This window comes from Pseudomonas sp. Z18(2022) (assembly GCF_036346535.1).
Classification (GTDB): domain Bacteria; phylum Pseudomonadota; class Gammaproteobacteria; order Pseudomonadales; family Pseudomonadaceae; genus Aquipseudomonas; species Aquipseudomonas yamanorum_A.
Window position 1 is genome coordinate 57,001 of record NZ_JAOTOA010000018.1, and the last position, 53,026, is coordinate 110,026.

Here is a 53,026-nt window from a genome sequence, read left to right on the forward strand (position 1 = left end):
GCTATAGCGGCGACGAGCTGCTGCAAGGTCCAGCTATTCCGGCATTTGCGGGCTTCTTCAACGCACTGGGTGCCTCACCCGACGCTCGCAGTCGTCTGGATATCCTGGCTATCGCACCCACAGCGGCAGTCGTGCGCGTGGACATGGAGAATGACGTTTTGGGCGCGAGCTTCCATGACTTTCTTTCGCTGCTCAAAATAGAGGGTCAATGGAAAATCATCTCGAAGATTTTTCAACGGTACGACTAAGTCAGCGACGGTGTCGCATCCGATAAAATTGCCTGCCAGATGAGGAGGTCACTCGACACCTTGAGCACCTGCCTCTTTTTTTGGGCATTCAGTTAACGTTGCCTATCGAGCGATAACGTTCTGGCTATTAGAGTTTTCTGCGATCAAGGCTAATCTTGAAACTCAGCCATCAATGTCTGAAGTGCTGCAATGGGCGCGATGGTACGGATGAACATGACGGAAAGGTAGATCAAGCATGTCAACTGAATCGAAATGCCCGTTCAATCACGCTGCGGGTGGCGGCACCACGAATCGGGACTGGTGGCCACAGCAACTGAATCTCAAGATCCTGCACCAGCATTCCTCCCTCAGCGACCCCATGGGGGAGGGGTTCGACTACGCCAAGGTGTTCAAGAGCCTTGACTTCGAAGCCGTCAAGCGGGATTTGCGCGATGTCATGACGCACTCCCAGGACTGGTGGCCGGCGGACTTTGGCCATTACGGCCCGCTGTTCATTCGCATGGCCTGGCACAGCGCCGGGACCTATCGTACGGCTGATGGTCGTGGCGGTGCCGGTGCGGGACAGCAGCGCTTTGCACCGCTCAACAGCTGGCCTGACAACGTCAGCCTGGATAAAGCGCGTCGCCTGATCTGGCCGGTCAAGCAAAAGTACGGCCGCCAGATTTCCTGGGCCGATCTGATCGTACTCACCGGTAACGTTGCGCTGGAGTCCATGGGCTTCAAGACTTTCGGGTTCTCTGGCGGTCGCACGGATGTGTGGGAGCCGGACGAAGACGTGTACTGGGGCTCCGAGACCACCTGGCTGGGGGGAGAGGAGCGTTATGGCGCGCAAAAGAAAATGCAGCAGCCGGGCGACGGTACGTTGGTGGCCGAGCCGCAGATTCATGGCAGCGAAGAAAGCCGCACCGGGAGCGGTGAGCGCAATCTGGAAAACCCCCTCGCGGCGGTACAGATGGGCCTGATCTACGTGAACCCGGAAGGGCCGGAAGGTGTTCCGGACCCGGTTGCCTCGGCGAAAGATATTCGTGAGACCTTCGGTCGCATGGCGATGAATGATGAAGAGACCGTTGCGCTGATTGCCGGCGGTCACGCCTTTGGCAAGACCCACGGCGCAGGCCCGGCTGATAACGTCGGCCCGGAACCGGAGGCGGCAGGCCTGGAAGAGCAGGGGCTTGGCTGGAAAAACACATTCGGCAGCGGCAAGGGCGGTGACACCATCACCAGCGGGCTGGAAGTCACCTGGACGTCTACACCGACGAAATGGAGCAATGAGTACCTCGAAAACCTCTTTGGCTTTGAATGGGAGCTGACCAGAAGCCCGGCGGGTGCACATCAGTGGACACCGAAGAACGGGGCGGGCGCCGGCAAGATTCCGGATGCCCATGACGCCGGCAAGCGGCATGCGCCGAGCATGCTCACATCGGACCTGGCGCTGCGTTTCGACCCGGCGTACGAACAGATTTCCCGACGTTTCCTGGCCAACCCTGACCAACTGGCCGACGCGTTTGCTCGCGCCTGGTTCAAGCTGACCCACCGTGACATGGGCCCGCTTGCTCGTTATCTCGGCCCGCAAACCCCGACGGAAGAGTTGCTGTGGCAGGACCCGATTCCCAACGTCGATCATCCGCTGGTGGACGAACAGGACGTCGCTGCGCTCAAGCAAAAGCTGCTCGCATCGGGGCTTACGGTTTCGCAGCTGGTTTCGACGGCATGGGCGGCAGCTTCCACCTTCCGTGGCTCCGATAAACGCGGGGGCGCCAATGGCGGACGCCTGCGCCTGGCGCCGCAGAAGGATTGGGCGGTCAACCAGCCTGAGCAACTGTCGGGCGTGTTGAAGCGTCTGGAAGCTGTTCAGAGCGACTTCAACTCCGCACAGGCGGGGGGCAAAAAGATTTCGCTGGCCGATTTGATCGTGCTGGCGGGCAGTGTGGGTGTTGAGCTGGCGGCAAAAAATGCGGGCCGTCAGATCTCGGTGCCTTTCACGGCCGGGCGTACCGATGCTTCTCAGGAACAGACGGATGTCGAGTCGTTCGGCTTCCTTGAGCCGGTCGCCGATGGCTTTCGGAACTACCAGAAGGGGCACTACAAGGTGTCGGCTGAAGCGCTGCTGGTCGACAAGGCGCAACTGCTGACATTGACCGCACCCGAAATGACTGTGCTGTTGGGCGGTCTGCGGGCCTTGAATATCAATGTCGGGCAGAGCAGGCACGGCGTCTTCACGGATCGCCCGGGGACCCTGAGCAATGACTTCTTCAGGAACCTGCTGGACATGGGGGTTGAATGGAAGCCAGCCCCAGGCTCCCACGATACCTTTGAGGCCCACGACCGCAAGACCGGTGCAGTCAAGTGGACGGGTACACGTGTCGACCTGGTGTTTGGTTCCCATGCCCAGCTGCGGGCGCTGTCGGAGGTTTATGGCAGTGCCGACGCCGAGGACAAATTCGTCGAGGACTTCGTGTCGGCCTGGAACAAAGTGATGAATCTGGACCGTTTCGAACTGGCCTGACATTCACGCGTTTCTTGCGAAGGCCCACGATGTGGGCCTTTTTTCTGCCTGGCTTGGCAGCTATCCCGCCGCGTCATAGCTCACAAAATCGATCGGCCGTTGCGGGATAAACTCGTGACACCATTGCTGCGTAAACACTAGAGTGGTTGCGCCTGGATATCGGCGCGTCTGAAGCAAGGGCATCCGGGGTTTTTGACGCTGCATGCCATCGAACCTCAACGGGAATCTGCTCGGGTGATCAAACCGTTATTGTTGCTACGCCGTCGCTTTACCTCTATCCGCTGGCGCACCCGCGTGACGCTCTGGGCGGCGGCTACCTGTGCGGGCCTGCTGGTGGTGATGTTTGCCCGCTTGGCCGACCTGGCACTGATGCAGTTTGCTCAGCAGACGACAGGGCGCCCTTGGCTGCCATTTATCTACACACCGCTGGTCGGCATGCTGGTGGTGTGGCTGACGACCCGGTTTTTTGCCGGGGCCCAGGGCAGTGGTATTCCCCAGGTGATCGCTGCCACGCGGCTGGCCCACCAGGGCAAACCTGTCAGCCAGCTGGTGTCTTTGCGTATTGCGTTTGCCAAGATCGGTCTTGGAACACTGGCGTTGACGGGGGGCTTTTCGGCGGGGCGCGAAGGCCCCTCGGTTCAGGTGGCTGCGTCGATCATGCATTTCTTTCACCGTTACCTGCCCAATGCGCGGATTATCCGCCCCGAAGACCTGATCCTGGCCGGAGGCGCCGCGGGCATTGCTGCTGCATTCAACACGCCGTTGGCCGGTGTGGCCTTTGCGGTAGAGGAGCTGGGGCGAAAGCTGGAAACCCGGACCAGTGGCGTGCTGCTCAGCACGATCATCCTGTCGGGGATGGTCGCGATCGCTTTACAGGGCAACTACAACTATTTCGGCCACCTGGACGTGCAAGATCTCAGCCTGGAGATCATCGTTCCGGCGCTGGCATCCGGAATCGGTTGTGGCCTCCTCGGAGGATTATTCAGCCGGATGCTGCTGTGGCCACAACGGCATCATCGGTTCGTGCTCTGGGAGTGGCGCCGCTTGCACCCGGTGTGGTTCGCCGGTGGCTGCGGGCTGATTGTGGCTGTGCTCGGCTGGCTCAGCGGCGGTATGTCATTTGGCAGCGGCTACGGCATCACTTCACAGATCATCGTGTCCGACATCGGCCTGCCATGGCATGCGCCCATCACGCGTTTTCTTGCCACTGTCGTGACCTATTTTTCCGGTATCCCCGGCGGTATTTTTGCTCCGTCCCTGGCAGTAGGCGCGGCCGTGGGGGCCAATGCCGCCGACTTTTTCCACGTGGCGGCCCAACCGATGATTGCGCTGTGCATGGTGGGTTTCCTGGCGGCGGTCACACAGTCGCCGATCACGTCCGCCATCATCGTCATGGAGATGATCGACAGCCATGGGATGGTGATCAGTCTGATGGCCGTCGCCCTGATTGCCAAAGCGGTCAGCGCGAGGATGGGGCCGGAGTTATACCAGCAGTTGGCGCGGGGCTTTCTGCAAGCGCCCGCAACGCCGAACAAACCTTAGCGTCTGAGGGTGGCTACTGTGCCGATTCGCGGTCGCTGACTTGATTGATCCAGGTTTCCAGGTCCGTTGCGCTCATGGGCCTTGCTATCAGGTAGCCCTGTGCTTCGGAACATCCCCACTGTATTAAAAGGTCCAGGATTTCCTGATTTTCCACGCCTTCGGCAACGATGCGGTAGCCGAGCCCCTTCGCCAGGCCGATCAGGGTTTTGACCAATTGTTTATCATTTTGATTGCTGCCCAGCCCGCTGATCAGTGACTGATCAAGCTTGACGGTGGTGGCCGGAAGTTCCTTCAAATACGCCCAGTTACTGTAGCCAGTACCGAAATCATCCACGGCAACCTCTACGCCAAACCTGCGCACACGCTCCAGCTGCCGGATGACTTCTTCAGGGTTGGTCATCAGCATGCTTTCGGTGAACTCAAGCTCAAAGCCGGCCGGGTCCAGGCCGCAGGTTTGAATTTCATGAATCATGGCGTCTACGAACTCGGCGCTTTCCAGATCGCTGACGGTGATATTCATCGCGATCCGCAGGCGCAGGCCTTGCGCCTTCCAGACAATCGCTTGCCGGATGATTGCGTTGAGCACCCATAACCCAACGGAGGGTATCAGGGCGGTTTTTTCAGCCAAGGGTATGAATTCGGCAGGGCTGATGGGACCAAGCAACGGATGGGTCCACCGCAGCAATGCCTCGACCGAATGACAGGTTCCCGAAGGCAGTTTGATCTTGGGCTGATACACCAGGCTGAACTGTTGGTCGGAGCTGACCGCCTCCGGCAACGAACTCAACAACATGAAAGCGCGTTGTTGAGCAGCGTCAAACTGGGGTTCGTAGAGCGACCATCCCAGCTTGCGGTCACGCGCCTCATCTGCCGCGCTCACCAGCAGGCGCAGCCAGTCTTGCTGCCCTGCACCATGAATAGGCAGCACACCAATCCCCACTTGCATGAGTATGGGGATGCCGTGGCATTCAACCGGCATTTTGAAGTCGGTGAGAATACTTTCGCAGATGTGTCCGGTGGTTTGATCCTCCTCAAGGAGGAAGCCAAACCGGGTCGGGCTTATTTTGTAAAGCAGGCACCGCGCGGGTAAGAGTTTTTGCAAGCGTGATTTGATCGCCAGCACCAAGTCTCCCGCAAAGCTATAACCCAGGGCCTTTACAATATCGTTGAGGAACTTTGGCGAGATAATGTCAACGGCATACACCTGGCACCGGTTGTTAAGCTTGACCGCTTGACGGATATCCTCCTCAAGCCTGAGCCGGTTAAACAGCCCCGTGGGTTGGTCCACAAAATTGCGCGAGCGCATGCCCTGTATGCGCATCATCACCAGCTCAGCGAAGCCGTTGAGCATTGCACTGTCACGCTCGCTCATGGGCGGGCGGGAGACGGTATCGATGATGCAGAGACTTCCCAGGGTAAAACCATCCTCGGTGATCAAGGGGGCGCCCGCGTAATAACGAATATGCGGCGGGCCTGTTACCAGGGGATTGTCTTTGAAGCGGGCATCCCGCGTTGCGTCCGACACCTCCAACAGGGAGTTGTCCAGCGTAGAGTAGGCGCAAAAAGACACTTCTCGCGGAGTCTGCGTTTCTTTAAGACCCACCCGTGCCTTGAACCATTGCCGGTGTTTTTCGACGATTGAAATCAGTGCGATGGGGACGTTGTAGTAGGCAGCCGCCATCTCGACGATTTTATCAAACACATCATCTTCATCGCTGTCGGTTGGACAAAATCTTGCGACCTCTTTTAGCCGTTCAATTTCATTCGGCGGAATAGGAGCGCCTTCGCCCATGACAATCCTCGCAGTGGTTGTATTCGTTCGATAAGGTATCAGACAGTGCCATCATTATGATGTTGTTTTTTTCTATGCCCCGAATAGCTCAAGGGGATGCATTCGGGCAATTTCTCCCGGCGAACCTGCGTGCGAGGGAGGGGGGCAGGCGCCAGGCGGAGTCGCGCTTTTGCAAGCTTCGCAAGAAACTTGCAGCGCTGAGTTCTTGTCACAACGCTGAGCGACGTCACCAGGACGATTGATCATGGGCAATGGGCATCGCCGGGGTTTCAAGCTGCCAATGGCCTTGTGAGTCTATATTTCAAACCTGGCTGTATTCCGTGACGCCTACTGATTCAGGCTTGCCCCCCCAAAAGCCAATAATGAACGAGCGGTGAAAATCTTGAAAAGTATGACCCGCGAGGAGCTTGAGTCAGAGATCAAGCGCTTACGATTGGCTCTCAGTAACGCCGGGATCGAGGCCCCTGACACTCAGGACATGGCGGCTCAACTGAAAGCCAGTCGAGCGGCACTTGCCGGAAGCGAGGCACGCCAGAGGGCGATCTTCGACAGTGCGGTCGATTTCGCGATGGTCGTGATCGACCCGCTCGGGTACATCACCGATTGGAATTCGGGAGCCACTCATGTCATGGGCTGGACCGCCGAAGAGGTGCGCGGTCAGAGCGTTGCGCTGTTCTTCACCCCCGCTGATCGCGAAAGCGGGCAGGTTGAGCGGGAAATGCAAAATGCGCTCCTGGAGGGCCGCGCCTCGGATGAGCGCTGGCACCTTCGCAAGGATGGCCGGCGGTTCTGGGCTTCAGGCGAGTTGCTGCCACTTTATGATGACGCCAGGGCCCACCTTGGTTTCGTGAAAATCCTGCGTGATCGCACCAACGAGCACCTGGCCGGCCGCGCGATTGTCGATGCACAGGAACGCTATCGATTGGCCGTCAAGGCCACCAGCGATGCGGTCTGGGACTGGGACCTGAATACCCACCAGATCATCTGGAACGAAGCACTGCAACAGGCCTACGGATTCCCGCTGGAGACCGTCGATACCACGGCTGAGTGGCGCTTCAGCCAAATTCACCCTCAGGACCGGGAGCGTGTAGAGAGCTCGATCCGCACCGCGCTTGAGGGGCATGGCGCCACGTGGAGCGCCGAATATCGCTTTTGCTGCCAGGACGGTTCCTACGCCGAGGTGCTTGACCGAGGACACGTGATCCGTAACACCGACGGCCAGGCCGAGAGAATGATCGGTGCGATGCTGGACATGACCCGTTCCCGCAGCGCCGAAACGGCCTTGCGCCGCAGTGAAGAGCGCTTCAGCACGATCCTGGAAACGATCGAGGCGGCGTTCGCCATCGTCAAAGTCAAATTCGATGCCGACGACCGGCCGGTGGACTACTGCTTCGTCGAAGCCAACCCGGCTTTCGAGCGTCAGGCCGGCGTTAACCTGCGTGGCAAATGGGTCACCGAGTTTGCGCCCAATCTGGAGAGCTTTTGGTTCGAGAAATACGGGCACGTCGCCAAGACCGGAGAGCCGGCCAATTTCGAAAGCTACGCCAATACGTTCGAACGATGGTTCGATGTTCGCGCGGTCCGTGTCGGCGACCCAGCCGACCGGCAGATCGCAATCTTCTTCAGCGACGTCACTGAACGGCGAAATGCCCAGGAACGCCTTCTGGCAAGCGAGGCGGTTGCGCGCGAAAACATTGAGCGCGTCCAGCTCGCCCTCGCAGCGGGTGCCATTTTAGGCACGTGGCACTGGGACCTGCCCACCGACTGCTTCACCGTGGACGAAGCCTTCGCCAGGGTTTTTGACCTGGACCCAACGCTGGGCCTTGAAGGCCTCAGCCTCAATCAGATCGTTAGAAACGTGCACCCTGACGACAGAGAGGGACTTTCGGGGGCCTTGAATGAGGCCATTACGCGAGGAGGCGCTTATTCCCACCAATATCGCGTGCGTCGCGCTGACGGGAAGTACTACTGGATTGAAGCGAACGGGCGAATTGAATGCGCCGAGGATGGCAGCCCGCTGCGCTTCCCCGGCGTGCTTATCGACGTAGAAGAACGTCGCGCGATGGAGGCCGAGCGAGATCGGGCGACGGCGGCGTTGAGGACGCTCAACGAAACGCTGGAGCAGCGGGTGTTGGCAAGAACGGCCGAACTGATGCAAACCGAAGAGAAATTGCGCCAGTCTCAAAAAATGGAAGCGGTTGGACAACTGACCGGTGGCATCGCGCATGACTTCAACAACCTGCTGGCCGGGATTTCAGGGGCATTGGAGCTGATGGGCACCCGGATAGCCCAAGGCCGCTTGATGGAGGTCGACAAGTACATGACGACTGCACAGGGCGCCGCCAAGCGAGCGGCGGCCCTCACGCATCGCCTTCTGGCCTTCTCCCGGCGACAGACACTCGACCCACGGCCCACCGATGTGAATGCGCTGATGGAAGGGATGACTGAGCTGATTCAGCGCACGGTGGGCCCCGGCATTGTGGTGGAAACCGTCGAAGCCACGGGGCTTTGGCCCGCGCTTGTGGACGCAAGCCAACTGGAGAACTCGCTGCTGAATCTCTGCATCAATGCACGCGACGCCATGCCCGATGGCGGGCGCATCACCATCGAGACGGCCAATCGGTTGATGGCCCCTGAGGCTGCAAGCGCCCACGACATGCCCGAAGGCGAATACCTTTCTCTGTGTGTCACCGACACCGGCATGGGCATGACACCCGACGTCATCGCAAAGGCATTCGACCCGTTCTTCACCACCAAACCCCTAGGCCAGGGCACAGGCCTCGGGCTTTCGATGATCTATGGATTCGCCAAACAATCCGGCGGTCAGGTCAGAGCCTATTCGCAAGTGGGTCAAGGCACGACGATGTGCATCTACTTGCCACGCTACTTCGGGGAAGCCGGGCAAAACCGCGACGATAAAGAAAAAAGCCTAGCCACGGTCAGCAAAGCCGGGGGGACGATCCTGGTGGTGGACGATGAACCCACCGTTCGGCTGCTCCTGACGGAAGTGCTGGGTGAACTGGGCTATACGCTGATAGAGGCGGCCGACAGTATCGCCGGGCTGGAGATATTGCGCTCCAACACACACATCGACTTGCTCATCACCGACGTGGGCTTACCAGGCGGAATGAATGGCCGGCAAATGGCGGATGCGGGCAGGGAAGTCCGGCCAAACCTGAAGACGCTGTTCATTACGGGTTATGCGGAAAACGCCGTCATCGGCAACGGCCAGTTAGAAGCCGGGATGCAGGTGCTGACTAAGCCGTTTGCGGTCAAAACCCTGGTTTCCCGTGTCAGTGAACTCATGTCCTTGAGCACGGGAATGACCGGCGACGCCCCATGAGTCCACGGGGCGTGGTTGAGCGTTAGTCGCAACTTGTTACAACTACCAGCACGCGCAAACCCTGTCGCTGAGGCGAAAAACAGGGACAAAAGCACGTCGCCACTCAATTTTCATAAAACTGTAACAACCCTATTGCAGAGTGCGGAGGCCAATTATCACAAGGAGTTTCGTTAATGAAGAGCTTGATGAAGTCCGCTGCACTCGCCGTTTCGGTATCTCTTTGTGCCAGCTCCATGGCTTTTGCTGCCGAAAGCGTTCGCCTGACCGGTTCCGGTGCAAGCTTCCCGGCACCGATCTACCTGACCTGGCTCAAGGATTTCAGCAAGAAGACCCCAGGTGTCACGGTGGATTACCAGTCCAAGGGCAGCGGCGCGGGCGTGCAGGACTTCCTGAATAAAACCGTCGATTTCGCCGCCAGCGACTCGGCCATGAAAGACGAAGACATCGCCAAGGTTGCCGAAGGCGTGCAGTTGCTGCCGATGACCGCGGGTGAAATCGTGCTGGCCTATAACCTGCCAGGCAACCCAAAAGGGTTGAAGTTGCCACGTGACGTTTATTCCAACATCTTCCTGGGCAAGATCACCAAGTGGAACGATCCACAGATCGTCGCCGCCAACCCGGACCTGAAGCTGACCGATACGCCAATCACCGTGGTCGTGCGTGCAGACTCCAGCGGTACCACCGCGGTATTCACCAAACACCTGGCAGCGATCAACCCGACGTTCCAGAAGGAACTGGGTGAAGGCAACACCGTTAACTGGCCAGCCAGTGACAAATTCATCAAGTCGCCTAAAAACGACGGTGTGACCGCCACCGTACGCCAGACCCCTGGCGCCATCGGCTACATCGAATACGGCTTCGCCAAGCTGGCCAAGGTTGACTTCGCCCAGTTGCAGAACAAGGCCGGCCATTATGTTGTACCGAACGCCGAAAGCGGTGCCGAGGCACTGGCAGCGGTGAAGATGCCGGAAAGCCTGGTGGCCTGGCTGCCGGACCCGGATGGCGCCAAATCCTACCCGATCACGTCCTACACCTGGATGATCTTCCGCAAGGACAACGGCAACCCGGCCAAGGCCAAGGCCATGCGTGAAATGGTCGAATACAGCCTGACCGAGGGGCAGAAAATCGCCGACTCGATGGGTTACATCCCTCTGCCGCAATCGGTTGTCGATCAGGTTCGCAAAGCGTCCGCCAACATCCAGTAATGCGCGTGAGGCCTCTCCCGGTGTGTGCTGTCATCAGCCACGCCGGGAGAGTTTCCCCCCTGGTCCGGAATTAGCCAATGAACAAACCCTTCGTCGTACCGGTTAACCCGGATTCTGCCTGCCAACCCCCCTCCGCAAAGGATTTCCTGGTTGACCGCACCTTCCGTGCGCTTGCCCGAATCGGGGTGGTACTGATTCTGGCATTGGTCGCCGCCTTGGTATTCGAGGTGGGACGCAAGGCCCTTCCCGGCATGGAGAAGCATGGTTTTGACGTGCTGTTCGGCAGTGTCTGGGACGTTAACCAAGGCAAGTACGGCATTCTGCCGGCCATTTGGGGCACGCTCTACAGCGCCCTGATCGCGCTGCTGATTGCAGGCTTTTTCGGCGTCAGCATGGCGATTTTCCTGACCCAGGATTTTCTGCCGGCAAAGCTGGCAGCCGTGTTTCGCACCATTGTCGAATTGCTCGCAGCCATCCCCAGCGTCGTCTACGGCCTGTGGGGTATCTACGTCGTGATTCCGGCGATTCGTCCATTGACGGCTTGGCTGAACAGCGAGCTGGGCTGGATACCTTTTTTCGGCACGTCCTTGAGCGGGCCTGGGTTGCTCCCAGCCGCGCTGGTACTGGCCATCATGATTCTGCCGACCATTGCCGCGGTTTCCCAGGACGCCCTCACCAGCGTCCCGATGAAAACCAAGCAGGCCGCCTACGGCATGGGGACCACCCACTGGGAAGCCATTCTCAAAGTGATGGTGCCATCCGCCGCCACCGGTATTTTCGGCTCCCTGGTCCTTGGCCTCGGCCGCGCACTGGGTGAAACCATGGCCCTGGCCATGTTGGTGGGCAACGCCAACAACATTTCGCTTTCCCTGTTTGCGCCGGCCAACACGCTGGCCGCCTTGTTGGCGCTGAACTTCCCCGAAGCCGGGCCCAACGAGATCGAGGTGTTGATGTACGCAGCCCTGGTGCTGATGTTCATCACGCTGCTGGTCAACGTCATCGGTTCGATGATCATGCTCTACGCCCAGCGGGGTACCAAACAATGACAGACCTCACGTCCCCAATCAGCGCTGTGCCCAGCCTGCAGCGCAAATTTGAAGGTCGCGCCCTGCGCAGCCTGGTGCTGACCACGCTGGTCTGGCTTGGCGCACTGGTGGCCAGCGTGCCGCTGATCTCCGTGCTCTACATGCTGATCACCCGTGGCGGCGCACGCCTGAGCCTGGAAGTGTTCACCGAACTGCCGCCGACCGGCTTCGAGACCGGCGGCGGTTTCGGCAACGCCATGGCAGGTACCTTTGTGATGGTCGGCATCGCCGCTGCCATCGCGGTGCCGGTGGGCATCATGGCCGCCGTCTTCCTGGCTGAACTGGGGCCGGACAGCAAACTGGCGAACGCCTCGCGCTTTGCCGCCAAAATGCTCACCGGCCTGCCTTCCATCCTGGCCGGGGTATTTGCCTACGCTCTGGTGGTGATGACCACCGGTACCTACTCGGCTCCGGCGGGTGGCGTGGCACTGGCGGTACTGATGCTGCCCATCGTGGTGCTGACCGCCGAAGAGTCGATGCGCATGGTGCCCAAGATCATGAAGGACGCCGCCTACGGCATGGGCTGCACCCGCTCCCAGGTCATCTGGAAAATCATCTTGCCAACCGGCATGCCGGCGATCCTCACGGGCGTCATGCTCGCCGTGGCACGTGCTGCCGGTGAAACCGCGCCGTTGCTGTTTACCGCGCTGTTCAGCAACTACTGGATCTTCCACGACGGCAGCCTGGAGGTGATGAATCCCACGGCATCCCTGGCCGTGCTGATTTACAACTTCTCCGGCATGCCTTTCGACAACCAGCTCGAGCTCGCCTGGGCGGCCTCGCTGGTATTGGTGATGATCGTGCTGGTCGTGAATATTGTCAGCCGGATTTTCGGCAAGCCCAAGTATTGAGAACGGGAGCACCTGAATTTTGAACGTATCAACTGCGCAAATAGCCGCTCCGTTTGTCACCCAGGAGCCTGTGGTCATGGACTGCAAGCTCGACAAGATTTTCTACGGCAACTTCATGGCGGTACGTGACAGCCATGTGCCGATCGAGAAGAACAAGATCACCGGCTTCATCGGTCCTTCCGGCTGCGGCAAAAGTACCGTGCTGCGCAGCCTGAACCGCATGAACGACCTGGTGAAGGGCTTTCGCTTCGAGGGCCACGTGCATTTCCTCGGCCAGGACGTGTATGGCAAGGGTGTCGACCCGGTGGTCGTACGCCGCTACATCGGCATGGTGTTCCAGCAGCCCAACCCGTTTTCCATGAGCATCTTCGACAACGTCGCCTTCGGCCTGCGGCTGAACCGCTACAAAGGCGACCTGGGCGACCGCGTCAAGCACGCCTTGCAAGGTGCTGCGCTGTGGGACGAGGTCAAGGACAAGCTCAAGGTCAGCGGCCTTTCCCTCTCCGGTGGCCAGCAGCAACGGCTGTGTATTGCCCGTGCCATCGCTACCGAGCCCGAAGTACTGCTGCTGGATGAGCCGTGTTCGGCACTCGACCCGATCGCCACCCGCCGGGTTGAAGAGTTGATGGTCGAGTTGAAGAAGGACTACACCATCGCCCTGGTGACCCACAACATGCAGCAGGCCATCCGTGTGGCGGATACCACCGCGTTTTTCTCGGTGGACATCTCCCAGGGCACGCGCACCGGGTACCTGGTTGAAATGGGCCCGACTGCCCAGATTTTCGGCAGCCCGCGTGAACAAATGACCGAGGATTACATCAGCGGCAAGTTCAGCTGACCGGCCCCTTTACCGTTTCCCAGGATTGCCAATGCCCGCTCCACGTCGCCTTGATCTGCCTGCCATTGAACGCGCACTGCGTGAGGTACAGCGCCGCTTTGCCGAGCTCAGCCAGCACTTTACCGAGCAGCGCGACCCGTTGACCGACGAAGTGCTGCTCAATGTGCTTGAGGGCTACGCGCTGATTGACGATTATGTCGCTCGGGGTGTCGACCTGTTTGACCTTCAGCACCTGGACCTGATGCTGGAAATCAATGCCACCGTGCTCTGCGGCAAGGACCCGGCACGTCGCCAGGAGTACAGTCACCACCTGGCGGCCACCGAGCAGCACTTCTTCAACAACGTTGAAGGCGGCATCAAGGACTTGTACAACTGGTACTGCGCGTATCGCAGCGAATCAGTCTGGAAGCGCGCAGCCGGTGTGTATGTGCGAATCCTCAGCAAGCCGCAATTGTTCATCGAAGGCAACAACCGCAGCGGCTCGCTGATCGTCAGCTACTTGCTGATGCGCGCAGGTTTGCCGCCGTTCGTGCTGACACTTGAAAATGCCGAGGGCTACTTCAATCCCTCCTCGGTGATACGCAACTCTGCCAAGCATGGAGTCAAGGCGTTGTACGAATTGCCCAAGATCAAGAAAAAATACGCCGCCTTCCTGGAGGAACAGGCACCGGATCCCAAGGCGTTTTTCTTGAGCGACACACCGCAGCCCATCTATCAGGGAGGCCATTAATGAGCGGGTATCCAACGCTTGCCAGCAAATGCCGGACCTCCGGCAGGCGAGTCTTGCAAGCCGTCCGGCATGCCATGCCCACGGGTGTGCTCAAGCGCCCGCGCGTGCGTATCTCGTTTGATATCGATGACACGCTGGCCTGCCAACTCCATCATTCTGCCGTCGAGGCAAGCTGGCTACCCAATTGCGTTCATCGCTGGTGGGGTGAGCCGCTGCGTAGCGGCACCCGTTCCCTGACCCGGGAACTGCGCCGCCAGGGGTGCAGCATCTGGGTGTACACGTCGTCTGGCCGGGCGCCTTCCTACATCAGGCGTTGGTTGATGCTGTACGGCATCCGCGTCGACGGGGTGGTGAACAGCGTGCTGCACACCCGCGCCCTGACGGTACGCGGGCTGTCGAACACACCTTCGAAATTTCCGCCGGCCTTCGATATCGACCTGCACGTGGATGACTCCGAGGGCGTGCGGGCCGAGGGGCATGATCACGGCTTTCGCGTGGTCGTGGTTAATCCGCAGGATGAGAACTGGGCCCAGGCTGTTCTGGATGCGGTTGCAGGGGTGCAGGCGCAGCTTGTGAGGCAGCAGGCGCCCAGATGCAAGAAGTCTGTGCGACCGCGGGGTGAGGTTTTTTCGTCCTGAGCTGTTTGATCTGAAAGGCAAACCTCCCGCTTCTCGGTCAATCCTCCCAGGGCATTCGCAAACGTGTGATCACGCTAACCCGCCAACATCCCGTAATCACGGATGGCCATGTCTTTCGCAAGCCTGCGCAGGAATTCCGCCTCGTTTTGCAGCAGCGCGACCATGTTCAGGACGGTACTGGCGTCGGCCGCCGTCAACCTGCGCAGCACGCCCAGCAAGTCAATCGCGCAGGCTTCGTTAACGGAGGCTGACTCGATCAGCCTGAGTTGCCGTCTTTGAATCTCGTGCAATGGGTCCATCAGTCAAACCTTGAGTGCAGTTGAGTTTGTCGTTAGCTGACAAAGCCGATTTTCAGGGGGGAGGGCGGGAGATCCAATCAGACTGCTCTGAATTCGCACACCCGAATCTCAATCTGCCGGAGGGGGAGCGGATGGTTCGAAAACAGGATGACTGAAGCTCGTAGTGCGAAACCCATGAAGCACTGCCTGCAAGGACGTGGCGTAGCTTGGGTCGTTCCAAGGCGTGGCTGCTCTGAGCAGGGCCTCCAGCCGTCCTGCTTCGCGGGCCACCTCTGGCCACTCGACACTGAGTGCCGCGCCGTGAAGACGGTGGGCTGCGTGGAGGGCCGGCTCCAGATTGCGTAGAACCATACCTTCAAGCAGCGCCAGTAGATCCCGTTCCAATGCTTCAAGGATCTGCTGATGGCCCACAGGCTGCCGGTCAGAGAAGGGGTGTGGCAGTAACGTGAGCGTCACGCCACACCATAACTCGATGGCATCCTGCAACTTGCCAAGGCTGATCGGCTTGCTGAGGATGCCGTCCATGCCGGCATCAAAACAGCGGGCGACATGCTGGTTGCCCGTAGAGGCGGAGATCGCAATGATGGGGCAGCGTGTTTGGGCGGCATCCTGTTCGATCATGCGGAACAGGCGCGTCAGCGAATAGCCGTCCTGGTCCGGCAGGTCACAGTCCATCAAGATCAGGTCATAGGTGCCTTGTTCGAAGCAATCCACGGCCTGGGCGCCGTCTCTGGCGATCACCGGCGTGCAGCCGAAGCCCTCGATCTGTGCTTGCAATACCGCCTGGTTGGCGACGGTGTCCTCCACGACCAGAATGCGCAAGGCCTTTGGTGCGGATGTGGCTGACCAGTTCGTGGTGGGGAGCAAGGTTTCAGCCTCTGTCGAGTCGGGCGGTGCCAACTCCGCGGTCAGCGACAATTCAACGCGCGTTCCCTTGCCCAGCGAGCTGTCCAGCGTGAGGGTGCCGCCCATGAGTTTAAGCAGGTCGCGACAAATGACCAGCCCCAGGCCTGTGCCACCTGAGCGCTTATAGGATTGTGCTGCCTGGCTGTAAGGCTGGAACAGGCGCACTTGGCTTTCCGGGCTCAGACCGATTCCGGTATCAGTGACGGTCAACCGCAACTGTTTGTTGCGCGACGAAGCCAGGTCACTGATCGCATAGGCAACTTCCACACCGCCGATTTCGGTGAACTTGATGGCATTGGACAGCAGGTTGTGCAGCACCTGCCCAACGCGGGTGCTGTCGAGCATCAACAGTGGCAGGTGGGATTCGCCGTCGACGCTGATTGATAAATGCTTCTCCCGGGCCCGCAAGCGATGCAGGTCAACGACGTTATTCACCAGGGTGCCGAGGTTCACCGGCTCGTATTCGAGCTTGACCTGCCCGGCATCTAGCTTGGAAATATCCAGTACGTCATTGAGCAGCCTCAACAACGATTGCGCGCCGTGGTTGGCCAGGTCGGCAAAGTGCTGTTGCTGCTTGTCCAGCGGTGTGTTGCGCAACAGTTCGACGGCCGCCACCACCGCATTCATCGGCGAGCGGATTTCATGGCTCATGACCGCCAGGAACATCGCCTTTTCCTGCTCGTTGCGCTCGGCACGCTGGCGCATGCGGTGGGTTTGGTAAATCGTGATGAGCAATAGCACTACCACCAGGACAATTAACGCGATTTCATGAGGGTAGTGGGACATGACTTCCCTGAGCGGCAGGTCCTGGGTGGCATGCTCGCGCAGCCAATTGGCGTGCAGGACGCGAACTTCGTCAGGGGTGACTGAATCGAGCGTCTTCTGGATGATTGAGTGCAGTAAAGGCTCGTTTTTCCGAGTGCCCATGCCAATTTGCGACGCCATACCGGTGAGCACCCCGGATATCTGCAATTGGCCCTGGAACTCTCGATAGAGAAATGGCAGCAGGTAGGCTTCGGTGGCAACTGCAGCATCAGCGGTGCCTTCGGCAACTTGCTGCAGCATCGTCAGGGCGCTGCCGCCGATGATCAATTTCGCCCCAGGTGCCTTCGTCGCGAGGAAGTCACTGTAGCGATCGAAGTAGGGCAGGGTCACGGTCAGCCGGTCCAGCTGTTCGGCCTCGAAAAGAGGCGGGCGCCCGATTCGGGTAATGATGACCGTGGTGGTATTCAAATAGGCTGAAGTAAGCAGCAGCCGGGGATCCTTACCACCGGGCCCATTAAGCCTGATGGTGGAGATAAGGTCCGCCTGACCGGTCATCAGCAGCTCTATGCGTTCCTGGATCGAGTGAGCGGAAACATAGTCGATCTTCAAGCCGGTTTTGTGGGCAATCAACTGCAGGTATTCAGCCGACAGTCCCTTGAGGCGGCCGTTCTCCACGTATTCGATTGGCGAAAGGCTGCCGACGACGGCGATTTGTAATACCGGGTGCTGTTCGATCCAGGCGTGTTCTTCAACGCTTAGATCCGGCCCGGGCGGCAGGGCACCGGCGTCCGCCCATGTCGCAGCCATCAGCAAGAGCAGGCTGGCGACCCAACGAGCGTGGCTCCTGATCATCATGTCTAGTCCAGAGTTTTCATGATCTTGAACAAGCCGTTATTGGAGGTGACCCCAAGCTTGCGAAAAGCGGTGGCCTTCTGCGTACTGATGGTCTTGATGCTGCGATTGAACTTTTCGGCGATCTCCGTCACCGTCATGCCTTCCAGATAGCAGCGGATCACTTCCTGCTCGCGAGCCGACAATGCCGCTCGCTGCAAGGCGTTGTCACTGATCGGCGTTTGCTCTGATTCGCCGGGCCTGGCTGCGTCGGCCACTTGATAAGACATGTCGGCACTCAGATAGATGGCGCCCGAGGCAACGGTACGAATCGCCTTCACCAGGCTTCCCAGCCCCTCATCTTTACCTACAAAGCCTCGCGCGCCGACACGCAAGGCAAGCGACACGGTGGCCGACTCGTGATGGCTCGACAGCACCAGGATACGACAGTCAGGGAAGCGGCTTCGCAAGGCGCGAATCAGGGAGACGCCGTCCAGTTCATCCCGTCCCAGAGCAAAGTCCAGCAGGAGGACGTTGGCAGGCATTGTCGCCATCCCGCGTATCAGTTCACGGCTGGTTTCATAGACGCCAACGATCTCGATGGATGACTCTTCGGCGAGGTGGCTGACAAGGCCGTGGCGTACCACTGCATGATCATCAAGGATCGCTATGCGTATGGTTTTCATGGTTGCCAATGGACACTCGAAAGTAGCCGGGTAACTAATCGATTAAAGACCATCTATCAATTCGGCTCCAGCAAAGGTGTAAATATCGTTAAACCGTACCGTGATAGTTTCCGGCACGCGCGGGGTGACGTTTACAGGTTCAATGGATGTGAACGCATCTCTATGCGGTGATCATGCTCAGGAAGACATCGCTCTCCATAGGCCGGGCCAGGGCGAAACCCTGCCCGGTGTTGCAGCCCAGCTTGTTCAGCAACTCGATACTCTCGGTATCTTCAATACCCTCGGTGATCAGGTTGATATTGAATAACTGAGCCAGACCGACGATACCCGAGATGATTTCCGACGAGTGCGCGAACTGGCCCACCGCACGCACCAGGGTGCCGTCAATCTTCATCTCGTCGAATGGCATGCGCGACAACAGTGACAACGTTGCAGCACCTGCACCGAAGTCGTCCAGGGACACTGGAAAGCCTTTGGCGCGCAAAGCGGTGATCGAGGCTAAAAGGGCAAGTTCGCTGTCGGGCGCCAGATCTTCGGTTAGCTCGATTTTGAGGCGCTTGCAGGGCAATCCCGCCCGGTGCATCTTTTGCGCGAGCCGTGTGGCCAGGCCATAGGCGCAGAGTGTTCGCGCCGACGCGTTGATGGCGATGGGGATCTCAATGCCCGCACGGTTCAACTTGCCCAAGGTGTCGATCACGGTCTTTTCGATAAAGCTGAACAGCAAGAGATCCAGCCCGAGCTGATTGATCATCGGGATCAGGATCGAGGGAGGCACATCCCCATGCTGCGGATGGTGCCAGCGAATCAGGGCTTCCGCGCCGACGATCGCTCGTGTCGCTAAATCGTATTGGGGCTGATAGACCACTCTTAATCCATCTCCGGTGGCGAGGGCCGCAATCACTTCATCGTCATTTAGCAATTGCTCCAGCTTTTCCTCGTTTGGGCTTCGCGGCGCCGGATGGGCGGTGTTTGCCAACTGACTGATAATTGCCAGGAGCTGTTCGGATTGTTGTTCAGCAGCGATCTCGACCTGGATACCTGAAGCCTTGGCAAGGCGCGCATGGGAAGCCAGCGCCGCCGTCGAGACGCCATTAAGGGTGTGCGTCCAGCCCTGCTCAAACCCTGCGGTAAGCAGTCCGGGCGGGAACGAAAGCTCGGATTGTGGCTGTGCGGTCCAGACGATATGCGGAATGCTGCACAGCAGCCCGGAAGCATTCAGGTCGCTGACACAGCACGGCAGCATCAGGCTGTCGACGTGGTCGGCGTGAACTTGCGCGACGATGATGTCGACAGGCTGATTGCGCAGGTGCGTCATCAATTCACTCAACGAGTTGATGTGTTCGATCTGAAATAGATGGCTCCCGCTGAGCTGCATGGCTACGCGGTGGGCGTACTGCTCGTCACTGGCCAGGATGACCAGGCTTTGCAAGGCTCGTTCGGAGGGGGCGACAACGTGGGCTGCCATCTGCGGATGCTCGGTGGTTGTGGTGAGTCCACATTTGAGCAAGGCGCAGGTGAGAGAACTATAAGACTGGGACTAAATCGTGGCCTAACCTTGTGCAGGTACCTGCCTCGGTCGATTCGAATTTTAAGAGCAGTCCGATATCGGCATTTTCGGATGCTCTACAGAATTCATCCTGATTCATAGCGGCTCGCAGCAACTGCGGGCATTACAGAACGAGTGCACGCACGCTGTCGCCGACGGTTCCTGCCTCTGCACTTCAATGCCACGTCGTACGGGTTCATACCGGCGATGTGTGTGCTACAGGGTGAGTTATTGTGAAAGTTACGTCGCGTTCAGTCTTGCCGTTTGCGTTCCTGCGATCAGCCCCGCTCAATCCGATTCGCTACTGGGTTCGCATGCGTTATTGCCATGCGCCTGACGCTTGTCAGTCCCCACGCCGTCAACGGGATTGGGCGCTATGGGGGGTGATGACCCTGACCGGCATCACGGCATTGCTGAGTGCACCTGCCCATGCGGGCAATGGTGTCCACATCAACGCGAATGCGGATGGCCAGTGCGTCAGTTTGAATGACCCGCAGAACAACGATGGCAATGCCACGACGTATCTTGCGCAAACCCTGACCTTCAAGGACCAGGCGTCGAACAAGTGCGACTCCGCGACCAAGGGCTCCCAGACCGATTCGGTACTGTTTTACCGCCCAGGGGGCGTTTCCGGCGTAGGGGCAACCTCACTGACCCTGGGCGGCGAACTATACGTCAACAGCGGCCGGGTGATACTTGGGCAGCCAAGCGGCAGTATGGCGATCGGTAACGAGAGTACCAAAGCCAGCGTCAACGGCGCGGCCATTGGTCATGGTGCCCAAGGCATTGGCGGCTGGGGCATGGCGGCGGGCTTCCAGGCCAAGTCCCTGGCTGACTATGCCCATGCATTTGGCTATAACGCCCAGGCCACGAATCAGTACGCCACGGCTATCGGCGCCAATTCGGCGGCGGCGGGAGAGCGTGCTACTGCCATTGGTGCCGGTGCATCGGCCAGTGGCGGCGGGGCGTTTGCCGCGAGTCGTGACGCCAGGGCGGATGGCACCCACAGCGTGGCGGTGGGCTCCGAGGCCAGCGTGACGGCCAGTAGCAATGAAGGGGTTGCCTTGGGGAACAAGGCCAGCGCACAACACAATTACGGCGTTGCACTGGGCAGTGGCGCCACAACGCAGAACCTGAAGGCGGTGACGCCGGTGACGATCAATGGCACGCCCTACAGTGTCGACAGTACGTCGGCAATGGGCGTGGTCAGCCTGGGTAATGCCAGCCAGACTCGCCAACTGATCAACATGGCTCCGGGGGCGGTTGGCGCCACCAGCACCGATGGCGTCAATGGCGCCCAGTTGTTCGTCGCCTACGATGCGATCCAGAAACTTGGGGATCGGGAGCTGGCGGCCACTCAGTCGGTGGCGGATGCCCTCGGCGAGGGTACTGCGGTCAAGGACGGCAAGGTGCAACTGCCGGCCTTTTCCCTGATCAGCCTGGGCGCTGGCGTGGCGCAGCCCACGTCGGTGGTGGGGGCGATCAAGGCCTTGGATCAGGCCCATAAAGGCACGCAGGAAGCCTTGAGTGACGTGGATCAACTGGCCAACAACACGGCTGAGCAAGTCCGTTTAGCGATGGCCGAGAAATACTTGCGCTGGGACGAGGGTCAGCGAGCCTACACCGCCAGTGAAGGTGCCAGCCCCGAGAACCGCATTGCCAATGTGGCCGCCGGCGTGGCCGCGACGGATGCGGTAAACAAGGGCCAGTTGGACGCTGTGGAAAGTACGGCCAACAATGCAAACAGCCTTGCCGGTAGCGCGCTGGCCGGTGCCAGTGCGGCGCAGGCCAGCGCTGACGATGCCCGCAAAACGGCAAGCGCAGCGCAACAGGGTGCCGACGCAGCCCTGCAAACGGCGGCGGGAGCACGGGCAACGGCGGATAATGCGCAGAGCACCGCCAGGGACGCCGCCAGCTCGGCCGATGCCGCACAAAAAACGGCAGACACCGCGCAAGGCTCTGCCACAGCCGCGCTGGGGGCCGCAGAAACTGCGCAGGCGAGCGCTGATGCCGCCCAAGGCACGGCCAACTCGGCACTCGGTTCGGCAAGCGGCGCGCAGCAAACGGCCCAGGCCGCACAGGCGGCAGCGGCCGTGGCGGAAAATTCGGCAACGACGGCGCAGCGAACGGCCGAGACCGCAGAAGGCAAGGCCAGCTCTGCGTTGGCCGGGGCGGATGAGGCCCGTAAGGTGGCTGACGGCGCGCGAGGTGCTGCCGATGCCGCGTTGGTCAAGGCTGACAGCGCTGAGAAGAGCGCAGGCGCGGCGCAAGGCACCGCCAGCACCGCGCTGGGCTCTGCGGCAAACGCCCAGAAAACCGCCGACTCCGCCCGGGGAACTGCCGAGCGGGCGCAAGGCGCCGTTGCGGCTGCACAGCAGACGGCCGAAAACGCACAGGGTGTCGCCAACACTGCCCTGGGTTCGGCAGCCACCGCACAGAAGACGGCCGATGCCGCACAGGGTGTCGCCAGCACAGCACTGAGTTCGGCCTCTGAAGCGCAAAAAGGCGCGGCAGCAGCCCAAGGCACTGCCGACACCGCGCGGGCCACGGCCTCCAGCGCCCAACAAGCCGCGAATGCTGCGCAAGGCACTGCCGATACGGCGCTGGGCACGGCCGTTCGGGCTGGGGATGCCGCTACGGCCGCCCAAGGCTCCGCCGACACCGCCTTGGCTGCAGCCGCCACCTCCCACAAGGCCGCCGACGCGGCCCAAGGCACCGCGAACGCGGCGCTGGACAAGGCTGCCGTGGTGCAGAAAGGCGCCGATGCCGCACAGCTCACTGCCAATCAGGCGCTCAGCGCCTCCGAGGGTGCGAGGCACTCCGCCGACGCTGCACAAACCACTGCGGATTCCGCATTGGCAACGGCGACAGGTGCGCAGACGGCCGCTCAATCGGCCCAGGACCGTGCCGATACCGCCGTCAGTTCGGCGGCTGGCGCACAACAGGCCGCCAATGCCGCGCAAGGCACAGCGGACACAGCCCTTGGCGCGGCCTCCACGGCACAGCACAACGCCGACGCCGCCAAGTCCACCGCAGACCAGGCGCTGAGCACGGCCTCGACGGCGCACCAGGCGGTCGAGACGGCCCAAGGCACGGCCGACGCGGCACTGACTGCTGCAGTCAACGCACAAAACGCGGCAGGCAACGCCCAGGAAACCGCTGACAACGCATTGACCTCGGCGAGCCGGGCGCAGCACACCGCGGAGGCGGCCCAAGGCACAGCTGGCGCCGCACTGAGTTCAGCTTCCGGTGCGCAGGCAACCGCTGAAAAAGCCCAGGGTGCTGCCGATACCGCCCTGGCTTCGGCATCGTCGGCGCGCAACGCGGCGGACAAGGCCCAAGGCACGGCGGACGCCGTCGGGCGCTCGGCGAGCGATGCGCTGCAGGCTGCGGCCACGGCACAGACCCGCGCCGACAACGCCATGGACGCCGCAAACAGTGCCCAGCGAGGGGCGGACGCGGCTCAAGGCACCGCCGATGGGGCCAAGGCCACTGCGGATGTCGCCGCCGGCCAGCTCAAGGGCCTGGACGGCGGCCAGACCGTCGTCCAGCGCATTGACGCGGCGATCCGGGGCGCCGCAGGTGTGGCCAGTGAGTTCGTCGCCAAGGCACTGGGAGGAGGTTCTACCGTGGACGCCGATGGCCAGCCGACAGCGCCGGCCTATGCAATCAGTCAGATCAATGCGGACGGCAGCGTTCAGCCCGCGCCTCAAACCCATGACAATGTGGGCGATGCTCTGACTGCCCTGGACCGTAATGCCGGCGCGGTCAACACCGCCGTGAACCGCCAGGGTGCGGCACTCGGCGCCTTGGGTGAGGACGTCCGGGCGCTGCGTGACGACAGCGTTGTGTGGGACGAGACTAGCGGCGCTTATACCGCGGGTCGCGGCGCAGATCGCAGTGAGCCTGCCCGCATCGGTAACCTGGCGGCCGGTATTGCGCAAACCGATGCCGTCAACAAGGGGCAGCTCGATACCGTCGCGCTCACCGCATCGCAGGCGGGCAACGCCGCCGACGCGGCCCACGCCGCTGCGGTGAAGGCCCAGGATACGGCGGATGGCGCGGTGGTTGCTGTTGCCTCCGCCCAGACTGCCGCTGATACCGCGCAACAAGCCGCCGATACCGCAGGCGGCACTGCTGCCGGCGCACGTGAGGCGGCAAACGCTGCCCACACACTGGCCAGCCAGGTTGGCCAGGTGGCCGACCGTGCTGCAGCACAATTGCAGGGGCTGGAGGAGGGTGAAACCGTGCTTGATCGCATACAGGCAAAGAGCCGCGCAGACCGACAAGCATTGGCCGATGCGTTGGGCGGTGGCGCTGCTGTCGACGCGAAGGGCGCCGTGAAGGCACCAGCCTACGCTGTGACCCGAATCGACCCTGAGGGTGGCCCTACCGATCAGGTCCGGGCAGGCAATGTCGGCCAGGCGATCGAGGCGCTCGACACGTCGCTGAATGCGGTCAACACCAAGGCCGGCAAGGCCACGGCGGATGTGGGCAGCTTGCGCGAGCAGGTGAGCAATGGCCAGGTCGGTCTGGTTCGCCAGGACTCCCTCAGCCGGGATATCCAGGTGGCGCGGGACACTGACGGCGTTCGTGTCGATCTCAGTGGTACCCAGGGGCCCCGGATTCTGACGGGTGTGAAGGAGGGGGCCTTGAGCGCCGACAGCACCGATATCGTCAATGGCCGACAACTCGACGCCGTCAACCGGCAGGTCAAGCAGTTGGCGCAACAAGCCTCCGGCATCGCCGTTGACACCCAAGGCAATGACAAGGCAACGGTGACGCCGGGTAGCAAGGCCGTGGCGGTAGGGGCCAACGCCCAGGCCGGCAGCGAGCGCAGCGTTGCGGTGGGGGCTGGTGCCGCGGCCCAAGCGCCTCGCAGCACCGCACTGGGGGCAGGTGCCAGGGCCGATGTGCCAGGCAGCGTCGCGCTTGGCTCCGGCTCCCAGGCCTTGCGGGCGAATACCGTCTCAGTGGGCGCGCCGGGTGCGGAGCGGCAAATCACCAACGTAGCGGCAGCCAGTGAGGCGACCGATGTCGTCAATCTCGGCCAGGCTACGCAGATCTCCAACCAGGCCGCTGACCGCACGCTGCGGCAAGCCAACGCCTATACCGACAGCGAGATCAGCGCGGTGCGCCAGGACGCCTATGCCGGCATCGCGTCAGCGATGGCCATGGCAGCCTTACCTGTGGCGTCGACACCGGGCAGGAGCATGGTGGCCATGGGGACGTCGGTCTACGAGGGGCAGTCAGCCTTGGCCGTCGGCCTCTCGGGTCGCACCGAAGATGGCCGGTGGGCTTACAAGGCCAATGGCTCGGGCAGTGCCCAGGGGAGTGTAGGGCTGGCGGTCGGCGTGGGTTACGAATGGTAGAGCCTGAGCTCGGCAGGTCGAGGGCCTGGCCATCGGCCTGCCGATTTAGGAGCAGTCCGATAGTCCCAGCCGGCGTTGCTACCCACAATAACCCTCAGTAATCATTGCCCGCTATCGCAGCAGGCACCACCCGTAGAACCCGTCTCAGCCATCGGATTGCCGTGGCGCCTGGTTTCGGTTCCGCGCACCCGTCAATGTCTCAGGTAAGTCATCGTGAAAGTCACATTGCGTTTTGATTCGCAGGTCGCTTGTCTGCATGCTGTTCCTCTCACTCCACTTCTTTCCCTCATTCGCGCCTTCTACTGCCCCGAATTCACGTCGACATCACGGGGTTGGCCGATCGCCGGCCTGCTGACGCTGACCGGTGTTTCGGCGCTGCTGGGAGTGTCTGACGCACAGGCAGGCAACGGTGTCCACGTCAACGCAAATGACAGCGGCGAATGCGTCAGCCTCAATGATCCCCAAAGCGCTTACGTTGCCGGTTCGGGAGCCGACAGGGCCTATTTGAACGAAAACCTGAACTTCAAGGACGGTCAATCGGGGCGGTGCGGTTCGAGCATCAAGAGTGGCCAAACCGACAGCGTGATGTTCTATCGCCCGTCAGAGACACCGGGTGTTGGCGCAACCTCGCTTTCCTTGGGCGCGGAGTTGTATGTCAACAGCGGGCGGCTGATATTGGGCGGTGCAAACGGCAGCATCGCGATCGGCCAGTCAGGCGAGAATTTGGGGGGCGCAGTGGCCACTGATGGCGGCTTTGCCTTTGGCCGCGGGGCTCAGAGTACGGCTTCCTGGAGCATGGCCTTCGGCCTTAACGCCAGGGCACAAAATCCGTATGCGCTGTCGTTCGGCAATACCGCTTTGGCCTCCAATACGTTCAGTACGGCGTTTGGTGCGGCGTCCACGGCTTCAGGTGCGTACGCCACTACCCTCGGCGCCAGCGCGCAGGCTGGCGGTGCAAACTCGTTTGCCGGCGGGCGATTCGCGGTATCGCGAGGAGACAACGCGGTTGCTATCGGCAGGAACTCGACCGCATCCACCGTCGAAAGCGTGGCGATCGGCTACAGTGCCCAAGCTCCCCACAAGTCGAGTGTCGCACTCGGCAGCTTCTCGGCCACTGATGACCTGCGCGAAGTTGCGCCCGTGACCCTTAATGGACGTGCTTACTCCTTCGATCGCAGCCGTGCTGTCGGCACGGTCAGCGGCGGCAGCGCGGCACGCTTGCGCCAATGGATTTTTGTAGGGCCAGGCGCGGTGAATGCCACGAGTACCGATGCCATTAACGGTGCCCAGTTGTTCTCGGGATACGAGGCGATTCGCCGTCTCGGAGCACGTGAGACCACGGCCGGTGAATCGGTGGCGCAGGCCTTGGGAACCGGCCCGCTGGCCCAGGGCAACCGGGTAGTGCCGGCACCGCTGGCGCTGATCAGCCTGGCCCCGGGAACGCCACCGCCTACCACGCTGTTGGGGGCGCTGACGGCCTTGGACAAGGCGCACAACTTCACCGATGACCGCATGGGGGGCGTGTTCGATGCCGTCCAGGATGTCTCGGACAAAGCCGAGGTGTTGAAGGCGACCAGGAAGTTCTATTGGAACCCGCGGACCGGTGCGTATGACGCCGACAGGGACGCGGGCGTGCCCACGTCGATTATCAATCTGGCAGCTGGCGTGGCGGCAACCGACGCTGTCAACAAGGGCCAGTTGGACGGTGTTGAAAGCAGTGCCTTGCGTGCACAACAGGCGGCCATTGCGGCCAATGCTGCCGTGGACAAGGCGCAGCTGGCGTCGTTGGCGGCAAAGGAAGCCGCCGACACTTCGTTGGCACGGGCTAACAGTGCCTCCCAGGAGGCAGCGGGTGCCCTCGACGCCGCCACGCTCGCTCAGGGCAGCGCCGGCGCCGCGGCAAGTGCCGCCAGCAAGGCCGGCGCGACCGCCGCCAATGCGCAAGCGGAGGCGGAGCGTGCCGACATTGCCGCCGCCAAGGCTCAGCAGTCGGGCCAGACCGCCCAAGGCGTCGCCACCCAAGCGCAAGGCAACGCAACGACGGCGCAGGCACTGGCTACCGCCGCGCAAACCCGCGTCAAGAACGCGGTAGATGTCGTAGACAGGGCCACGGTTGCCGCGACAGCGGCCCTGGGCTCGGCTGACGCAGCCTCCACCTCGGTGACTTCGGCGCAGGCCGCTGCCGCGGATGCACAGGGCTGGACGGACCGGGCTGCCACTGCGGCCTCACGTGCACAGGCGGTGGCCGAGGGTGCACAGCGCGCTGCGGATGCGGCCTTGCTTGCGGGCAAGGACGCAGACGCGGCCGCTGATGCCGCGCAAACCACTGCCGGCCAGGCCCTGAACGCGGTGAACACCGTACAGGATGCGGCAGCTACCGCTCAGGGAGTCGCCGATCAGGCTGCGGGTGCCGCGTCGACCGCACAAGGCGCCGGTGAGGTCGCTAAAGAGATGGCTGACAGAGCCCGGGGCACGGCTGCTGCGGCACTCAACGCGGCGGGTTCGGTACAGACTTCAGCCAACGCGGCACTTGTCGCAGCCACGGCCGCTCAGGCAACCGCCGCCACCGCCCGGCAAACAGCCGACTCGGCAGGTGCGGCGGCCGCCACCGCGCAAACCCATGCGCAGAACGCCCAGGGCACCGCAGAAAACGCCCACGACACCGCCGCTTCCGCCCAAGGCCTGGCCGATGCCGCCCAGCGCGGCGCAGACAGTGCATTAGGCGCACTGGACAATGCTCAGGCCAGCACCGACAAAGCCCAAGGCACCGCCGACCTTGCGTTGTCCTCTGCTGTGCAGACGCAGCGTTCTGCAGATACCGCGCAGCGCACCGCAGGCGCTGCGCAGGGCTCGGCCGCCAGGGCGAACAATACCGCCCTGGTCGCTCGCAACAGCGCCGACACTGCACTGGGTGCCGCGTCGACAGCACGCGAGGCTGCCAACGCCGCCGACGCTACCGCCAGCCGCGCCCTCAACCTCGCCACCGGAGCGCAGGCTTCTGCTCAGGCTGCCCAAGGCACCGCCGATAGCGCTGCCGCTGCGGCGTCTGGTGCACAGCAAGCCGCGCTGCAAACCCAGGTCAAGGCTGGCACCGCGCTGGGCGCCGCATCCGCTGCGCAGACGGCGGCGCAGACTGCTCAAGGTGCCGCCGACCAAGCATTGCTGAGCGCCTCGCAGGTCAATCAGCAGGCCCAGGCCGCCCAGGGCAGCGCAAGCGCGGCTCTGGACGCGGCAAACACAGCCCAGCGTACGGCCGAGATTGCCCAAACCTCGGCACAGCAAGCGAACAGCGCAAGTATCGATGCGATGAGTGTTGCCGCCGCAGCGCAGTCGGGCGCCGACCAGGCGCAAGGCGTGGCCACCGAGGCGAGTCATCGTGCCGCTGCCGCAGACACGACGGCCGGCACGGCGTTGAGCTCGGCGTCAGTCGCCCAGGGAGCGGCTGAGCATGCCCAAGGTGCCGCCAACGCCGCCCGGTCCACCGCTGATGTGGCTGCGGTTCAGCTCGCCGGCCTGGACACTGGGCAAACCGTGGTAGAGCGCCTTGATGCGGCAGTCAAGACGGCTGCAGGTCTGGGGCGCGCTGCCAACACCCGGCTGCTGGGCGGCGGCTCCACCGTGGACGCCGAAGGGCAGCCCACGGCACCGGCCTATGGCATCCCCGTGATCGCAGCCGATGGCAGTGTTCAGCCCGCAATCCGCCACGACAACGCAGGTGATGCGCTGCACGCGGTGGCGGGCAATCTCTCCACCCTCAACGATGCCGTACGTACCCAGGCCACGGCGCTTGACGTACTGGGGGGGAATATCCAGGGTCTGCGCGATGAAACGTTGCAGTGGAGTGGCATCGACGGGGCCTACAGCGCCGACCGTGATCATTCAGCCCGCATCGCCCAACTGGCCTCCGGTAGCACACAGGCCGATGCAGTGAACAAGGGCCAGCTGGATGAGGTTGATCGCGTGGCGGTGGCGGCCCAGAGTGTTGCCCAGGCTGGGAACACTGTGGCCGACCAAGCGCAAAACGCAGCCGTCGGTGTGACAGGCGCCGCAGCCCTTGCACAGTCCCGCGCGGACGCGGCCAAGGGCAGTGCAAGGGCCACACAAACCGTGGCTGCCACTGCCCGTGAGGACGCTGGCGCAGCGCACGCCAGCGCGACGCTCGCCGGGCAGGTCGCGGACCAGTCAGCCGCAAGGCTGCAAGGTATCGCCCCGGAAGAAACCGTACTCGGGCACATCCAGGGTGTTGCTCAAGCTCAGGAGTTGGCACTGGCCAGCGCCGTGGGCGGCGCCGCGACTGTGCACGCCGACGGTTCGACGAGTCCTGCCACCTACACCGTGACGCAGCCTGGCCAGAAGGATACAGGGCCCCATTCGGTCAAGGCCGCCACCATCGGCCAGGCGTTCGGTCTACTCAATGACCGTGTGGTGACTGCCGACGAACAATCAAAGGCCGTCAGTACGCAAGCCGACACACTGCGCGAACAAATGGACAGTGGTGAGGTGGGGCTGGTCCGCCAGGATCCGGTCAGTCGTGACATACAGTTGGCCGGCGCCGCTGATGGGGCCCAGGTTGATATCAGCGGCAACCAAGGCCCGCGTACGCTGGGTGGCGTTGAGGATGGCGAGGTCAGCTCCACCAGCCTTGATGCCGTCAACGGAAGACAACTGCAGGCAGTGAGCCAGCAGGCCGAGCAATTGGGCCAGCACTCTTCCGGCATCGCCGTGGATGCGCGCGAAGCCGGCGACCACCCATCCATTCGTTCAGGTAACCGATCCGTGGCGCTCGGGGCACAGGCTCAAGCCGAAGGCGAGCGCAGTGTTGCCACCGGTGCTGGTGCCGCTGCGCAGGCTGAACAGAGTACTGCGCTGGGTTCGCAGGCAAGTGCCAATGCAGCAAACAGTGTGGCGCTGGGAGCGGATTCCCGAGCAGATCGGGCCAATAGTGTGTCGGTAGGTACGTATGGCGCCGAGCGTCAAATCAGCCATGTAGCAGAAGCTGCGAAGGGCACGGATGCGGTCAACTTCCGCCAGGCGACGCGGCTGTCGAACCAGGCCGACAATCGTTCGCTAAGTGAGGCCAATGCCTATACCAATCGCCGGATTGGCAGCTTGCGGCAGGACGTGTACGCCGGTATTGCGACGGTAATGGCCACCGCCGGGTTGCCGACGGCCTCTTCGCCGGGCAAGTCGATGGTGGCGGTGGCAACGGCTGTGTACGAGGGCGAGCCCGCTTTGGCCGTCGGGCTGACGGCGCGTTCCAGAGGGGGAAAGTGGAGCTACAGTGCTACAGGAGCGGGCACTGCGCAGGGCGATTTCGGCCTGACCGTAGGGCTTGGGTACCATTGGTAATTATCCCGTTTGTGTCACACGATTGAGGGCCATGTACTCACTCTTGACCGCCTCAAACCCATACTTCTCCTCAAGCCGTTTGACGATGAAATGCCCCCGCGCCATGTCCTGGTAAAAATGGGTAAACAGCGCATTGATCGTCGCCCCGGTAAACGCGCCCATCACCGGCACGGCCTGCGCCGCGAACTTGCTGGAAATGGTAAAGCCAAAGCGTGTCGCGACCTTGTCGATCAGGATCGCCAGCCATTTCCCGGCTTGCCCCGGGGACAGGCTGCCGATGGCCTTGGAACCCTGCTTGGCGGCGATTCCCGCCAGCTCCTTCGACAGCTGTTGCATGGCCTGGGTGGTGAAGCTGCGGGTGATGTAGTAACCGGTCTCTGTGGCGTCGTCGGCCTGGCTGTTGCCGCCCATGGCAAACACTTCGATGCACGCCTGCTTGGTGGCAAAGTCTGCCAGGTCAAAACCTTCGCTGCGCGCGACGTCGGCGACCGAGCGCATCATGATGGTGGTGGAAATCGGCAGCTCGATAAATAGCGCGGCAATACCGAAGGCTCCGCCGATGGCGCCCGAGGTTGCCGCATAAAACTTGTGCAACCGGGTCGAGGCGGTTTTTTTCGGATTGTTCTCCAGGCTCCACAATGCCGCGTCAGCGGATGAATGCAGGGCCGCTGCCACTGCGCCATTGATCCGTTTTGAAACCACTCCCGGCAAGGCCTTTACCGCGCTTTCGATGGGGGAGCCGATGATGCCGGACAGCCTGGCCGTCAGGGAGGGAGACTCCAGCAAGGCGACGGCCCGCTTGAGATCCTGGTAGTCCTCGGGGTTGTCTCTGATGCTCACAGGCGTCTCCTTGAAAATTTTCCGGCGTTCATAAAACAAAGACCTGCGAGGAAGGCCATCGTGCCGTCACGCTTTACCCATTCTTTACCCGCGCTTGCGATTCGTTAACCCGCGGGTCGGTTAGGCTGCCACTCATCTTGAACTGAACGGCGGTGTGAATCGAATGAACCTTCAACCTCGGTACTGGCTGGCGGTGGGCGCCCTGGTGGGCAGCCTGGGATTGATCGCGGGGTGTGCGGGCGATCCGCCCAACCCGCGTGCAGCCTTCAGCGAGCGGGTCGATAAAGAGTTGAGCACCGCTTATCAACCCGCCCACCACGAAACGGCCGGCTGGGGCGCGACCTGGCAAGTCGACCAGCAATCGGTGAATGTGGCGTGGCTGGCGCCGGTGACCCAGGAGCGTGTGCCACTGATTATCTATTTGCCTGGCCTGGGGGAGTCGGCCTCGGGCGGCGTGGCGTGGCGCAAGGCTTGGGCACAGGCCGGGTATGCGGTGCTGTCGGTTCAGGAACACGCCCACGATCAGTCGGTGTTTGCCTCGCAGCAGGCGACGTATGGCGACTTTCGCGGAATGGCGAGCCCCCATTATTCCGCCGCCGCTTTGCGCGAAAGGCTGTCCACGTTGCAGAAGGTCCTGACCGAAGTTCGGGCACGGGCCGCCAAGGGTGATGCACAGTTGGCAGCCATCGACTGGAACCAGGTGGTGGTCGCCGGCTTCGACTTTGGCGCACAGACCGCCGAGGCGCTCGCCGGGGCGCTGGAGCCTGGCGCTACGTCGGGCGTCGCGATCCAGCCCAAGGCGGTGGTGTTGCTCAGCCCTTACGTGGACGCCGACGCCCGTCCAGACATGTACGCCCGAATATCGGCCCCGGTGCTGTCGATGACCGGCCAGCAGGATGAAGACCCGTTCAACTGGGTCAGTTCCTATCGCCAGCGGGAAGTCCTGGGTGACTCGGTGACGGTGGCCGGCAGTGTCCGGTTGGACCTGAACAGCGCGACTCACAAGACCTTGGCGGGCAGCGAGTTATTCAGCCGACCGGCAAAGCAGGCCGAAAAGGGCGGTGATGCGACCGGCGATGCGCCCAAAGGTCGAGGCCACAAGCGCGGCCCCAAACCCGGCGGCAACAGTTCGATGGCGGGCGAGCCTGCCCCCGATCCCAAGCAGGTCGCAGCGATCCAGGCCATTGGTGTGGCGTTCCTGGACAGCCGCGTCAAGCACAATCCCGCGGCCACTGAGTGGCTGCAGAAAAGCGCACCCTCCTGGCTGGGCGAGGCAGGGCGGTTGAAGTAGTGCGTGGGGCGACTGTTTTTTTGCCAGGCTCGCGCGGGTCACGGTGGATTCGCTACTATGTGGTTTACCCGAACCCACCCGCCGTACCCGTTGGAGCCTTGAATGCCAAGCCAGAAGGACATCACCGCCGAGAGCGGCGCACCGATGATTCCTGATCAGCGCCGTGAGCTGATATTGCGTCAGTTGCGCAAGCATCAAGTGCTGAGTGTTCATCAGTTGATGGAGATGTTCGACTGCTCCCACATGACCGTGCGGCGCGATATCGCGTTGCTGGAGCAGGAAGGCCGGGCGTATTCGGTCACCGGTGGGGTGCGCATTGCGAGCCAGCTTCACAGCGAGCCGAGCCATCAACTCAAGGCGGTGGTGGAGCTGCCGCAGAAGCAGGCCATGGCCAGGCTTGCCGCGCGCTTGCTGCGGGCGGACATGACGGTTTACCTGGACGCCGGCACCAGCACGCTGGAGATCGTTCCCTACATCAAGGCACTCGCCGGCATGACCGTGGTGACCAACGACTTCGGGGTGGTGCAGGCGCTGATGGATGCCCCGCAGGTGACGGTGATTCACACGGGCGGGCAGTTGGATCACTCCAACCATTCGTGCGTCGGCGGGCTTGCGGTGGCCACCTTGCGCCAGGTGGTCACCGACATCGCCTTCATCTCCACCAGCTCCTGGGACCTTCTGCGCGGCATCACCACGCCTTCGGCGTTGAAGGTGGAGGTCAAGCAAGTCGCCATGCAGTCGGCGTCGCAAGCGGTACTGGTGGCCAGCAGTTCCAAGTACGGCACCTTCAGCATGTACAAGATTGCCGGGCTGGAGCAGTTCGATATCGTCATCAGTGACGCCGCGTTGGCTCCCGCCGCCGCAGACGGCATCCGCAAGCAAGGGGTCGAACTGATGTTGCCGTCCGACCACGAACCGGCCTAGCGCGCTTTTTCGGTCTGCTGCATGAACTGCCCCAACTCTTTCGCATAGAACTTCGCCATGCCGGTGGTGCCATGGCCACGGGTTTGGCTTAACGTGCCTTCCAGTCCCGCAGCCATTGCAGGCCAGCGGAGGTGTCGCCCCGCGGTCGGTATTCGCAGCCTATCCAGCCGTCATACCCCAGTTCATCGATCAGCGCGAACAGGTATGGGTAATTCAGCTCCCCGAGGTCTGGCTCATGCCGGTCAGGCACGCCGGCAATCTGGATATGGCCAATGCCGCCCATGTCGCGCCGCAGCTTGACGGCCAGGTCGCCCTCGACGATCTGGCAGTGATAGCAGTCGAACTGCACTTTCAGGTTGCTGGCGCCGACCTCCTTGCAGATGGCCTGGGCCTGATCCTGGCGGTTGAGGAAAAACCCCGGCATGTCCCGGGTGTTGATCGGCTCCAGCAACACCGTGACGCCGGCCTGCTGCGCCTGGGCGGCAGCGTAGGCGAGGTTTTCCAGGTACACGCCGTGGTGACGCGCACGCTCACTTTCCGACGGCAGCAAACCAGCCATCACGTGGATGCGGGTGTTGCCCAGCACGGCGGCGTATTCCAGCGCCCGGTCGAAACCGGCGCGAAATTCGTCCTCGCGGCCCGGCAAGGTCGCAATGCCACGCTCGCCTGCGGCCCAATCACCGGGCGGCGCGTTGAACAGGGCTTGCACCAGGCCGTTGTCGGTCAGGCGTTGTTGGAGATCCTGTGGGCTGTACTCATAGGGAAAGAGGTACTCCACCGCTTCGAAACCATCGGCGGCGGCCGCGGCGAAGCGTTCCAGAAACGGGTGTTCGGGGTAGAGCATGCTCAGGTTGGCAGCAAAGCGAGGCATGTGAACTCCTTCAGACAAAAGGCCAGATCAACAGGGTGATCAGGAAACCCAGGGTGCCCAGGAGGGTGGTGATCACCGTCCAGGTGCGCAGGCCGTCAGCCACGTTGAGCCCGGCCAGTTTAGTGAAAATCCAGTAGCCGGCGTCGTTGATGTGCGACATCGCCAGCCCGCCACCGCCCATGGCCAGGCACAGCAGCGCCATATGGTTGGGCGTCAGGTTGAGCGTGACAATCAGCGGGCTGATGATACCCGCAGTCGTCACCAGTGCCACGGTGGTCGAGCCCTGCACCGCACGCAGCAGCATGGTCAGCAAGAAGCCCAGCGCCAGTACCGGCAGCCCGGTGGTGCGCAGCAGGTCGGAGACCACCGCGCCGATCCCGGTGTCCACCAGCACCTTGCCGAACACACCGCCGGCGCCGGCAATCAGGATCACCATGGCCACGCCAGGCAATGCCGAGCCGATCACGTCGGACACCTGGGTACGGCTCCAGCCGCGACGGGAGCCGAGCAGCCAGGCACACAGCAAAGTGTCGAGCAGCAGCGCCACCAATGGTGCGCCGAGCACGGTCATGATCGCCCGCAGGGTCGATTCGATGGGCAGCAGCGACGTCGCCAGGGTGCCCAGCAGGATCAGAATGATGGGCAACAGGATCAGGCTGACGATCAGCCCGAAACCCGGCGCCGGGGCGGGTGGCAGCTTGGCAACGATGCTGCTGGTGGATTCCTCGAGCCCCATGTGTGCCACGGCGGCAGTGCTGCTTTCAACGTTTTGGGCGTTGCCGTCATGCCAGGCGCGCAGGTCATCGTTGGTCACGTGCGGCCCGTAGACTTCCGCACGGATATCATCCGACATCGGGTAGAAACGCCGCGTCATGTATCCCGCCACGCGGTAGCCGACGTAGCACAGGAATGCCGTGAGCGGCAGCCCGAACATCAGCACCCGGCCCAGGTCGGCGCCCAGTTGGCTGGCGGCTGCCACGGCACCTGGATGCGGCGGCAGGAACGCATGCACCGTGAGCAATGCCGCGCACATCGGCAAGGCAAACATCAGCAGCGGCTTGCGCGCCCGGCGGGCAACGCCATACGCCAGCGGCATCAGGATGATCACCCCCACTTCAAAGAACACCGGCACACCGATGATGAAGCCGGCCATGGTCAGCGCCAGGGGCGTGCGCCGGTTGCCGAAGCGTTCGATCAGGGTTTTCGCCAGCGCCTCGGCGCCGCCGGACAGCTCGATGATGCGACCGATCATGGCGCCCAGGGCGATGATGATTGCGATGTGGCCGAGGGTCTTGCCCATCCCGCCTTCGATGGTGGCGACCAGGTCAGCCGGTTTCACCCCGGCGACCAGCGCCACCAGGATGCTCACCAGCATCAGCGCCACAAACGGCTGGAATTTGTACTTGAGGACCAGGAACAGCAGAAGGGCGATCCCGAGACCGGCGGTTGCCATCAGAATAAGCGGGCTCATAGCATCCACCCGCCACGTTGAACGTGTGAAGGGTGAGTGCCACGGTAAGCGTCAACACTGCAGTAGGGCTGGGTCATGCTGGAATGTCCTGTTGTTTTTATTGTTCAGGCACGTTGTCGCGACAGCTTGGCTGCCTCTCGTCGCGAAGGCGTGCATCAAGGGGGTTGCGGGTAAATCTCGGGGCCTACCACTGGGCGCCGAATGTCTCCCGCAGTTCGTCCAGGGCGGCCTGGTCCAGTGGCGTCGGGCGCGGGTTGCTCATCAGCCAAAGCCGTGCGGTTTCTTCGAGTTCTTCCAGGGCATAACTGGCCCTGGACACGGAGCTTTCCCAGACCACCGGCCCCAGGCGCTCGAGCATCACGCCACGCACGCGGTTGGCGAACTGCGCCACCTGTTCGGCGACATTGGGTGCGCCAGGGCGTTGATAGTTGATCAGCGGGATATGGCCGACCTTCATCACCTGGTACGGCGTCAGCGGCGGCAGGATGTCGTCCTGGCTCCACACGCCGGCAAGCGTCAGTGCCACCAGATGGGTGGAGTGGGTATGCACCACGCCACCGACCCCGGGGTTGCGATCGTAGACCTGGCGATGCAGGGCCAGGGTCTTCGAGGGCTTGTCACCCGAGATCCATTTGCCCGTCAGATCGACCTTGGCGATCGCCGCCGGGTCCAGGCGCCCAAGGCAGGCGTCGGTGGGGGTGATCAGCCAGCCGTCATCGAGCCGGGCGCTGATATTGCCGGCGCTGCCCACGGTAAATCCGCGCTGGTAGAGGCTGTGCCCGACCGTACAAATCTCCTCGCGCAGAGCGTTTTCGCGACTCATTGCGCACCTCCGGCCAGTTGCTTCAGGGCCTTGTCGAAAAAGTCCCGGCCGCCGAAGTTGCCGGACTTGAGGGCCAGCGCCAGCGGCTCGGCGCTGTTGCTGACGGTGGCCGGTACGCCGGGGTCGATCTGTGCGCCAATCTGCAACAGGTGTACGCCGAGGGCTTTCACCACGGCACCGGAGGTTTCACCGCCGGCCACCACAAAGCGTCGCACGCCGCTGTCGCGAAGGGCGTGGGCGATGGCGCCCAGGGCGTTCTCCACCAGCTCACTGGCCCGCTCGACGCCCAGTTGTTGCTGGACGGCCTTGACCTCGTCCGGGGTGCTGGTGGCGTAGATCAATACGGTGTGTGGCGTGTTGCGCGCAAAGGCCACAGCGTTTTCCACCACCGGCTCTGCGGCCGCCAGGGCCAGCGGGTCGATGCGCAGTGCCGGACGCCCGGCCTCGATCCAGGCGGCAACCTGGCCGTTGGTGGCGATCGACGCACTGCCAGCCAGCACCACTTCGCCGCCTTCCACGGTTGGCAGCGAGGCCGGATCGAAGTCGCGCAGCTTGCCGGCACGGCGGAAGTTTTCCGGAAGCCCCAGGGCCAGGCCCGAGCCGCCGGTCAACAGGGGCAAGTCGGCGCAGGCGGCACCGAGGGTATAAAGGTCCTGGTCGGACAGGGCATCGGCAACCGCCATGCCGACACCCTGGGCGCGCAGCTCGGCGATCTTCTCGCGAACCTGCGACACGCCCTGGGCGATGCTGTCGTAGCGCAGCAGGCCGACCTTGTGTGAGGTTTGCGATTGCAGCACGCGCACCAGGTTGGCATCGGTCATGGGGGTCAGCGGATGGTGCTGCATGCCCGACTCATTGAGTAACTGGTCTTGCACGAACAGATGGCCGCGGAAAATCGTCCGACCGTTTTCCGGAAACGCCGGGCAGGCGAGGGTGAAGTCACTGCCCAACGCCTTGAGCAGCGCTTCGCTGACCTGGCCGATATTGCCGGCGGGCGTCGAATCGAACGTGGAGCAGTACTTGAAGAAAATCTGCTCGCAACCCTGTGCGCGCAGCCATTCCAGGGCCGCCAAGGAGTCGGCGACGGCCTCGGCAACCGGCAGGGTGCGGGATTTCAGGGCAATGACGATGGCATCGGCGTCCAGCCCGGCCGCGACTTCGTCGCTCGGGATGCCAATGCTCTGCACGGTGCGCATTCCGCCGCGCACCAGCATGTTGGCGAGGTCGGTGGCCCCGGTGAAATCGTCGGCGATGCAGCCCAGCAAGGGGCGTGCGGCAGGTCGGTTCATGGAGCGGTCCTTATACGGAGTCAGGCTTGGCGGTCGGCAGTTCGATGCCCGGGAAAATCTTGATCACCGCCGAATCGTCTTCACGCCCGAACCCCGCGCTGGAGGCCTGCATGAACATCTGGTGTGCGGTGGCCGACAACGGCAGCGGGAACTTGCTGGCCCGTGCGGTATCCAGCACCAGGCCCAGGTCCTTGACGAAAATATCCACGGCGGACAACGGCGTGTAATCGGCCTTGAGAATGTGTGGCACGCGGTTCTCGAACATCCAGGAGTTGCCGGCGCTGTGGGTGATCACTTCATACAAGGCATCGGCGTCGACCCCTTCGCGCAGCCCCAGCGCCATCGCTTCGGCGGAAGCCGCAATGTGCACGCCCGCCAGCAACTGGTTGATGATCTTGACCTTGGAGCCCAGGCCATGCGCGTCGCCCAGGCGATAGACCTTGCCGGCCATGCCCGCGAGAACGTGGTCAGCCTTGGCATAGGCCTGGGCCGGGCCGGACGTCATCATGGTCATTTCGCCGGCGGCGGCCTTGGCGGCACCCCCGGAGATAGGGGCGTCGAGGTACAGCAACCCGGCGTCGGCCAGGCGCTTGCCCAGCTCCACGGCGTAGGTCGGTGCCACCGTGGCGCAGCCAATCACCAGGCTTCCCGGGCGCAATGCAGCGGCCGCCGAGTGCTCGCCAAACAACACGGTCTCGGTCTGTTCGGCATTCACCACCACGGTGATGATCACATCGCATTCACCTGCCATGTGGGCGGGTGAACTGCAGGCCACGCCGCCTTCGCTGGCGAATTGTTGGGTGACGGCTTCGCGCACGTCACAGGCATGCACATTGAAGCCGTTGCGCAGCAACGAGCGGGCGATGCCCAGGCCCATCGCGCCAAGTCCGATAACGCCTACGTTTTTATTATTCATGGGGGTTCCCGTTCTGTGGTCAGGGTGTGTTGCGTGTAGGGCTGATAATCCACCAGTGATCAGATTATGTGAAGTTATTTTTTCAAATAACATATTTTAACATTGGTGCTGCAGCCGTTAAATTGACGTCAAATGAAAACTCAGCGAGCTGTGTTCAGTTCCGTGCCTGACAGCCGATAGCGCCTTTAGAGTCCACTGCTCTGAAGGGGTACGTCATGTTCAATAAAACGTTAAAAACGGAACTGGCGGCCAGGACGGCCGATGTTGCAGGGTACAAAGGACTGATGGCTGCACTTGAGCGCTCCATGGCCGTGGTCGAGTTCGACTTGAACGGCAAGGTGCTTCGCGCCAACGAAAATTTCTTGCAGGCGTTGGGGTATCGCGCGGATGAATGGAGCGCAAAGTCACACCGGGACTTTTGTTTGCCGGCGTTGACGAACAGCGCGGCGTACAGCCAGTTCTGGGCGGAGCTTCGGGCCGGCAAGTTCGTCTCCGGCACGTTTCAGCGGGTCAATAAAGAAGGGCAGACGGTCTGGCTGGAGGCCAGTTATAACCCGGTGCTGGACGAGCGTGGCCAGGTGTTGAGGATCGTCAAGTACGCGCTTGTCGTCACCGACAAAGTGGCGCAGGAGGCCGCTACCCGCAGCAAGCTCGTGGCGCTGGACCGGGCCATGGCGGTGATCGAATTCGACCTGAGCGGCAATGTATTGGTCGCCAACGAAAACTTTCTGAATGTGATGGGTTATGGGATGGCGGAACTTCAGGGCAAGCATCACCGCCTGTTTTGCGAACCCGCCCTTGTTAACAGCAATGAGTACACGGACTTCTGGCGTCGCCTGAATGCGGGTGAGTTTTTCCGCGGGCAATTCAAGCGCCTCGGCAAGCACGGCCGCGTCGTGTGGCTGGAGGCAAGCTATAACCCGGTCTATGACGCCGACGGCAAGTTAACCAAGATCGTCAAGTTCGCCAGCGATATCACCGAGCGGGTCGAGAAATTCGAGGCCGATTCCCGCGGAGCCTCTCGGGCTTACCATATCTCTGCCGAGACGGAGAAGTTTGCCGAGCAGGGCACTCAGGTCATTCAAGAGACGGCCAGCGAGATGCGCCGAATTGCCGACAATATCGGTGCGTCCGCGCGATTGGTGGGGCAACTGGGCGATCGCTCCGAGCAGATCACGGCGATCGTCAACACCATTCGCGGGATCGCCGACCAGACCAACCTGCTGGCACTCAATGCGGCCATCGAGGCCGCCCGCGCGGGGGATCAAGGGCGCGGGTTTGCAGTCGTTGCCGACGAGGTCAGGCAACTGGCGGGGCGCACCAGTCGTTCGACGGCGGAAATTTCCGAGATGATCAGCAAGATACTCGCCGAGACACGCGACGCCGTCGTCAGCATGAATGCCACCCAGGAAGGCGCGCAGCGCGGCGTTACCCTGGCCGATCAAGCCGGCTCGGTGATTTTGCAGATTCGCAATGGCACCAGCGACGCGGTCGAGGCCGTGAGCATGTTTGCTTCCAAGCTGGATGAGTCCGAGGTGATTCCAAAGACTGCGATCAGTTGGGTGGGGTAGCGCTTCGAGCCGGGCCTTGGTCTTGACGTCGAAAAGGGTATGAAAAACGCCACTCATTGAGTGGCGTTTTTTTTGTCGGCGCGGTGTGCGGCTCAGGGATTGACCTCAGCGAAATGCCGGCACCACGTGCTTGATAAACAGCTCGAGGGATTTTTTCTTCTCCGCGTGGGGCAGGCTGTTGTCACACCAGAAGCTGAACTCGTCGACCCCCAGGGACTGGTAATACTGGATGCGCGGGATGATCTCTTCCGGCGTGCCAATCATTGCGGTCTTGTGCAGGCTCTCCAGTTCAAACTCCGGGCGGCCGGCGAATTTTTCTTCCGGGCTCGGGTCGAGGAAGCCGTTGACCGGTACGGTCTTGTTGCCGAACCAGGCATCGAAGGTGCGATAAAACCGGGCGATGGCCTTGGCCCCGACTTTCCAGCCTTCAGGGTCGTCCACGGCGTGCACGTGGGTGTGGCGCAGCACCATCAGTTGCGGGCGCGGCACGTCCGGGTTGTTGTCCAGCGCGGCCTGGAACTTGTTCTTCAGGTCGAGGACTTCTTCGTCGCCCTTCATCAAGGGGGTGACCATCACGTTGCAGCCGTTGGCCACCGCAAAGTTGTGGGAGTCGGGGTCGCGAGCGGCAATCCACATCGGCGGGTTGGGCTGCTGGATGGGCTTGGGCACGCTGGTGGAGGTGGGGAATTTCCAGATGTCACCGTCGTGGGCGTAGTCGCCTTTCCACAACGCACGCACCACCGGCACCATCTCGCGCAGGGCCTGGCCGCCGCTGGAGGCGGGCATGCCGCCGGCCATGCGGTCGAACTCGACCTGGTAGGCACCACGGGCCAGGCCGACTTCCATGCGTCCGTTGCTGATCACATCGAGCAGCGCGCATTCGCCTGCCACCCGCAGCGGGTGCCAGAACGGCGCGATGATCGTGCCCGCGCCCAGGTGAATGGTGCTGGTCTTGGCTGCGAGGTAAGCCAGCAGCGGCATCGGGCTGGGCGAGATGGTGTATTCCATGGCGTGGTGTTCGCCAATCCAGACGGTGCTGAAACCACCGGCTTCGGCCATCAGGGTCAGTTCGGTCAAGTCTTCGAACAACTGGCGATGGCTGACACTTTCATCCCAGCGTTCCATGTGCACGAACAGGGAAAATTTCATGACGCTTACCTCGGATCTATTGTGATCGGCCTGTCGACTGCGGGCCCTTAAGTGCTCTCGCCAATGTGAAGCGTGCCAGTGATGACGGCTGTTCGGCGGATTGATTGTTGGTATACCATAATACGGAATATCCGCAAAACTTTTCTCTCCAACGGTCGCACACTTACCTCACAAGGAAAGCGAGCTCGATGAACATAAAACAAAAATTGATCCTGGCGTTTGCGGTGATCGCCAGCCTGCCGGTTATTCTGGTGGCGGTGATGATCATCCTCAACGTGCGCCATGAGGCACGGGACGGCTTTATCGACGGCAGCGAACGTGAAATTCGCCAGGTCGACAACGCCATGCAGCTGTTTTTCGAAGGCATCAGCCAGAACGTCGCCTACCTGGCGGCGCACCCGCAGTTGCAGGGCATCAATGGCGACGTGAAACGCTATCTGGCCAGCGATGCCGCCCAGGTCGCTCCCGGTGAGCGTGACCAGCAGTTGTTCAAGCTGTTCGAGGGGTTGGCCAAGAGTCATGGGGCCTACACCTACTTGTCATTGGGTACCGAAGACGGCGGTTATGTGTTCTGGCCGGGCGATCCCAAACTCGCAAGCTACGACCCGCGCACCCGGCCCTGGTACAAGACGGCCATGGCGCAACCCGGCAAGACCCTGCGCACCGAGGCCTATTACTGGGCCGCCGATGACGTGGTGCTGGTCAGCACGGTGCAAAGCTTCAACGACCGCCAGGGCAAGGCGAGCGGGGTGGTGAACATTGACGTTTCCCTCAAGCAACTGACCGACCTGGTCAAACAGATCAAGCTGGGTGACAGCGGCTACTTGATGTTGATGGAAGCCAATAACACGGTGCTGGTGGACCCGAATGACCCGTCCCACAACTTCAAGCAGCTCGGCGAGTTGGGCGACGGTTACCGGCAGCTGAGCGAGGCCGGCCAGGGCCTGGTGCAGGTCGAGTTGGCCGGGGAACGCTACATGGCGTTTGTCTGGCCGTCCAAGGCGTTGGGCTGGCGGTTTGTCGGGGTGGTGCGGGAAAGCGAAGTGATGGCCGGCGCGGCGCGGCTCACCTGGCTGATTGCGGCCATCGCGCTGGTGTGCGCGGTGTTGTTTGCGGTGGTGGGCGCCTGGTTTGCCGGGCTGATCGTCAAGCCGATTCGCGGCGTGGCCAGCGGGCTGGAAGGCATCGCCCAGGGCGAAGGCGACCTGACGGCGCGCCTGCCCGTCAAAGGGCGCGACGAGACGGCGCAGCTCGCCGGCTGGTTCAACCAGTTCCTTGAAGCCATCCGCACACTGATCCAGCGCATTGGCCAGGCGGCCGCACAGATCCACAGCAGCTCCGGCAGTGCCACCGAAGTCTCGGTGGAAATGGCCGAGGTCGCCGAACGCCAGCGCGAAGCGGTGGACATGGTCTCCACGGCGTTTCACGAAATGGTCGCCACCTCCAACGAAGTCGCGCGGTCCTGCAGCCAGGCCGCTGACTCGGCCGACAACGGCCAGCGCCAGGCGCACACCGGCCAGCAGCAGATCGACGCTGCGGTAAGCAGCGTCGGGCGCCTGAGCGAAGAAGTCGGCCATTGCGCGCAGTCCATGGAGCAGCTGGAAAAAGACAGCAACGACATCCAGTCGATCCTCGGCACCATCCGCTCCATCGCCGAGCAGACCAACCTGCTGGCGTTGAACGCCGCCATCGAGGCCGCACGGGCCGGTGAGCAGGGCCGTGGATTTGCCGTGGTGGCGGACGAGGTACGGGCCTTGGCCAAGCGCACCTCAGACTCCACCGGCGAGATCGACGGGCTGCTGGGCAACCTGGCGCGGCGCACCCATCAGATGGGCAAGCAGATGCATGCCAGCCTGGAGGTGTCCCAGGAAACGGTGGTGTCGATCAACGATGCACGGGCCAGCTTCGGCTTGATTCGCGAGTCGGTGGACGTGATCCGCGACATGAATACGCAAATCGCCACGGCCGCCGAAGAGCAGCACCAGGTGGCGGAAGACATCAATCGGCATATCAGCCAGATTCACGGGGATGCGCAGTTGGTGGCGAGCCTGGCCGATTCCACGCGCCAGGATGCGCGGCAGTTGACGGCGTTGTCGCAGACGTTGAATCAGTTGGTCAGCCGTTTTCGCACGTGACCGATGGGCGCCCGGCCTGCCGGGCGCCTGCCAGCGCAACGATCAGGCAATGACGGGCAGGGCGCCCATCTTGCCGTGGCAATACACCAGTGGCCCGGCGTTCTGCTGGGGCACGATCAGGTTCTTCACCGAACCGACCATGATGGCGTGGTCGCCGCCTTCATATTCGCGCCACAACTCGCATTCGATCACCGCCGTGGCATTGGCGAGGATCGGGTTGCCCAGCTCGCTCAAGGTCCACTCGATACCCTGCGCCTTGTCTTTGCCCTTGCGCGCGAAGGCATAGGCTTCGCTCTGCTGCCCACCGGACAGCACATGGATGGCAAAGCGTTTGTTCTTGATCAGCACAGGGTAGGAGTCGGAGCTGTAGTTGGGGCAGAACAGCACCAGGGCCGGGTCCATGGACAACGAGCTGAAGGCACTGGCGGTCAACCCGACAATTTGCCCGTCGTCATCGAGCGTGGTGATCACGGTGACCCCGGACGGAAACGAACCCATCACTTGTTTGTAGATGGCGGCATCGATCATGGGACAGTCCTCTGGCGGTGAAGCGGATTTTATGGATTTGTAGGTCTGATGGTATACCGTAATACAATCTAATCAAGGGCTTTTTCAAGCCGCCGACCAACGTCAGCCTTTGGTCTTATAACCAATAAATACGGGGGTAAAGGCGCGAAAACGCGAGAGGGCATGTGGCACAATTACGGATCAGATGCAGCTTGAGACTACGGATCAGTCTTGTGAAAATGTTGGAATACCATAATATGGTGTTCATCTGAGGGGCGGCCAGAGAGCTCCCCCGGTTTGGCGTCAAACAACTATAAGATCAGACAAACGCGAGTTCATTTCCATGCCCCAGATGTCCCGGCAAGATCCCCTGATCGAGAATCACACGGTCGATTACGTCCCCCTCGCGGAGCGCCATGGAAAGGCCCGCGACCTGTTCACCTTATGGTTCAGCACCAACATTGCACCGCTGCCCATCGTCACCGGCGCCATGGTGGCCCAGGTGTTCCATCTCAACCTGGTGTGGGGGCTGCTGGCGATTGCCCTCGGGCACATGCTCGGCGGCATCGTGATTGCCCTCGCCTCGGCCCAGGGCCCGCGCATGGGCATCCCGCAGATGGTGCAGAGCCGGGGCCAGTTCGGCCGTTACGGCGCGCTGCTGATCGTGTTCTTCGCGGCCCTGATCTACATCGGCTTCTTCATTTCCAACATCGTGCTGGCCGGCAAATCCATCGTCGGCATCGTGCCGTCGGTACCGGTGCCGGCCAGCATCCTGATCGGCGCGCTCAGCGCCACGGCCATCGGCGTCATCGGCTATCGCTTTATCCATACCCTGAACCGCATCGGCACCTGGGTGATGGGCAGCGCATTGCTGGCGGGCTTCCTCTACATTTTTGCCCATGACCTGCCGGCCGACTTCCTCACCCGTGGCGGCTTCAACCTGGCCGGCTGGTTGGCAACGGTGTCGCTGGGGGTGATCTGGCAGATCAGCTTCTCGCCCTACACCAGTGATTATTCGCGCTACCTGCCGGTGGATATCGGCATCACCCGACCCTTTGTCGCCACCTACCTGGGCGCCACCCTCGGCACCATCTTGTCGTTCTCCTTTGGCCTGGTCGCCGCCCTGGCAACGCCCGAAGGCACCGAAGCGATGGTCGCGGTCAAGCAGGCCACAGGCTGGCTGGGGCCCATTCTGATGGTGTTGTTCCTGCTCAATATCATCAGCCACAACGCGCTGAATCTGTACGGCGCGGTGCTGTCGATCATTACTTCGATTCAGACCTTTGCCAGCCAGTGGACACCCAGCATCAAGGTGCGGGTGATGCTATCGGGAGTGGTGCTCGCCGGATGCTGTGTGGTTGCGTTGGGCGCGTCAGCGGACTTTATCTCGCAATTCATCGGGTTGATTCTGGCGCTGTTGATCGTGCTGGTGCCGTGGGCATCGATCAACCTGATTGACTTCTATGTCATCAAGCGCGGCGTCTACGACATTGCCTCGATCTTCCAGGCGGACGGCGGGATTTACGGGCGCTTTAACCTGCACGCGATCGTGGCGTATTTCATCGGCATCATCGTGCAACTGCCGTTTGCCAATACGTCGCTGTACGTGGGGCCCTACGCCAACCTGGTGGAAGGCGCAGACCTGTCGTGGCTGGTGGGGTTGGTGGTGACGTGCCCGTTGTATTACTGCCTGGCGACACGTCAACGCAGCCAAAAGGTCAGGGCGGCACGGTTGGGCTACACCGACTGAGCCACCCCGCCGAACTCCTGCAACGCATCCCGCAACGCGCCATCGAAGTACTCCTTCGAGGCGCGATCCCACAGGATATGAAACGCCGGCACCTCCACACTTCCTGTGTGGATGACAATCGCATTCACCCGCGCCACCGATGTCTGCGCCACCGCCCCGGGCTTGAAGGCGGCCACGCTGAGGTCGACACCACAGAGCTTCGCCATCACCTGGGCAATCACATCGCCGCTGAGCCATACGCAGGCATGGCTGTCCTGGCGCGGCAGCAGGTAATTGGCGCGGTGGTCCAGTTCCCAACGCGCTTCTTCATCGGCAATCCGCTGCCCCTGATCCTGCGGGCTGCCCAGCACCAGGTATTCGTTCTGCGACAGGCGTACCACCCAACTGCCATCCGCTTGCGCGCAGGCCTGGTTGGGCGCGCCCGGCAACGTGAAGCCGCGCGCCGTAAGGTACTCGGCGCTCTGCGCGCCGCGAAAACCAACCCGGGGCAGGTCGGTCTGGTCCACCAGGCGGCACGCCGGCGTGAGCATCTCGTGGGCTTTCAGACTGGTCATGGCTTAACCCTCCTGGCGTTGGTTGGTGGGGTCGAAAAAGGGCAGTGGCACTACCTCGGCCTGGACGACAATGCCGCCCTCGACGCGAATCGCAATCCGCTGCCCCGGCGTGCTCTGGTCGATACCGGCGTAGGCCAGGCCGATTATTTTGCCCAGGGTGGTGGAGTACTCGCAGGAGGTGACGTTGCCGCTGATGTCCGGGCCGTTGAGCACCAGGTGGCCTTCCAGCGGTTGCACGCTGCCCTTGGGCAAGGTGAAACCCACCAGTTTGCGTTTCAGCGGCTGGGCTTCAAGGATGTCTACCGAGCGCCGGCCGACGAAGAACGGCTTGTTGCGGCTGACTGCCCAGCCCATGTCGATTTCTGCCGGGTGGGTCATGCCGTCGGTGTCCTGGCTGATGATCACGTGGCCTTTTTCCAAACGCAGCAGGCGCTGGGTTTCGACGCCGAAGGGGCGAATGTCAAAGGCCTTGCCGGCCGCCATCAAGGCATCCCATAACGCCAGGCCGTGGCGCGCAGGCACGTGGATTTCGTAACCCAGTTCGCCGACAAAACCGACCCGCAGCAACCGGGCCTTGATCCCGGCCACTGTGCCCTGGCGCACGCCCAGGTACGGGAAGCCTTCGGCGCTGAGGTCGAGGTCGCTGCAGACTTGCTCCAGCACCTTGCGCGAGTCCGGCCCGGCCACGTTCACCGCGCAGATCGCGGCGGTGACGTTGGCCACGTCCACGTCCAGGCGCCATTGTGCATTCCACTTGAGCATCTGCTGGTAGATCCGGTCGACGCCGCTGGTGGTCGCGGTGACGTAGAAGTGGTTGTCGCCCAGCCGTGCGCACACGCCGTCGTCGATCACCACCCCGTGTTCATTGGTCATCAGCGCATAGCGCGACCGGCCCACCGGCTGCTTGAGAAACGCGAAGGTGTACATCCGGTTGAGCAATTCGGCGGCGTCCGGGCCGCGCACATCCAGGCCGCCCAGGGTCGAGACATCGATCAGGCCGACCTTGTTGCGCACCTGCAGGGCTTCGGCCTGCATGCACGCCTCGCGATCCTGCGGCTTGCCGTAATACGCCGGGCGTTGCCAGATGCCGGCGGGCATCATTTTCGCCCCGGCCTGCACATGCCGGGCATGCATCGGCGTTTGCCGGTAAGGGTCGAAAGCGCGCCCGGCGACATGCGCCAGTTTCTCCGCCACGAATGGCGGCCGCGCCGTGGTGACCCCGGTTTCACTGATATTGCGCTGGGTCGCCCAAGCCACCAGCCGCGCCGTCGGCAGCGCCGAGTGACGCCCCTGGGACGGGCCCATGCCCACGGTGGAGTAGCGTTTGACCAACTGCACATCGCGGTAGCCGATGCGGGTCGCGTTGACGATATCCGCCACTTGCAGGTCTTCGTCGAAGTCGACGAAATCCTTGCCTTTGGGGTGCGGGAAGATCGGCCAGTTGAAATTCACCTGGGCTTCGCTGCGCAACGGCAACTGCGGGCCGGCGGCACTCAAGCCGAGGGCGAGCACGCTGTTGGCGGCGGCATTGGTCGCGTCCACCAGCACGTTGTCCAACTGGTGCCGACCGTGGACGGAACCCGCCACGTTCAGGTTATGGGGCAAACCGCTGAGGCTGAACGCTGCACGCTGGTCGTCATAAGCCAGCTTGCCGCCGGCCTGGCACAGCAGTTGATAGACCGGCATATAGCCGGCGGACATGCACAGCAGGTCGCAGTCAATCAGTTGCCCACTGCTGCTGACCTGACCCTGGCCAGTGATCTGGCGCACATCGACGCCCTTCACATGGCGCATGCCTTTTTCATGCAAGGCCTCGAATACCGTGCTGTTGTTCAGGCAACGGATGTTGCGTTGGGCCAGGGCGCCAGGCAGTGCCTGGTCGGCGGGGGCGTGACGCAGGTCGATCACGGCGGCCACGTCCACGCCCTGGTCGTGCAGGTCGAGGGCGGCGAGGTAACCGTCATCGTTGCCGGTCAGCACCACGGCACGTTTGCCGGGCTTGACCGCGTACAGTTTCATCAGGCGTTGTGCGGCACTGGTCAGCATCACGCCCGGCAGGTCGTTATTGCGAAAGATCACCGGCTGGTCGAACGAGCCGCTGCACACCAGGCACTGGCGCGCGCGCACCTTGTACATCCGCTTGCCCTGGATCACCGGCAGGTAGTTGTCGGTGAACCAGGCGTTGCAGGTGGCTTCGGTCAGCACCTGGATATTGGCGTGTTGCTGCACTGCGCCGAGCAGCTCGCGGCGCAGGGCGTCGGCGCGCGTGCCTTCGATATCGAAGCGGGCATAGGTCAGCGAGCCGCCCAGGATCGGCTGCTGCTCGATCAGCAACACCTTGGCCCCGGCATTCGCGGCGGTGAGGGCCGCCTGCAAACCGGCGGGGCCGGCGCCGATCACCGCAAGGTCGGTAAACAGGTAGGCCTTGTCGTAGTACTCGGGCTGGAATTTCAGGTCGAGCACACCCAGGCCGGCCTTTTTGCGGATGATCGGTTCCCAGACTTTCCACATGCCCTTGGGCTTGTAGAACGAACGGTAGTAGAACCCCACCGGCATGAATTTGGAGAACTTGCCCAGGTAGGCATCCCGGTCGTGGTCCAGCGAGCCGTTGACGTTCTGCGCACTCACCTGCAAACCGCCGGACAGCGCGTGGGCGTCGGCCAGCACGTTCGGCTCCTGGGGCAACTGCACCAGGCTGTTGGCGTCCTGGCCGGCCATGGTCAGCGGGCCGCGGGGGCGGTGGTATTTGAACGAACGGGAGATCAGGAAACGCCCGTTGGCCAACAGTGCGCTGGCGATGCTGTCGCCTTGCAAGCCCTGGTAGCGTTGGCCATCGAAACTGAAATCGAGCAACTGATCACGCTGGATCAGCAAGCCCATGGGGGCGGGTAGGCGGTTCATCCGGCGATCTCCCTGGCGGTGTTGAAGTCGACGCGGGCACTGAACAGTTCCTTGGGATCGAAGGTGCGCAGGATCTCGTCGGTGACGGTGTGGCGCTCGGCGAGGAACCAATAGCTCGATGGCGTGTGCATCCACCATTCGCGCACCACACCGGCGAGGTTGTCGGTGTTGAACACGTAGTCGGCCCATTCGGCGTCGCTGCAGTTCACCGGATCGGGCATCGGCTTGAACTCGCCGCCGTAGGTGAACTCGCTGATATTGCGCGGCCCGTTGAGCGGGCAAGTCATGATTTTCATAGTCCGCTCTCCACTTAGTGACTGGCCGCCGTGGCGCCCATTTCGTTGACTTGCTGGAAGGTCGAAAACCGTTCGAGCCCAAAGGGTTTGATCAGCTCCGGCACCTTGCCGCCGCTGGCCACCAGTTCGGCCATGGTCTTGCCGCAAATGGGCGTTGCCTTGAACCCCCAGGTGCCCCAACCGGCGTCGAGGTAGTAATTCTTCACGGGCGACAGGCCCATGATCGGGCTGTAGTCGGGCGTCATGTCGGTGATCCCGGCCCATTGGCGCATCAACTTGGCGTTGGCCAGGAACGGGAACATCTCGATGGCGTGGGCCAGCAGGCTTTCTTTCAGGTCCAGGGTCGAGCGCGTATTGAACAGCGGATAAGGGTCGGAACCGCCGCCGAACACCACTTCGCCACGGCTGGTTTGCTGCACGTAGCAGTGCAGGGCTGAGGAACTCACCAGCGGGTCGAGGAACGGCTTGAACGGCTGGGTCACCATCGCCTGCAGCGGGAAGGTCTGGATCGGCGAGCGGATGCCGGCCTTGGCCATCAGCAACGAACTGTGCCCGGCAATCGCCTGCACCGCGCAGCCACATTTGATGGTGCCGCGATTGGTCTTGACCGCAGTGATCGCGCCGTTTTCGATGATCAGGTCCTGCACTTCGGTGAGCTGGTGGATTTCCACGCCACGCTTGGCCGCCTGCTTGGCGTAGCCCCAGGCCACGGCGTCATGGCGCGCGGTGGCGCCGTCGATGTGCCAGAGCCCGGCGATCACCGGCAAGTGGCCGGGGTCGAGGTTGAGGCTGGGCACCAACTCGCGGATCTGTTGGCGGTCGATCATCTCGGTACGCCCGCCAAAGTGCTTGTTGACCTCGGCCCGCTGGCGAAACGAACGCACGGTGGCATCGGTATGCGCGAGGGTCAGCTGACCGCGCTCGGAGTACATGATGTTGAAGTCGAATTCGTTGGACAGCGACTGGAACATCTTCACCGACTCAGCATAGAAACGGACGCCCTCGCTGGTCAGGTAATTGGAGCGGATCACCGCCGTATTGCGCGCGGTATTGCCGCCGCCCAGGTATGACTTTTCCAGCACGGCAATGTTGGTGATGCCGTGGTACTTGGCCAGGTAGTAAGCGGTGGCGAGGCCATGGCCGCCGGCACCGATGATCACCACGTCGTAGCTGGCCTTGAGTTCCTTGGGCGGTGGCAGGTCCACCTCCACCGGGTACTCCGAGCTCAGTCCGTATTTCAATAGATTGAATGGCATACGGCCTCCGATTGGCTGCGTAAGGCGTGGTGTTGCGCAAGGGCTGCGGCCACGGTGTTTTTCATCAGGAAGGCAATGGTCATCGGGCCGACACCGCCGGGCACCGGGGTGATGGCGGCGACATGGGGCAGGGCACCGTCGAAGTCGACATCGCCCACCAGACGGCTGCGGCCCTCGTCGTCGATGCGGTTGATGCCGACGTCGATCACCACCGCGCCGGGCTTCAACCAGCTGGCATCGATCAAGCGCGGGCGACCAACGGCGGCGATCACGATGTCGGCTTGTCGGCATAAGGCCTGTGCGTTCTGGCTGCGGGAATGCAGCACGGTGACCGAGCAATCCGCCTTGAGCAGCAGGGCGGCCATGGGCTTGCCGACGATGTTCGAACGGCCGATCACCACCGCATGTTTGCCCCGCAGGTCACCCAGGGTCTGTTCCAGCAAATACAGGCAACCACTGGGGGTGCAAGGCGTCAGCACCGCGCGACCCTGGCTGAGGCCGCCGACATTCTGGCTGTGGAAGCCGTCCACGTCCTTCTCCGGCGCGATGGCTTCCAGGGCGCGTAATTCGTCCATCTGCGGCGGCAGCGGCAATTGCAGGAGGATCCCGTTGATCGCCGGGTTGGCATTCAGTTGGCCGATCAGGATCAGCAGTTGTTCGGTGCTGGTGTCGCCGGGCAGCCGGTGCTCCAGTGAGCGAATGCCCACCTCGTCGGCGCGCAGGATCTTGTTGCGCACATAGACCTGGCTGGCCGGGTCGCTGCCCACCAGGATCACCGCCAGTGCCGGTTCAATGTCGTGCTCACGCAGGCGTGCCACATCCTCGCGCACTTGCAGCAGCACCCGGGCGGCGGCGGCTTTGCCGTCGATCAGTTTAGGGTCACTCACCGGAACACCACCGTTCTGTCCTGGTTGAGGAATACCCGGTGTTCGAGGTGGTACTTGACCGCCTTGGACAGGGCGACGGTTTCGGTGTCACGGCCGATGGCGACCAGGTCGTCAGGCTTGTACACGTGGTCTACGCGCTGGACTTCCTGTTCGATGATCGGGCCTTCATCGAGGTCGCTGGTGACGTAGTGCGCCGTGGCCCCGATCAGCTTCACCCCGCGCTGATAGGCTTGGTGGTAGGGCTTCGCGCCTTTGAAACCGGGCAGGAACGAATGGTGAATGTTGATCGCTCGCCCCGACAGTTGCCGGCACAGGTCGTCGGACAGGATTTGCATGTAGCGCGCCAGCACCACCAGTTCGGTGCGGGTGTCGTCGACGATCTTCATCAGTTCGGCTTCCTGGGTGGCTTTGTTGTCCTTGGCCACTGGCAGGTAGATAAAGCGAATGCCCTCGCGCTCGGCCATGGGCCGCAGGTCGAGGTGGTTGGAGACGATGGCGGTGATGGTCATGTCCATCTCGCCCTTGTGGTAGCGGTAGAGCAGGTCGGTGAGGCAGTGGTCGAACTTGCTGACCATCAGCATCACGCGCATGGGTTCGCGGGTGTCGTGCAGTTCCCACTGCATGTCGAAGGCCTGGGCGATGTCGGCGAAGCCGGCCTTGATCTGTTCGAGGTCGCCGGGGTGGCCGTCATTGAAGCGGAACACGGCGCGCATGAAGAAGCGGCCGCTGAAGTCGTCGTCGAATTGCGCCATCTCCCCGATGTAGCAAGCGTTGTCTGCCAGGTAGGTGGTCACGGCTGCGACGATACCGGACACCGCAGGACAGGTGACCTTGATGATGAAATGGTTTTTTTCGTGTTGCATGACACGTCCTCGGGATGATGGCGGCAGCTCATCGCATAGCGAAAAAATGTCTGAGGACAGCTGGCTCGTTCCATGAGCGCGGTTTCTTGTGGGGAATAAAATATTCCTGAAGTGGCTTTATAGGGGAATGGGGGCGGGGCGTCTAGGGGTTTGGGAAAGTTTTTTAACTGGGGGGAAAGTTTTTGCCGGGGGCTTTTGGG

Annotated in this window: 35 protein-coding genes and 3 pseudogenes (1 of these 38 cut by a window edge); 19 read left to right on the top strand and 19 right to left on the bottom strand. The window is 62.1% G+C overall.

Features of this window, described 5'->3' with window-relative positions; all coding sequences use genetic code 11:
• From V3W39_RS26320 to V3W39_RS26330, 3 genes are all read left to right on the top strand, one after another.
• Nucleotides 1-248 carry the 3' portion of a nuclear transport factor 2 family protein gene (locus tag V3W39_RS26320; protein ID WP_177047476.1) on the top strand. 139 nt of this gene lie to the left of the window's left edge, so 248 of the gene's 387 nt are visible here — the last part of the coding sequence; the start codon falls outside the window, past its left edge; its stop codon occupies nucleotides 246-248.
• 235 nt (nucleotides 249-483) lie between these two features.
• Nucleotides 484-2,754: a catalase/peroxidase HPI gene (gene katG / locus V3W39_RS26325; protein ID WP_330213656.1), complete on the top strand. Its 2,271-nt coding sequence runs from the start codon at nucleotides 484-486 to the stop codon at nucleotides 2,752-2,754.
• A gap of 234 nt (nucleotides 2,755-2,988) precedes the next feature.
• Nucleotides 2,989-4,296 (top strand): chloride channel protein, encoded by a 1,308-nt coding sequence (locus V3W39_RS26330; protein WP_330213669.1) that lies wholly within the window; start codon nucleotides 2,989-2,991, stop codon nucleotides 4,294-4,296.
• A 13-nt stretch (nucleotides 4,297-4,309) separates the two neighbouring features.
• Here V3W39_RS26330 and V3W39_RS26335 read toward each other — a convergent pair whose 3' ends face one another.
• Nucleotides 4,310-6,088, bottom strand: a complete 1,779-nt coding sequence (locus tag V3W39_RS26335) for a sensor domain-containing phosphodiesterase (protein ID WP_330213657.1) — start codon at nucleotides 6,086-6,088, stop codon at nucleotides 4,310-4,312.
• Between the two features lie 391 nt (nucleotides 6,089-6,479).
• Here V3W39_RS26335 and V3W39_RS26340 point away from each other — a divergent pair, with 391 nt between their 5' ends.
• From V3W39_RS26340 to V3W39_RS26370, 7 genes are all read left to right on the top strand, one after another.
• On the top strand, nucleotides 6,480-9,431 hold the full coding sequence (locus tag V3W39_RS26340) for a PAS domain-containing protein (RefSeq protein ID WP_442968430.1): 2,952 nt from the start codon (nucleotides 6,480-6,482) through the stop codon (nucleotides 9,429-9,431).
• A 173-nt stretch (nucleotides 9,432-9,604) separates the two neighbouring features.
• A complete protein-coding gene (gene pstS / locus V3W39_RS26345) occupies nucleotides 9,605-10,636 on the top strand; it encodes a phosphate ABC transporter substrate-binding protein PstS (protein WP_177047468.1) in 1,032 nt (343 codons plus the stop codon).
• 77 nt (nucleotides 10,637-10,713) lie between these two features.
• Nucleotides 10,714-11,682 carry a phosphate ABC transporter permease subunit PstC gene (pstC, locus tag V3W39_RS26350; protein WP_177047466.1) on the top strand — a complete coding sequence of 323 codons (969 nt, stop codon included), beginning with the start codon at nucleotides 10,714-10,716 and terminating at the stop codon, nucleotides 11,680-11,682.
• The gene (pstA, locus tag V3W39_RS26355) at nucleotides 11,679-12,572 is read left to right on the top strand and encodes a phosphate ABC transporter permease PstA (protein ID WP_177047464.1); all 894 of its coding nucleotides are present in this window, start codon (nucleotides 11,679-11,681) and stop codon (nucleotides 12,570-12,572) included. The genes pstC and pstA overlap by 4 nt, the downstream gene beginning before the upstream one ends.
• Nucleotides 12,573-12,648: 76 nt before the next feature.
• Nucleotides 12,649-13,410: a phosphate ABC transporter ATP-binding protein PstB gene (gene pstB / locus V3W39_RS26360; RefSeq protein WP_218171024.1), complete on the top strand. Its 762-nt coding sequence runs from the start codon at nucleotides 12,649-12,651 to the stop codon at nucleotides 13,408-13,410.
• A gap of 31 nt (nucleotides 13,411-13,441) precedes the next feature.
• Nucleotides 13,442-14,140, top strand: a complete 699-nt coding sequence (locus tag V3W39_RS26365) for a hypothetical protein (RefSeq protein WP_259199045.1) — start codon at nucleotides 13,442-13,444, stop codon at nucleotides 14,138-14,140.
• Nucleotides 14,140-14,778, top strand: a complete 639-nt coding sequence (locus V3W39_RS26370) for a hypothetical protein (RefSeq protein WP_177047458.1) — start codon at nucleotides 14,140-14,142, stop codon at nucleotides 14,776-14,778. Before V3W39_RS26365 ends, V3W39_RS26370 begins: the two co-directional genes overlap by 1 nt.
• A gap of 74 nt (nucleotides 14,779-14,852) precedes the next feature.
• Here V3W39_RS26370 and V3W39_RS26375 read toward each other — a convergent pair whose 3' ends face one another.
• The 4 genes from V3W39_RS26375 to V3W39_RS26390 form a co-directional block, all read right to left on the bottom strand.
• On the bottom strand, nucleotides 14,853-15,077 hold the full coding sequence (locus tag V3W39_RS26375) for a hypothetical protein (protein ID WP_177078819.1): 225 nt from the start codon (nucleotides 15,075-15,077) through the stop codon (nucleotides 14,853-14,855).
• 108 nt (nucleotides 15,078-15,185) lie between these two features.
• On the bottom strand, nucleotides 15,186-17,603 hold the full coding sequence (locus V3W39_RS26380; RefSeq protein WP_177078818.1) for an ATP-binding protein: 2,418 nt from the start codon (nucleotides 17,601-17,603) through the stop codon (nucleotides 15,186-15,188).
• Between the two features lie 2 nt (nucleotides 17,604-17,605).
• Nucleotides 17,606-18,265, bottom strand: a complete 660-nt coding sequence (locus V3W39_RS26385) for a response regulator transcription factor (RefSeq protein ID WP_177078817.1) — start codon at nucleotides 18,263-18,265, stop codon at nucleotides 17,606-17,608.
• A gap of 160 nt (nucleotides 18,266-18,425) precedes the next feature.
• Nucleotides 18,426-19,730 (bottom strand): EAL domain-containing protein, encoded by a 1,305-nt coding sequence (locus V3W39_RS26390; protein WP_177078816.1) that lies wholly within the window; start codon nucleotides 19,728-19,730, stop codon nucleotides 18,426-18,428.
• A 467-nt stretch (nucleotides 19,731-20,197) separates the two neighbouring features.
• Between V3W39_RS26390 and V3W39_RS26395 the strand changes: the two genes are divergently transcribed.
• Both V3W39_RS26395 and V3W39_RS26400 read left to right on the top strand, forming a co-directional pair.
• Entirely contained in the window at nucleotides 20,198-25,183 is a 4,986-nt protein-coding gene (locus V3W39_RS26395; RefSeq protein WP_259199048.1) for a YadA-like family protein, read from the top strand.
• A 213-nt stretch (nucleotides 25,184-25,396) separates the two neighbouring features.
• Nucleotides 25,397-30,532, top strand: coding sequence for a YadA-like family protein (locus tag V3W39_RS26400; protein ID WP_330213658.1), 5,136 nt, complete (start codon nucleotides 25,397-25,399; stop codon nucleotides 30,530-30,532).
• On the opposite strand, the gene V3W39_RS26405 is transcribed toward V3W39_RS26400, so the two are convergent.
• Entirely contained in the window at nucleotides 30,533-31,372 is an 840-nt protein-coding gene (locus V3W39_RS26405) for an EcsC family protein (RefSeq protein WP_330213659.1), read from the bottom strand.
• A gap of 163 nt (nucleotides 31,373-31,535) precedes the next feature.
• Here V3W39_RS26405 and V3W39_RS26410 point away from each other — a divergent pair, with 163 nt between their 5' ends.
• Complete coding sequence (locus V3W39_RS26410) at nucleotides 31,536-32,663, top strand: alpha/beta hydrolase (RefSeq protein ID WP_330213660.1); 1,128 nt, start codon at nucleotides 31,536-31,538, stop codon at nucleotides 32,661-32,663.
• A 102-nt stretch (nucleotides 32,664-32,765) separates the two neighbouring features.
• A complete protein-coding gene (locus V3W39_RS26415; protein WP_177047448.1) occupies nucleotides 32,766-33,587 on the top strand; it encodes a DeoR/GlpR family DNA-binding transcription regulator in 822 nt (273 codons plus the stop codon).
• An 88-nt stretch (nucleotides 33,588-33,675) separates the two neighbouring features.
• Here V3W39_RS26415 and otnI read toward each other — a convergent pair whose 3' ends face one another.
• The 5 genes from otnI to ltnD form a co-directional block, all read right to left on the bottom strand.
• Entirely contained in the window at nucleotides 33,676-34,458 is a 783-nt protein-coding gene (gene otnI, locus V3W39_RS26420) for a 2-oxo-tetronate isomerase (protein WP_330213661.1), read from the bottom strand.
• Between the two features lie 10 nt (nucleotides 34,459-34,468).
• Nucleotides 34,469-35,929 (bottom strand): GntT/GntP/DsdX family permease, encoded by a 1,461-nt coding sequence (locus V3W39_RS26425; protein WP_294735640.1) that lies wholly within the window; start codon nucleotides 35,927-35,929, stop codon nucleotides 34,469-34,471.
• Nucleotides 35,930-36,113: 184 nt separating this feature from the next.
• Nucleotides 36,114-36,752, bottom strand: a complete 639-nt coding sequence (gene otnC / locus V3W39_RS26430) for a 3-oxo-tetronate 4-phosphate decarboxylase (RefSeq protein ID WP_330213662.1) — start codon at nucleotides 36,750-36,752, stop codon at nucleotides 36,114-36,116.
• Nucleotides 36,749-38,041 carry a 3-oxo-tetronate kinase gene (otnK, locus tag V3W39_RS26435; RefSeq protein ID WP_330213663.1) on the bottom strand — a complete coding sequence of 431 codons (1,293 nt, stop codon included), beginning with the start codon at nucleotides 38,039-38,041 and terminating at the stop codon, nucleotides 36,749-36,751. Before otnK ends, otnC begins: the two co-directional genes overlap by 4 nt.
• Before the next feature lie 10 nt (nucleotides 38,042-38,051).
• The gene (gene ltnD / locus V3W39_RS26440; RefSeq protein WP_330213664.1) at nucleotides 38,052-39,050 is read right to left on the bottom strand and encodes an L-threonate dehydrogenase; all 999 of its coding nucleotides are present in this window, start codon (nucleotides 39,048-39,050) and stop codon (nucleotides 38,052-38,054) included.
• Nucleotides 39,051-39,241: 191 nt separating this feature from the next.
• Here ltnD and V3W39_RS33865 point away from each other — a divergent pair.
• Nucleotides 39,242-39,937 (top strand): annotated as a pseudogene (locus tag V3W39_RS33865) (PAS domain-containing protein); the annotation flags it as partial.
• A gap of 117 nt (nucleotides 39,938-40,054) precedes the next feature.
• Nucleotides 40,055-40,528 (top strand): annotated as a pseudogene (locus V3W39_RS33870) (methyl-accepting chemotaxis protein); the annotation flags it as partial.
• Between the two features lie 105 nt (nucleotides 40,529-40,633).
• Here V3W39_RS33870 and V3W39_RS26450 read toward each other — a convergent pair.
• On the bottom strand, nucleotides 40,634-41,677 hold the full coding sequence (locus tag V3W39_RS26450; RefSeq protein WP_177047441.1) for an LLM class flavin-dependent oxidoreductase: 1,044 nt from the start codon (nucleotides 41,675-41,677) through the stop codon (nucleotides 40,634-40,636).
• A gap of 260 nt (nucleotides 41,678-41,937) precedes the next feature.
• Between V3W39_RS26450 and V3W39_RS33875 the strand changes: the two are divergent.
• Nucleotides 41,938-42,954: pseudogene (locus tag V3W39_RS33875) on the top strand (cache domain-containing protein); the annotation flags it as partial.
• 129 nt (nucleotides 42,955-43,083) lie between these two features.
• The gene (locus tag V3W39_RS33880; protein ID WP_371317309.1) at nucleotides 43,084-43,812 is read left to right on the top strand and encodes a methyl-accepting chemotaxis protein; all 729 of its coding nucleotides are present in this window, start codon (nucleotides 43,084-43,086) and stop codon (nucleotides 43,810-43,812) included.
• A gap of 42 nt (nucleotides 43,813-43,854) precedes the next feature.
• Here the strand turns inward: V3W39_RS33880 and V3W39_RS26460 are convergent, their stop codons facing one another.
• Entirely contained in the window at nucleotides 43,855-44,340 is a 486-nt protein-coding gene (locus tag V3W39_RS26460; RefSeq protein WP_177047437.1) for a flavin reductase family protein, read from the bottom strand.
• 322 nt (nucleotides 44,341-44,662) lie between these two features.
• On the opposite strand from V3W39_RS26460, the gene V3W39_RS26465 reads away from it, so the two are divergent.
• Nucleotides 44,663-46,069, top strand: coding sequence for a purine-cytosine permease family protein (locus tag V3W39_RS26465; RefSeq protein ID WP_177078804.1), 1,407 nt, complete (start codon nucleotides 44,663-44,665; stop codon nucleotides 46,067-46,069).
• Here the strand turns inward: V3W39_RS26465 and V3W39_RS26470 are convergent.
• Genes V3W39_RS26470 through purU form a run of 6 tightly spaced genes read right to left on the bottom strand, consistent with a single transcriptional unit; the run spans nucleotide 46,057 to nucleotide 52,826 of the window.
• Nucleotides 46,057-46,623: a sarcosine oxidase subunit gamma gene (locus tag V3W39_RS26470; RefSeq protein WP_330213666.1), complete on the bottom strand. Its 567-nt coding sequence runs from the start codon at nucleotides 46,621-46,623 to the stop codon at nucleotides 46,057-46,059. The genes V3W39_RS26465 and V3W39_RS26470 overlap by 13 nt on opposite strands.
• 3 nt (nucleotides 46,624-46,626) lie before the next feature.
• Nucleotides 46,627-49,524, bottom strand: a complete 2,898-nt coding sequence (locus V3W39_RS26475; protein WP_330213667.1) for a 2Fe-2S iron-sulfur cluster-binding protein — start codon at nucleotides 49,522-49,524, stop codon at nucleotides 46,627-46,629.
• Nucleotides 49,521-49,820 (bottom strand): sarcosine oxidase subunit delta, encoded by a 300-nt coding sequence (locus tag V3W39_RS26480; RefSeq protein WP_177047429.1) that lies wholly within the window; start codon nucleotides 49,818-49,820, stop codon nucleotides 49,521-49,523. Before V3W39_RS26480 ends, V3W39_RS26475 begins: the two co-directional genes overlap by 4 nt.
• Before the next feature lie 14 nt (nucleotides 49,821-49,834).
• Complete coding sequence (locus tag V3W39_RS26485; RefSeq protein WP_177078802.1) at nucleotides 49,835-51,076, bottom strand: FAD-dependent oxidoreductase; 1,242 nt, start codon at nucleotides 51,074-51,076, stop codon at nucleotides 49,835-49,837.
• On the bottom strand, nucleotides 51,058-51,963 hold the full coding sequence (gene folD, locus V3W39_RS26490; protein ID WP_330213668.1) for a bifunctional methylenetetrahydrofolate dehydrogenase/methenyltetrahydrofolate cyclohydrolase FolD: 906 nt from the start codon (nucleotides 51,961-51,963) through the stop codon (nucleotides 51,058-51,060). The genes V3W39_RS26485 and folD overlap by 19 nt, the downstream gene beginning before the upstream one ends.
• Nucleotides 51,960-52,826 carry a formyltetrahydrofolate deformylase gene (purU, locus tag V3W39_RS26495; protein ID WP_177047423.1) on the bottom strand — a complete coding sequence of 289 codons (867 nt, stop codon included), beginning with the start codon at nucleotides 52,824-52,826 and terminating at the stop codon, nucleotides 51,960-51,962. Before purU ends, folD begins: the two co-directional genes overlap by 4 nt.
• Nucleotides 52,827-53,026: the final 200 nt, after the last annotated feature.

Excerpts from the sequence above, each read along its gene's own strand:
- katG (WP_330213656.1), top strand. The coding sequence starts at position 484 with ATGTCAACTGAATCGAAATGCCCGTTCAATCACGCTGCGGGTGGCGGC.
- V3W39_RS26335 (WP_330213657.1), bottom strand. The coding sequence starts at position 6,088 with ATGGGCGAAGGCGCTCCTATTCCGCCGAATGAAATTGAACGGCTAAAA.
- V3W39_RS26340 (WP_442968430.1), top strand. The coding sequence starts at position 6,480 with ATGACCCGCGAGGAGCTTGAGTCAGAGATCAAGCGCTTACGATTGGCT.
- pstS (WP_177047468.1), top strand. The coding sequence starts at position 9,605 with ATGAAGAGCTTGATGAAGTCCGCTGCACTCGCCGTTTCGGTATCTCTT.
- pstC (WP_177047466.1), top strand. The coding sequence starts at position 10,714 with ATGAACAAACCCTTCGTCGTACCGGTTAACCCGGATTCTGCCTGCCAA.
- pstA (WP_177047464.1), top strand. The coding sequence starts at position 11,679 with ATGACAGACCTCACGTCCCCAATCAGCGCTGTGCCCAGCCTGCAGCGC.
- pstB (WP_218171024.1), top strand. The coding sequence starts at position 12,649 with ATGGACTGCAAGCTCGACAAGATTTTCTACGGCAACTTCATGGCGGTA.
- V3W39_RS26365 (WP_259199045.1), top strand. The coding sequence starts at position 13,442 with ATGCCCGCTCCACGTCGCCTTGATCTGCCTGCCATTGAACGCGCACTG.
- V3W39_RS26370 (WP_177047458.1), top strand. The coding sequence starts at position 14,140 with ATGAGCGGGTATCCAACGCTTGCCAGCAAATGCCGGACCTCCGGCAGG.
- V3W39_RS26375 (WP_177078819.1), bottom strand. The coding sequence starts at position 15,077 with ATGGACCCATTGCACGAGATTCAAAGACGGCAACTCAGGCTGATCGAG.
- V3W39_RS26380 (WP_177078818.1), bottom strand. The coding sequence starts at position 17,603 with ATGATGATCAGGAGCCACGCTCGTTGGGTCGCCAGCCTGCTCTTGCTG.
- V3W39_RS26385 (WP_177078817.1), bottom strand. The coding sequence starts at position 18,265 with ATGAAAACCATACGCATAGCGATCCTTGATGATCATGCAGTGGTACGC.
- V3W39_RS26390 (WP_177078816.1), bottom strand. The coding sequence starts at position 19,730 with ATGGCAGCCCACGTTGTCGCCCCCTCCGAACGAGCCTTGCAAAGCCTG.
- V3W39_RS26395 (WP_259199048.1), top strand. The coding sequence starts at position 20,198 with ATGACCCTGACCGGCATCACGGCATTGCTGAGTGCACCTGCCCATGCG.
- V3W39_RS26410 (WP_330213660.1), top strand. The coding sequence starts at position 31,536 with ATGAACCTTCAACCTCGGTACTGGCTGGCGGTGGGCGCCCTGGTGGGC.
- V3W39_RS26415 (WP_177047448.1), top strand. The coding sequence starts at position 32,766 with ATGCCAAGCCAGAAGGACATCACCGCCGAGAGCGGCGCACCGATGATT.
- otnI (WP_330213661.1), bottom strand. The coding sequence starts at position 34,458 with ATGCCTCGCTTTGCTGCCAACCTGAGCATGCTCTACCCCGAACACCCG.
- V3W39_RS26425 (WP_294735640.1), bottom strand. The coding sequence starts at position 35,929 with ATGAGCCCGCTTATTCTGATGGCAACCGCCGGTCTCGGGATCGCCCTT.
- otnC (WP_330213662.1), bottom strand. The coding sequence starts at position 36,752 with ATGAGTCGCGAAAACGCTCTGCGCGAGGAGATTTGTACGGTCGGGCAC.
- otnK (WP_330213663.1), bottom strand. The coding sequence starts at position 38,041 with ATGAACCGACCTGCCGCACGCCCCTTGCTGGGCTGCATCGCCGACGAT.
- ltnD (WP_330213664.1), bottom strand. The coding sequence starts at position 39,050 with ATGTTATTTGAAAAAATAACTTCACATAATCTGATCACTGGTGGATTA.
- V3W39_RS26450 (WP_177047441.1), bottom strand. The coding sequence starts at position 41,677 with ATGAAATTTTCCCTGTTCGTGCACATGGAACGCTGGGATGAAAGTGTC.
- V3W39_RS33880 (WP_371317309.1), top strand. The coding sequence starts at position 43,084 with ATGGTCTCCACGGCGTTTCACGAAATGGTCGCCACCTCCAACGAAGTC.
- V3W39_RS26460 (WP_177047437.1), bottom strand. The coding sequence starts at position 44,340 with ATGATCGATGCCGCCATCTACAAACAAGTGATGGGTTCGTTTCCGTCC.
- V3W39_RS26465 (WP_177078804.1), top strand. The coding sequence starts at position 44,663 with ATGCCCCAGATGTCCCGGCAAGATCCCCTGATCGAGAATCACACGGTC.
- V3W39_RS26470 (WP_330213666.1), bottom strand. The coding sequence starts at position 46,623 with ATGACCAGTCTGAAAGCCCACGAGATGCTCACGCCGGCGTGCCGCCTG.
- V3W39_RS26475 (WP_330213667.1), bottom strand. The coding sequence starts at position 49,524 with ATGAACCGCCTACCCGCCCCCATGGGCTTGCTGATCCAGCGTGATCAG.
- V3W39_RS26480 (WP_177047429.1), bottom strand. The coding sequence starts at position 49,820 with ATGAAAATCATGACTTGCCCGCTCAACGGGCCGCGCAATATCAGCGAG.
- V3W39_RS26485 (WP_177078802.1), bottom strand. The coding sequence starts at position 51,076 with ATGCCATTCAATCTATTGAAATACGGACTGAGCTCGGAGTACCCGGTG.
- purU (WP_177047423.1), bottom strand. The coding sequence starts at position 52,826 with ATGCAACACGAAAAAAACCATTTCATCATCAAGGTCACCTGTCCTGCG.